We start from the raw sequence: 57671 nt of genomic DNA, 5'->3' as shown, positions 1-57671 counted from the left end.
TGACTTTAGTTTTATGGGGTTTAATGGGATTTTTTATTTTTTTTGGTTTAAAAAAGAAAAATCTAAAGATTCAAAGTTATTTATTTTTTGAAAAGATTAATATTTATAAAATACTATCTTTAATTGCTGGTTTTATTCCTTTTGCTCTTTTTTTAATGAATATAAATTTAATAAAGAATAATAAAAATCTTATTATATTTTGGTTACTATTTTCAATAATAAATCCGTTTTTTGAAGAATTCTATTTTAGAGGTGTTTTACTTATTTATACAGAAAATTGGAAAGCATTTTTAAGTGTTTTATATTCAACATTTTTATTTGCAGTAAATCATCCAATATCATGGGGGGTTAATTCTATAGCAAATAGACACCCTGTTACTTTTATAAGTACATTTATTATGGGTCTTGTTTGGGCTATAAATTTTAAAAAGTGTAAAGATTTATTATTTCCTATAATTGGTCATTTCCTTGTCGATCTTTTTAATCTTTCTGTTTTTATATTTCTAAATATTTATGTTCCTATGAAATAATTTCTTTTACATTAGTTTATTTAATATAAATTTATACAATTTTGTGTATTTAACTTTAAATAATAATATTTAACAATAATTAAATTGATAATAATTTAAAAAATTATTAAATTTAATTAAGGTTAAAATGTAAGTTTATTATAAAAATATCCTTAAAAGTTAAAGATTTAATAATTAGATAAACTTAATTATATTATTAAGCTAAATACGATTAATTTAATTAAATTGATAGAGTCATAATAATTAAAAGAATAATGATTAGAAATATAATAATTAAATTAGTTAATTAAATTGATAAATAATTTAGGAGAATAAAATGAGTTGTATAATACTTAAAAATGTAAAAAAAGTATATTTACTTGATAAGACTGAAGTTCATGCTTTAAGAGGGATAGATATGGAAATAGACCCAGGTGAGTTTGTATGCATTGCTGGACCTTCTGGTTCTGGTAAGACTACAATATTGAACCTAATAGGTTGCATAGATTCTCCTACGGAGGGAGAGGTTTTTATTGATGGGGAAATGGTTAATAATTTAAAAGATAGAGAGTTAACTAAAATTAGATTAAATAAAATAGGATTTATATTTCAATCTTTTAATTTAATTCCTGTATTAAATGTTTATGAAAACATAGAATTTCCATTATTATTAAAAGGTAAAATGAGTAAAGCCGAAAGAGAAAAAATAGTTATGAAATTCATAGAGGAAGTAGGATTAAAAGATAGAATAAAAAACAAACCTGCTGAGCTATCTGGTGGTCAAAGGCAGAGAGTTGCTATTGCAAGAGCCTTAGTAACAAATCCTAAGATTATACTTGCAGATGAGCCAACTGCTAATTTAGATTCAGAAACAGGGCAAAAAATAATTGATTTAATGAAAGAAATAAATAAAATTGAGGGAACAACTTTTGTTTTTTCAACACATGATCCAGATATTATGAGTCATGCAAATAGAATTATAAAAATCCACGATGGAAAGATTGTTAATAGTTAATAAATTTTAAAATTATAAATAATTAATAGTTTTACTAAGATAAATTATTTCATAGATAGGTTATTTCATAAAATATTTTTTTCATAAATTAGGAGAAAAGTATGTTAATTTTAAAAATTGCATTTAGATCAGTATTAAGATATAAAGGTAAACTTATAGCAATTGGAATATTAATTTTGTTTGGGGTTTTATTTTTGTTAATAGGTAATTCTTTTGTATATTCACTAAAAGAAGCAACTAAAAATTCAATAATAAACAATTATACAGGGCACATTGTAATTTATTCATCAAAGTCAAAAATTTTACCAAGTCCTTTTTCATTTAGTCAACCATTACCAACAATCGAAAATTTTGATCAGATTGTTAAGTTTTTAAAAGATCAAGATAAAATAAAAGCTTATGTTCCTATGGCTCAAAATTTTGCAATAGTTGATACAGATTCAGATATATCAGTTTCAATTGTTTTTAATGCAATAGATCCAAAAAAATATGAGGGTATATTTAAAAATATTGAAATAATAGAAGGAAGTTTTTTTAATGAGTCTGGAATAATTATTTCAACAAATACAAAGAAAAGTTTAAAAGAAAGAGGAATAGATGTTAAAATAGGAGATATTTTAACTTTAATTGGAACTTCAGGATCAAGCTCAATTAACTCTAAAAAGGTTAAAGTTGTTGGTATATTTAGAAATAAACTTTTTAATGATCAATTTAGAGGAATTGATTACATTGATATAGAAACTTATAAAGAATTATTTAATTTTCAGGGTTTACTAATTGAGTCTTTACCTAATAATTTACAGAAACTTCTTTCTACAGGTAGCGAGGAAGATATTTTTGCCGAGGATTCTGTATCTGAAGAAAAGAATAGAGAAACAATTGATTTTAGTAAACTGAGTTGGTCTAATAATAGTGGGGTAACAATGATAATGGTTTTACTAAAAAATGAGAAAGATATACCAGAAATAATTAGTAAAATAAATGAAAAAAAAGAGTTAGGAGTTAAAGTTGTTGATTGGAGAAAAGCTTCAGCTGGAATATATGAAATTGCAAATGCTATTCAAATATTTATAACAATTATTGCTTTTATTCTTTTTATAACAGTAGGTATTATTTTAATGAATACTTTTATAATAAATATATTTGAGAGAACTGCTGAAATAGGAACAATAAGAGCTATAGGTGGATCAAAGTCTTTCATAGCAAAGCAATATATATATGAGTCATTAATAGTTACAATATTTTTTACTATATTAGGTATAATTATTGGAGCAGTTGTTGTTTTTATTATTGGAAAGGTAGGAATTTCATTACCAAAAAACTTTGCTCAGATGATGTATGGAGGAGGAAAGTTATTTTTTAAATTAACAAGCTCATCTCTAATATCAATTTTTATTATACTTATTTTGGTAACAATACTTTCAACATTATATCCTTTGAAAGTTGCTACTAAAATAACTCCTCTTAAAGCTATGTTAGAAAGAGTTTAATTGATACAAAAAGTATTATATAGAAAAGTATTATATAGATATTTCAAATATAAGTAAAAATAAGGAAAACATTTATGATAAACTTAATAAAAATAGCATTTAGAAATATTTTTAGGGATAAAAAGAGATCAGTCTCACTGGGTGCAACTTTTTCAATAATCGGATTTATTTTAATTATTGTATTTTCTTTTACTAATGGAGTTAAAGTAAACTTCAAAGAGAATTTTACACAAGCATTTTTTGGAGACTTAACTATTTTTGGATTTGATAAAAATGGGCAAAGTTTTAAAAGAATAATAAATTACAACAAAGAAATAGAGAAAATAATTAAAGAAAAATTTAAAGATTCTGAGATTTTATTTAGAATTTCTTCTGGATTTAGAGTTTATAGTAAAGGTTTTTCAAAAATGATTGATATTACTGGAATAGACCCTGAAATTGATAAAAAAGGAATTAATAAGATTACCATATTAAAAGGCTCCTGGAAAGATTTTTTAGAAGATGAATCTTCAATAATAATTTCTGAAGAAGATGCAAATTATCTTGAAGTTGATATTGGGGACGAGATTCTTGGAGTAGTTAAAACATATACAGGGGCATATAATACTATATTTTTTGTAATAAAGGGGATTTATAAAAGCTCAAATCTTCTACTTTCAACTCAGAGTTTTGGACATCTTTCATATTTAAAAAAGGGACTTAATTTCCCTTTGGATTCATCTGAAGAAATTTTGATCTATTTTGATAAAAAAGAGAAAAGAAATACATTAAATTTAAAAAAAGAGGTAAATAATATTTTAGAAGAGAAAGGTTATAATGTAATTAAAGAATATCTTGATTTTAGCAAACAGGGAGGTAATGCTTTTTTAAAATTTATTAGAGACTTTATGCAAAGTAATAAAAATGGTACCTTTTTCTTTATTCTTGCAATAGATGAAATTATGAGTGCTGTTGAAAGATTTACTTCTGTTTTAAATGGTGTAGCACTTGTTATAGGTTTTGTACTTTTTCTTATAATAGGAGTTTCATTATTTATAAATATAAGAATGACTATAAATAATAGAATGGTTGAAATTGGAACTATAAGAACAATTGGAATGAAAAGAGAAGATATTGTTAAGTTGTTTATTTTAGAAAATGTAATCCTTGGCATTATTTTTACACTTATTGGATATATAGTTGGGGGGTTTTTAATTTTTATTTTTTCATATTTTATTGATCTTTCATCTATTAGAGATCTTCAATTATTTTTGAAAGGGGGACATTTATTTTTTCTAATAAATTTATTACAATTAATTTTTCTTCTTTTAGCTATTATTTTTTTAACTATTATTTTTGCGTATATACCTTCTAGATATGCAGGTAAAATAAAACCAGTTGAAGCATTGAGGAGAGAATTTTAAGAAGTCTATTAAATAATAATTAACAAGATAGCATTGCAATAATAAAATATTAAAATATAAAATAATAAATTAAATTGGAGAGGAAAATGAAAAAAGTATTTTTAACTACATTGTTAATAATAATTTTTATTTTTTTTACTGCCCAAACACAAAAGAAGATTGATCCTGTTAAAGTTATAAGAGATATTGAAAATAAATTGAACTATGATGAAGATATAACAACGACTTTAAATATAATACAGGTTGATCCAAATTCTTCAAATAAGGTTTATAAGTTAAGATGGTATAGAAGAGATAAGGAAGATAAATTTGTTCTTATTTTTATTGAACCAGACTCAGAGAAAGGAAAAGGTTATTTAAGAATAAAGGATGATTTTTATATGTATCTTCCTGCAACTAGAGAGTTTGTTTATAAGAATAGAAAAGAGAATGTTGGGGATACAAATGCTAAAGCTGAAAGTTTTGAAAAAATGAAAACAGAAGAACTTTATGATATTTCTTATTTAAAGGATGAAAAAGTAGCAAAATTTGACACTTATGTAATTTTGCTAAAAGCAAAAAAACTTGATGTTTCATATCCAATACAAAAAATCTATGTTGATAAAGAATCTATGCTTCCAGTAAAAAGAGAATATTTTTCCCAATCTGAAAAATTGATGCAAACTGATTACTATATAAAGTATGAGAAATTAAAAGGTGAAAAATATATTGCAACAAAAATATTGATTGTTGACAATATAGAAGAAGGCAAAAAAACTTCAATAATGATTGAAGATTTTTCTATTTCAAAAATACCTGATTATATTTTTACTAAAGCTTTTTTAGAAAATCAATCAAGATAATGATCTATAAAAAGTAAAAAATTGGAGTTTTTTATGAGATTAATTAATTTTTTTAAAAAATTTAATTATAATAAAATTTTTAAGTTTGATAATTTATTTATAAAAAATATGTTAAAAAAACTTAGTTATTCTATAATAATTTTAACTATTTTAACAGTTTATAGTTTTTTATTTAGTTATAAAGTGTTGTCTCAGGAAACTTCTTCTGAAGAAGATATTTATTCTGAAGAAAATTTTGATAAAGAGTTTGAAAAGCAAAAGGAAGAAGCAAAAAAAAATACTTTTTCCTTTCTATTTGGAGGTTTTATAAATTATTCAAATAACTATAATTTTTATAGTGATTATAATAATTATAATTCAAATGGTTTAATTTCAGGTAATTTTTTTGGTTCTATTTCATTTATGGAAATATTAAAATTTTATGTCAAGTATAATTATTCTTATTATATTTATTATTTTACAGACAATATAGATAAATTTAAAAATTCATATCAACTAAATAACTTAAATTTAAATCTTTCCGAGTTTTTCTTTGATTATAACATTTTACCATTTTTATTTATTAGGGTTGGTAAACAGTTGATTTCTTGGGGGCCATCTTTTATGTGGACTCCAGTTGATTTTATCAATCTTGAGAAATATAATTTTCTTTCCTCTCAGGATACAAGGGGTGGTAAACCAGGAGTTAGAATGCATATACCTTTAAATAAAATAAATTTGTTTTTTTTCTGGGATCTATATGGATTAGATAGCAGTTCTATAAATTATGATATTAAAAAAAGTGGTCTTGGTACAAGAATTGATTTTACATTTTCTGGATTTGAAATTGGTTTAACAGGTTACTTTAGAAAGAGTTATGAGCCAAAAATAGGTTTTGATTTTTCTGGGACTCTTTTTGGTGGAACCAATTTAAGTTTAGATATCTATTTTGAAATGTCATATTTTAATGGTTATTTTATCAAAGGAATAAAGAAAGCAGCATTTCCTTATTTAGTAGAAGAAATATTACCACCTTTACCATCATTGCAAATAGTTACAGGAATTTCTAAAAATTTTTTAGAAGATAAAAGTTTGAGTTTTTCTTTTACTTTTTTTTACAATTCTCAGGGATATAGAATTGAAAAGATAGATGAAGTAATACCTCTTATAATGGTCTTAGGTAAGAATTTATCTGATTATTTTATACCCTTTTATTATGGAAAATACTATTTCGCAAGTTCAATAGCAAAAAGTAAACTTTTTCAAAATCATTTGAATTTAAGTCTAAGTTTGTATGGAAATTTAACAGATAATACATTTATTTTGGTTTTTTCTACAAATATATATTTTGGTGATTATCCTCCAATAAATATAAGGTGTTCATATAATTTTGGTGAAGAAAAAGGAGAATTTACCTATCCTTATAATAAGATATTAACAATTAATCTTAATACATCGATAAATTTTTAACTTTTTATTTGCTTAATAATTTTATTATAAAAACATCAGATTCTCCAAAATTGAGTTGATTATTTAGAGGACCTGCAGCATTTCCTACCATAATAATGGCTCCGAAATTATCAATTAATATATCAACTCCTGTTTCATTTTGTTCTGTTCCTATAAATTTAGTCCAGATATGATTGCCATTAATATCATATTTTACTAATAATATATCTTCTCCGCCATTATTTATTTGACTATCGAAAGAAGAATTGGTATATCCAATGGCATATATAAAATATTCTTTAATAAAAATGCTAAAATAACCATCTTCTTGTAATGGACCACCTTTTAATTTTGTAAAAATTGTATTTCCATTAATATTGTTTAATTTAATAATAAATCCATCTCCTCCACCCATATTTAATTGAGAATCAATATTTCCAAATGTTGTTCCTACAATATAAATTTTATTATTACTATCTAAAAATATTTTAGTAACATAATCATCAATACTAGATCCCTTAAATATTGTCCATTCATGAATTGGAGATGAATTTATTGAGCTATATTTTATAACAAATATATCTTCTCCTCCATTATTAAGTTGGGAATCGAATGAACCATTTGTATTTCCACATAAATATATATTGTTATCATTGTCTGTTATAATATCCATACCATTTTCATAATTATTACTTCCTCTTAATACACCCCATAAAACATTTCCTCCTGGATCAAGTTTTAATATAAAAGTATCGTTTTGACCATTATTAGCACCATAAAAATTGCCCCATGATGAACCTGTAATATATATATAGCCAGATTTATCAATGCAGATTGCCCTTCCTTGATCATTAGAATTTGTTCCTATTAATCTTGTCCATATTGTATTACCATTTAAATCGTATTTAACAACAAAAATATCATCACTACCATTATTTGTCTGTCCGTCAAAACTTCCACTCGTATAACCGACAACATATAAAAAGCCATTTGGGTCATAAACTATATCATAAGCATAATCTATTTCCGAACCTCCTTTAAATCTTGTCCATATATGGTTTCCATTACTGTCATATTTAATTATAAAAAAGTCATAGGAACCATAATTTGTTTGTCCATCAAAAGAACTGTTAGAATTACCTAATATATAAATGTTGCCAATATTATCTTTACATGTTGATTGGCAGTTTTCTTCATAAATACTACCTCTTAACTTTGTCCAATGAAATTCTATATCTTCATTTTTATTATATAAAAATTTTGGATGACAAGAAATAATTAAAATAAAATTAATTAAAATTATAAAAATAGAAAATAAAACGGATAAAATTTTCTTTTTCATAAGCTATTTTTTTTATAAACAATTTTAATTATTAATATTGAAGGGTGTTCTATATTAAATTTTATTTTAAAATTATAAAATTTCAATTTATAAATATTTATCTTTAAAATATTTCTGATTTATCTAATAATTTAATTTAAAAATTGTATCATTATTTGTTTATAGATTTATTAATCATTAATAAGTCAAGAATAGCAATATAAGAAGCTGCTTCTATTATAGGGGGTAATCTTAAAATGTGACAAGAATCGTGACATCCATTAATAACTAATTTTTCAATTTTTTTTGTTTTTATATTTATTGTTTCTTGTTCTTTTTTTATGGAAGGTACAGGTCTAGCAACTATATTAAAAATTATATCATTTCCATTAGATATACCACCTGTAATACCACCATTATAATTAGTTCTTGTTTTACCATTTATATTTACAATTGGGTCATTTGCTTCACTTCCTTTCATTTTTGAAAAACTAAAACCAGCACCAAATTCTATACCTTTTATTGATGGAATAGAAAAAATTATTGAAGATATGGCTGATTCAAGAGAATAAAAAAATGGCTCACCAATGCCAGCAGGTAAACCTTTTATTCTGCATTGTAATATTCCTCCGATACTATCATTTTCATCTTTAATTTTTTTAATAATATCTAAAAATTTTTTTTTATCCGTTATTCCATATATTTCTATTGGTTCGCATTTTATTTTGATTGATTTATTGAAATTTTTTTTAATTTCAAAATCTTGATCATTTTTTATTCTTTTTTCGATATTGCTATTGATTTCAGTAAAATTATTATTTATTATTTTTCTTGCAACAACACCTGCTGCAACAATACAAACTGTAAGTCTTCCAGATAAATGTCCACCACCACTTATATCAAAAAATTTACCCCATTTTTTTATAGCAGCGAAATCAACATGTGATGGTCTTGGTATTGTAAGGAATTTTTCATAGTAATTAATATTTTTTTCTTTATCTTTATCAAAATTAAAATAAATATTTTTATATTTTTTATTTTCAAATAAAATAGTCAAAGGAAATCCATTTGTTAAATTATTTTTTATACCTGATATAATAATAGGTATATCTTCCTCTTTTCTATTGGTTGAACCATAGTAATTAGGAGATCTTCTTTTTAAGTCTCTTTTAAAGTCTAAAATATTTAGTTTTATTCCTGGAGGAACTCCATCAATTGTTATGCCAACATAAGGTCCGTGAGATTCTCCAAATATAGTAATTTTAAATAGTTTTCCAAAAGAGTTCATATCATTCTAATAAGTTTAATCTATTAAATTCTTAAGATTTAATTTTAAAATATTTAATTTTTATTATTATAACAATAAATTTTTTTAAGTAAATTAAAAAAGTTTGGAAATGTTTTTGAAATAGAACTTTTCCCTTTTATTTTAATTTTTAAACCAAAAATAGAACATAGAATTGAAAATAAAAACACAATCCTGTGATCATTGTAAGAATTAATTAAAACCTTTTTTTTAATAGTCTTTTGAAAATTAATAAGTTTTTCATAAGCTTCTTTTCCGTCAATGTATAAGTAATTCTCTTTTTTATTATAAAAAATGTTTATATTAAGTTTATGAAATTCGTTTTGGATACTAGTTATCCTATTAGATTCTTTATATATTAATCTTTCTATACCATAGAAAAATACTTTTTTCTTTTTAATTATAGTAAATAAAATTGATGGGAAAATAATATCTGGTGAATTTTCAAAGTTAAAATAAAAAGTATTTTTTTTACTTTTATTTAATATATCAAAAAATATAAAAAATAGAAAATCACCTTGATAGCAGAAATAATTAATTTTTTGAGGTTTTTTTAAAAACCTTTTTAATTTTTTATTAAAAAAAATTTTGAGAAAAAGATTATTGGGGTATAAATAAAATAGTATGTAAAAGAAAGAAAGAATTGATAGATCAAGTTCTTTAATATAATTTTCATTAAGTATGTTTTCTTCAAAGTTTTCTAAAATGTATTTAAAATCATTTTTTAATTTAATTAAATTATATTCTTTATAATTATTATCATAAATTTTTATTTTTTTAAAAATTAAATTTAAGTTAAAATTATCAAGTTTAGATGGTTTATCTTTTTTCTTATTTATTTCAAAATATTCTAAAATTAAACTTTTAAAAAGATTATTCAATATTTTATTTGTTAATTTTTTATATTTGTTTTTTTCTGATTCAATGTATATTATTATACCATTTTTTAATAAAATATATAAGGTCATAATTATAAATGAGAAGCTTTTTATATTAGTTATTATTAATTTTATAGAATTCAAACTCGATATTTTGCTATTAGTTTTACTATTATATATTAAAATTAATGGAATGATTATTAAAAGAGAACTTAAAGATTGAGATGTTTTAGAGATATTAAACTTGATAGTTAGACAATTTTTTATTTTATCAAAAATAAAATTATTTTCACACTTTTGAATTATAGACTGTTCTTTATTAAAATTTTCTTTATTTATAATATTATTTATTAAAGTAAATTGAACAGGCAGATAATCATTATTCTTTAAGTATCTAATTTCTATATCATAAAAAAAGTGACTTAAAAAAATTTCTATTTCTCTTTCAATTTGAAGCCTTCTATTTCTTAAAGTCTTTGATGGAAGGATTGATATTTTTTTTAACTTAAAGTTATTTAAATGTTTAAAATAAAATGGGACAAAAAGAATAGAAAATCTTGCAATAAATCCAGATTCTTTTATGTTAATTTTTATAGACTTTGATAAAAATAATCTAATATAAACAAAAAAATTATTTGTTAAACCTAATTTATAAAATAAATTCAAGATACTTTTTATATCATCTCCAAAACATTTTTTATTTTTGTATAAAAAAGAAAATTTATTGTTTGGATTTAATAATATAATTAAAATAATTTTTCTAATTAAAACACTTTTACTTAAAGGAATGTAAAAAAGATATTTTAAAATTTTTTTTATTTCTTTTTTCATTTGGTTTAAGTTTGTTTTTAACTAAATTAATAAAATATTATTTTTAATAAAAAACAAATAATTTTTCAAAATAATTACTATTTTTTTTTGATTTATAATAATAAATATTGGGTTTAAATATTTTTATCTAAAAAAATTAAAGGAATTTTTATGAAAAAGTTTATTTTTTTTAATTTTATTAATTTTTTTGTTTTCTTGTAAACAACCGTTAAATAATATTATTAATAATCAAAATCAAAACGAACAAAATCCAGTTAATAATATATTTAACACATATATTGAAAAACAATAGCAGGAGAAATTAATTCTTGTCAGTGGATGGGCTGTGATATGTCTTCTAATGGGGATAAGATTATTTCATTAGTTAATTGAGGATATATTTATCTTTCAACAATGGTGGTTCAAATTAGAATGAAATAAATTCTTTAGGAGTGAGGGGTTGGAGAGATGTACCTATTTCTGGAGACAGTAACAAAATTGCCATAACAAGAAAAAATGAATTTGAGTCCAAAGAATTGGAAAAAATGTGTATATCTTCTAATGGACAAAAAATAATAGCTTTTGTTGAAAATGGTGGTGTTTATTTATCAAATGATGGTGGCAATAATTGGGAAGAAAAAACTAATCTTGGAAATAATAATTGGGTTTCAGTTTCTATGAGTTCAGATGGTTCTATTATAGCTTTATTGGTTTACGGAGAAGGATTATATTATTCTAAAGATGGTGGAAATAGTTGGGTTATAAAAAATGATAATAGTTTTATAAGAATCTGGGATTTTATTTTTATTTCATCAAATGGTAGCTATTCTATCTTAACTGGGAAGATGAAAAATATAATAATAACTCCTTAAGAATCAATTATCTTTAATTAAAAATATACAATTTTATTAATATTATTAAAAAATTTCAGATACATATAAATATTTTAAAAATAAAAAATTTGAACTATTAATTTTTTGGAAAAATCTAAATCTAATTTTATATTTATTTTATTTAAATTTTCTAAAAATATAATTTATCTTTTTATTTTTATAGGTTTAATATTTAAGTAATTTAATGTTTATTTTTATCTATTAAAAATTTTTATTTTATTGACTAAATAAAAATATATGTTAAAAAGATTAAAACAAAATTTTTTGGAGAGTATATGAATTTGTTAAATATAATGTTAATGGCTGCTCCTACTGGTACACAAGGAACAAGTGGATCAGGAAATCTTTTAAGTTTATTTTTGCCTTTTATTGTTATTATGGTTTTATTTTATATTTTACTTGTAATTCCCCAGAAAAGACAGGAAAAAAAGCATCAGGAAATGGTTAATGCTCTTGAAAAAGGTGATAAAGTTATAACTTCTGGTGGTATACATGGTACTGTTGTTTCAACAAAAGAAAATACTGTAATTGTTAAAGTAGATGATTCTACTTCAATAGAGTTTTCTAAATCTGCAATTGTTTATGTTGAGAAAAAGCAAAATAATTAATAAAATTTATATTAGTTTAAAAAATTATTAATATATAATAATAAAAGATTTTTTTATGGAAAAATATAATATTTTCAAACTTATTAGGGACTTTATTTTAACCCCTAAACTTTCTTTATCTTATATTATTTACTTAATTTTAGTTATAATAGTTTTGATTTTAATCTATTTTATCAAAAGCAAAGATAAAAAAAATATATTTTAGAAAAAGATTTTTTGATAATTTAATTTATAATATTATTCAAATTTTTTTATATTTTCAGGAGGAAAAATGGGAAATAGGACAAGATTATTTATAACAATTTTTATGATAATTTTTTCTATTTATCTTCTTATTCCAACTTATAAATGGTACTTCTTAGTTTCTGAACAGGATAAATTATTATTGACTTTGAGTCCTCAAGATCTTGCAAATGCAGGACTTTCAGATAAAGATTTAAAAAGAATTGAAGACTTGCGAAAACTTTCAAAACAAATTATCAATTTGGGTCTTGATCTTAAAGGAGGAATATATATAGTATTAAAAGCTGATTTTACTAATTTTCAAGATTATACAGAGGCTGATAAAGAAGAAGCTATGCAAAGGGTGCTTCTTATCTTAAAAAACAGAATAGATCAATTTGGTGTTACTGAGCCTAAAATAAGTAGGATGGGGAAAAATTTAATATCCATAGAATTACCTGGAGCAAAAGATTTCAACAGAATTAAAAATATTATTGTTGGAGAAGGAAGGTTAACTTTTCAATTAGTGGATGTTGAAACTGTTAATCTTTTAAAGAATACTCCTGGAGCTATAGATGAAAAAGGGAATATTGTTAGGTTAGATTTAATTCCAGAAGATTCACAGGTTATGGGAATATATAAAAAAGATAAATATGGAAATTATGTTCAAGATGTAGCTACAGTAGTAAAGAAAAAAGTGGAACTTGATGGGACATATTTAAAAAAAGTTGATGTTATAAATGGGCAATGGGGCCCAGAAGTTGCATTTTCTCTTTCTGCTGAAGGAGCAGCAATCTTTTATGAGGTTACTAAAAATAATGTAAATAAACCACTTGCTATAATTCTAGATAATAAAGTTTTAAGTATGCCTATGATTACTGAACCTATAAATTCTCCAAATGCTACTATTCAAGGTAATTTTACACCAGAAGAAGCTTTTGATTTAGCTTTGATTCTTAAAGCAGGTTCTTTCCCTGTACCAATTGTTATAGCTGAACAAAATGAGGTTGGTCCTACTCTTGGTAAAGATTCTATTCAAAGAGGAATTAAAGCAGGATTAATTGGAGGTTTGCTAGTTTTGATTTTTGCTATTATTTATTATAAATTAATAGGTTTATTAACAGATATTCTTCTTATTTTTAATATTTTCTTTCTTGTTGCTTTTTTAGCTGCATTTTCATATACATTAACTTTACCTGGTATTGCAGGTATCATATTAAATATTGGTATGGGTATAGATGCTTTTGTAATTATTTATGAAAGAATAAAAGATGAGTTAAGAGGTGGTAAACCACCATATCTTGCAGTAAGTATAGGCTATGATAAGGCTTTTCTAACTATATTTGATTCAAACTTAACAACATTAATTGCTTCTATTGCATTAGCACAATTGGGTTCTGGGCCTATTAGAGGATTTGCTGTAACCCTTTCTATTGGTATAGTGATAAATATGATCGTGGTATTAATTACTTCTAGGTTAATTATGACTTCAATTTACAAAGATGAAAGAAAGAAAAACATATCAATATAAAAAAAGAAAAATTGATTTAAAAGGAGGATTCTTTAATTATGAAAAAAGAGATAAATTTTGTTAAATATAGATTTGTTGCAATAGGATTTTCTATTTTGTTTCTTTTAGTCGGTATTGCTTTTATATTTATTAATGGATTTAAATTTGGGATTGATTTTACAGGAGGTATTTCATTTATTGTTCAAATTGATAATAAAGAGGCTACACTTGCTAATGTTAGAGAAACAGTTGTAAAAGGTGGTTTTGGAAGCAATGTTGTACAAATTGGAAGTGAAGAATCAAAAACTTACAATATAAAAATTCCAGTTTCTAAAGAAGACAGTGAAAATCAAATGAAACAGGATAAATTAAAAAAATTGATTGAAGATAGATATGGACAAAGCAATGTTTATTGGTTATCTATCAATTTAATTGGTGCAACAATGTCGAAACAATTTTTAAGGGATTCTATTTGGTTAGTACTTGTAGTTTTTGTTTTGATATTATTTTATATTCTTATAAGATTTAAACATTTGAAGTTTTCTATAGGTGCAGTTGTTGCTTTAATTCACGATGTTTTATTAACATTATCTTTACTTATTATATTGAAAAGGGAATTTACATTGAATGTTCTTGCAGCAATTTTAACTCTTATAGGATATTCTTTAAATGATACAATAGTTGTTTATTCTAGAATAAGAGAAAATTATCAATTATATCCAAAAATGGATTTTTCTTTACTAATAAATAAATCTATAAATGAGACACTTTCTAGAACAATAATAACATCATTAACAACTTTTTTTGTTGTATTTATGATTTTTATTTTTGGTGGTGAAGTTTTGAGAGATTTCGGATTAGCTTTAAGTTTTGGAATTGTTGTTGGTACATATTCCTCTATTTTTATAGCTTCTCCAATACTTATTCAACAAAGTAAGAAACAGAAAACCTTTTAATAAAATTTTATTTTAATAATAATTATTGGAGAAATTTTTATGAAAAAAATTTCATTTGTTAAATATGAAAATGAATTTATACATGAATTTAATGATCTTATAAATAAAAGTGAAGATTTTAATGATGCTTCAAATGCTTTTTCTCATATAGCAAAGAAAATATTTACTAAAATTATTAATGAAGAATATAAGAATGATATTGATATTAAAGATGAAGATTTTGATGTTGATTTTAAAAATGAAAAATATAAAATTTCAAAAAAACTTTTTTCAAATGAGACAATAAAGAAAATGTATGAAGAGTCTGATATTGAGGCAATTCTTGAAAGGTTTTTAAAAAGTGTTTTAAATAGAGCAAAACATTTAAAAAATTTAGACAAAAAAAATAAAATCGATAGAAGATAAAAAGATAAATTTATTATAAAAATGATTGACAAAAATTTATAATTTGATAATTAAATTAATTGTAAATAATATTCCAGCTTAGCTCAGCCGGTAGAGCAACGGACTGTTAATCCGTGGGTCGCAGGTTCGATCCCTGCAGCTGGAGATAAAGAGCTGGCTTTACGCCAGCTTTTTTTATTTTATAGAATCCAATTTTTAAGAAATATTTAGTTTTACAAAAATGAATGGAATATATAAATATAAAAAGAATGAAAAATAAAATAAAATAAGAAAAAATTAAATTATTTAAATTTATTTTTATTAAATAATATTATATTATTATTTAAATTATATATTTTAATTTAGAAATTTTTTGTGTATATTTTATAAATTATTTTAAGAGGTTAAAATGGAAGTTTTAGTTTATTCAGCAGGTAGAATAAATATTATTGGGGAACATGTAGATTATGTTAATGGTCTTTCTATTCCTGCATCAATAAATCTAGGAAACTATATCAATATAAGTAAATATGAAAATATTCAAGTTAGAGGAATATTTATTTATTCAAAACTTTATAATAAAGAACTATTTATTTCATATGATGAAATATATGATTTTAATAAAGATGATTTGAAAAAAATATGGTATGGTTATATTATTGCACCTTTTTTACTTTTAAAGGATAAAGGTGTTATTATTAATGAACCAATCAAAATAATTATTGATACTACATTACCATTATCTGCTGGCCTTTCCTCCTCTGCTTCCATTTTATGTGGAATGATTTACAGTTTAACTAAGTATTTTAACTTGCCTTTTAACAGATTTGATGTAGCTTTATTAGCTAAAGAAACAGAAAATAAATATATAGGTGCTCCATGTGGATTTTTAGACCAACTTTCAATATGTTATGGTGAAAAAGATAAATTACTTTTTTTGGATTATGAAAAAATAAATAAAATTTTAAGTGATAAGAGAAAAACTAATTTTGTTTGTTATTTAAACCTAAAGGGTAACTATGAATTTTTTATTATAAATTCAAATGTAAAGCATTCTATTTCAGGTGAAGGTTATACTACTCGTATTAAAGAAAAAGATATTATTCAGGAAGCATTAAAAAAATATAATTTAAATGTAAGAAGTTTTGCAGAAATATATCTTAAATACTTTAATGGATTTGAAAAAATTAAAAAGATTAACGAGATTATATTATGTAATTTAGATAAATATTTTGCAAGCATTTATGATAATAAGGACAATAACAATATAAAATCAAAATATGAATTTATAAAAGAAAAATTTATAGATGATATAATAGAATATTTTTATAGTAATAAAGATTTAAATAAATCATTTTTTATTTTTAAATGGAATAAAATAGTACTTAATATTATTGATGAAATTAAAAATAATAAAAATTATGATTATAATATAATTTTAAAAAGGTTGTTTCACTTTGTAACTGAGATAGGAAGAACTAAATTATTTAAGTATTTTGTAAAAAGGAAAGAATATGAAGAAGCTTTTAAACTTCTTTGGGTTACTCATATTTCTTTAGCTCTATTTTATGAAGTATCAGTTGAAGAAATTGAATATATTATGATGGAACTTTATAAAAATAGATATTTTATTAAAGGTGCAAGATTGATGGGTGGTGGATTTGGAGGATCTATAATATTTGTTTGTGAAAAAGGAAATGAAAATTTGGTAGAAAATACAATATATAATAAAAATGAAAAATATAAAAGATTATTTAATAAAGAGATTAGTTTCAATAAGGTAATTATAAAGAAAGGTTTAGAATAATTTTATTTATATAATCTTTAATAGCTTTTTTTGTTTTTTCTTGTTCTTTTAAATTAAAAGATATTTTCTGGTTAGATTTTTTTTTGAGTTTAATAAAATAAAAGTAAGATAAAAGAGGAACTAAAATTGAGGATTTATTTTTAGAAATAAATAAACTACCATCTTCATAAATTTTATCACTTTTAATTAGATATTCTAATTCATTAGAAAATTCTTCTTTATAAATTAAAAATAGTTTTTTTTCATTTTTATAAACACATTTTTTAAAATTATTTTTAATTGTTGTGTCTTTATATGATTCATTAGTTCTATTATATTTTTGCCAGAAACACTCTTTTGAATAATATTTATATGAATTAAATGAGTAATCTATTCCATATATTTTTAGGGTAAAATTTAAACTATTATTTTCCCCCTTATTGTCTTTATTATTTTTCAAAAGCTCTTTTATGGTGTAGATAATTTTAAGAGATGCAGAGCCAACATTTGTGATGTTAAAATTAAGTATAGGTAGATTTTTTATAAAATTAATTGGATTATCTTTATTTTGAAATTTATTTATAAAAATTTTATTAAAACTATTAAAAGAAAAATTAAATATTTCATCTTCAAAATCTATTCCAGGATTAAATAAAAATACTTTTTTTAAATTTTTGTAAGTTTTAGGATTTAAAGTAGTAGGACATATTATTGATGGACTCTTTATAAATGGGATGTATTTTTTTAATATAAAAAGTTGTGTAAAAGTAGCTGGGTCAAAAGAAATTATAAAATCAGGACTAATATTGTTTCTTAAAAGAGTAAAGTAGGAGTTATCTATGCAAAAAGTAAAATACTTTTTTTTATTTTTATCAAAATAATTTATTTCTTCTTTAAGATTGGATATTTCTAAATCAAGATTTGGAGAGGAACCTATTAAAAAAATATTTATATTATTTTCATTATCATTATGCATATTTTCTTTATTGTTTTCTTTAGTTAGATAGTTTGGAATATTATTAAAATTTTCAATGTTATTAGGTAAATTATTTGTTAAAATATTTAAATTATTTTTGTATCCTTTTTTAATAAGGTTAATATTGTGATATAAAAATTTAAAAATATTTTTAAACCATTTATAAGACATTATTTGAGATGTTCTAAATTTTATAAGACTTTCTTCTATTATTTTGTCTATAGAATTTTTTATTATAATATTCTTTTCATTATTAAATGAAGGATCAAAAAATATGTTTTCAATGTTAATTGGAATTACTCTATTTGATAAAAAATCAATTATATCTTTATTTAAAGAAATAATATTATTATTAAAGTTTATTTTAATATAAGAAACCTCAAAATTATAAATATAATATGTTTTAATATCATTATTATCTATTTCTGTTTCATAATATGAAGGTTTATAAAAAATTAAAAAATACTGATTTTTAATTATATTTTCACTTAGTTTAGGAGTATTATTTTCAAAATTAATAAAGTTTTCTGCAAATTTTACAATTTTTTCATTAAAATAGTCTTTAATTTTTTCAAAATTTAAAATGTTATTGTCAATTAATAGAAAAAAGCAGTTTCTTTTCTTAAAATTTTCAATATTAAAATATTTTTCAAATAAATATTCGAATTTATCAAAGTTATTCATAAAAAATTGCTTATAAAATTAATACTAATCAGATTTTATATTAAAAAATATAAATTTAAATTAAAAATTTTTAAGGTATAATAAAAAAAATTAAAATTGAAAAAATAATAATTTATTTTAATATTAATTAAAAGGAAAAAAATATATATATTAAAATTTTAAATTTGTAAAATTTTTATATATAAATAGGAGTTTTTATGAAAAAAATAACTTTTAATTATTTAATTTTGTTAATATTGATTTTAATTATTGTATTCTCTTTTAATATTTATGCTTTTGAAACTGACTTTGATTTTGGTATTGGGATTTTTGGGCTTGATTTAAAACTTTTAATGATTTATAATTTTGGAAATATTAATTTATATGGAAATGTTGGATATTATGGGGATTACTTTTTTAATAACCTAACTAATAACTTTAGTGGTGTTTTTTCTGGGGATATAAAAAATGTTAAAGCTAATTACTTTACAGTTGGTGGTAAAGTTGAATTCAGTTTCATGCCAATTAATTTTTTAATTTTAAGTTTAGTCTTAAAAAATCAATCCTATGTTTATTTTTCACCTGGTTCTTTCTATACAAATGCTGGTTATTTAGAGAAACAATTTTATTATTTAAATAGAATTTCATTAAATTCTATTATTTCCATAATAAAAGTTCTTGATGGGGAATTTTTAAAAAATTGTTGGTTAATAGATTTAAGTTTAAATTATTACCCAAAAAGTGCCCAGAATCCTTTATTCAACAATAATTTAATTAAATATTCTTTAACATCATATATTAAATTTAATATTTTAAGAGTTACTAATATAGATATTTCTTATTATAACCTTTTTGTTTTTGATAAAATGTCAGATAAGAATAATACCCCATTTCTTATTAATGCTGTTGAATATGGATCTCTCATGAATAGGTTTTATAATTATGGTAAAGGAATAGGGACAGGAATAAGAGGAATTTCTTCTGATAAGTATGGTTATATTTTTGAAAGTGATGTGAAATCTTTTCTAAATAATGATATAAGATTTATATTTGGGGAAGGATTTATAAAATATGGTATAATTATTTACTATGATCTTTTTACTAATGTTGAAAATTATTCATCTTACTATAATTCAATAGGAGCTGGTATAGTTTTAGATTTAGCTGGATTTGCTTTTATTTTATATTATAACTATTTTTTAAATTATAAAGAAAGCTTCTTTTCTTTTTCAATGGGGTATAAGTTTTAATATTTTTTTATTTTAATTTTTTAATAGTGGTGTATTTTTTTTTATAGAAAAAAACTGTTTTAATAATAGATTTAGTTCTTGTAGATTAAAGTTTTTTATTAACTATTAAAACAAGATGTTTCATTCTTTATAAGATTAATTTAGAGAATAACAAAATAATTTTTAGAGGTTTTTGAATGAGTATATTAAGTGTTAGTAATCTTAAGAAAAGTTATGGAGATTTAAAAGCTTTAAAAGGTATTAGTTTTAATATTGAAAAAGGAGAAATATTTGCTTTAATTGGACCAAATGGAGCAGGTAAAACGACCACTTTAAGGATTATTGCAACAATATTAAAAAAAGATGAGGGAGAGATATATTTTGGTGATTTCGTTTATGGCAAAGATGATAATAAAATTAGAGAAAATATTTCCTATCTTCCTGAAGAAGCTGGGGTCTATAAAAATTTAACAGGACAAGAATATCTTGATTTTATGGCATCATTTTTTGCTAAAAATAGAGAAGATAAAAAGAAATTTATTGAGAAAGCTTCAGAGATATGTGGTCTTGGAGATAGATTAAAAAATAAAGTTACCACATATTCAAAAGGAATGACAAGAAAACTTTTACTTGCAAGATCAATTATGTTTAAACCTAAACTTGCAATTTTAGATGAACCAACAAGCGGACTTGATGTTCAAAATGCATTTGAAATAAGAAAAATAATTAAATCTTTTAAAGAAGAAGGGATGTCTGTTCTTTTATCTTCTCATAATATGCTAGAAATTGAATTTTTATCAGATAGAGTTGGATTCATATATAAAGGGAATATTCTTGAAATTGGAAAACCAGAAGAGTTAAAGAAAAAATTCAATAAATCAAATTTAGAAGAAGTTTTTATTGAACTTATAAGTCTAAATAAAAATGAGGATTAAAATGAAAAATATCGGTGAAAATAAGTTTTTTATTTTATTAAAAAAAGAGATTAAAGAACTTCTTACTATTAATATGATTCTTCCTTTAATTATTACTGTATTAATTTTTGTTCTAATTGGAAAAATAATGTCTTCTGAAACTAAGAAAGCCCAAAATAAGAAAATATCGACTTATATAATCTTTGAGAAAGATTCCCAGTCTTCTTCATATGAACCATTAAAAAAAGAGTTATTATCATTTTTAGAAAAAGCAAATGTTGTTTTTTTTGTAAAAGAAGCAGAAAATATTGATTTTCTTAAAGATTTTCAATATGCTAAAGAACATAAACTCGACACAATTTTATTTATTAAAAAGGGCTATTTCAATTTTATAATAAGCAAAAATATAGAAGATATACAGTTTGAAATTTATAATGTTTTAAAAAGTATTGGGGGTATAAGTTTTGGTAGATCATCAGGAGGTTCTTTAATTAATATTTTGAAAACTTTTAACAAAATGATATATACTAATTTGTTTCCAGATGAAAAGTATAAATTTTATGAAAATCCAGTCTCATACAACGAATTTGTTATTTTTAATGGAAAAGTTACCAAAGGAAATCTAGAAATGATAATTGGTTTCTTGTATTTACAAAATTTATTAGTTCCAATTATAGTATACATGTTAATAATAATGTCCTCTCAAATGGTTGCAGTTGCAATTGCATCTGAGAAAGAGAATAAAACACTTGAAACTTTACTTTCTATACCTATAAGAAGAAGTGATATAGCAACCTCTAAAATGATAGCTGGTGCTATTGTTTCACTATTTATGGCTCTAATTTATATTATAGGATTCAATTCATATATGAGAGGGGTAACTGGAATGAATACTTCCTCATTATCTGAAGCTTCAAAACAAATGTCTATTATTCTTAAAAATATAGATTTTAATTTGAAATTTATTGATTATTTATTAGTAGCACTTTCTATTTTTACTGCTATTTTAAATGTTCTTGCTATTTCATTAATTCTTGGTCTGTTTGCAGAAGATGTTAAGAAAGTTCAAACAGTTATAACTCCTATTATGTTTTTGTCTCTAATTCCTTATTTTTTAAGTATTTTTTTAAATATTAATGAATTACCTATAGTGGTTAAGTTAATAATTTATGCAATACCATTTGCGCATCCTTTCTTTGTAATAAACTCACTTTTGTTGAAAGATTATTTACTAGTTGGAGCTGGAATAATATATCAATTTATAGTCTTTATGATATTTATTTTTCTAACAAATAAAATTTTTCAATCTGATAAAATATTAACAATGAAAATAAAAATGGGGGAGAAGAAAAAAGTTTTTAATATTGACAACTAAGTAAAAATAAATAAATTATTAAATATACAGTGGAGAATTTTATGGGAATTGATAATATAAAACTAATTTATGAAAAAGAAAAAGAAATTAAAGAAAGGATTGAAAATTTAATTGAAAAAAAGAAAAAAGAATTTGAAAGTTTGAATGAATATAAAAATCATAAATATAATGAGGCAAAATTAGTAATAGAGAAAGAACTTAAAAAAATAAAAGAGATAAAAGAAAAAGAGATAAATAAATTAATAGAGGATACAAAATCTGAAACAGATAGTGAATTAGCTAAATTGGATAAAATTCCTCAAAATTTAATTAATGATGCTAAAAACTTTGTAGAAAGACACCTTTTTGATTAAGCATTTTAATTTTACCTTTAAATTTATAATAATTTTAAAGTATTTTTATTTCAGAATATTTATTTTTAAAAATTAATAATCTTGAGGTTAAAATGGGTGTACATAAAGTAAAAAAGGCAATTATAACATCACATATTTCGATATTAAATGAGGTGCTTGAATATTTACAAGAAATAGGATTGGTTCACATTGATGAAGAAACTGTAAATTTTCTTAAGGAAAACATTTTAAAGAATAAAGAGATTAATTTAATTGAGTTAAGGAATAGTATATCAAAAGAAAAAGAATCTATTAAAGAAATTGTTTTTGAACTTGATAAAATATTTCAGTTTATTGCTTCAAATATAAAAGAATTGAATTTTAATTCTGAAGAAAAACTTATAATTTCAAAAAAAGAATTTGAAGATTTAATTAAATATTTTGATGGGAAAAGTATTATAAAGAATATATCAGATAATATTGATAAAATATTAAAGAATAATGAAGAGATATCAAAATTAAATGGTAAGATTGAACATTTAAAGCCTTTTCACACTTTCCCTTATGATATATCTATTATAAAAGATACAAATGATTTTATTATAAGATTTGGTTTGATTAATAATCAAAAATATATAAATTTTCTTGATGAACTTAATAAATATTTTGATCTTAAAAAAAGTTCTGAAACTTTAAAAGATAATATTTATAATCCTTTTAATTTATGGAGTGTAGAAAAAATATCAAGCATTAATTCAGATATATACTTTGCTATAATTTCTGAAAAAGATATTTATAAAGATATATTTGGTATCCTTAGGAAACTTGGTGGAGAAGAAGTTAGTGTTGAAGAAGAAAAGGGAATTATAACAGAAATAATAAAAAATTATGAAAAAAAGATCCTTCTTCTAGAAGAAGAAAACAATAAATTAATAAGTGATATAGAGATAAAATTTAAGAGTTATAAAAATAATCTTCTTGCATATTATGATTATTATTATTCTTATTTATCAAAGATTCAAACACAGGAAAATTTTTTATCATCAGAGTCTTTTGTGGTTTTTCCTGCATGGATTTTAAAGAAGGATATTGATAGATTAAATAAGGTAAAAGAAAAATATAAAGAACTTGAAATAGAATATGTTGATCCTGAACCTGATGAAACAATTCCAATTGCATATAAAAATAAAAGCATAGTAAAGCCTTATGAATTAATTACAAATTTATACTCGCCTCCCAAAAATAATGAAATAGATCCTACACCTCTATTTACACCTTTTTTTGCATTATTCTTTGCAATTTGTACTGGTGATGCTGGATATGGTTTATTTCTTTCTATATTGTCATTTTTTTTAATGAAGAAATATCAAGGAGAAACAAAACAGTTATTTCAGGTGCTATTTCAAGTTGGAATACTTTCGATTATCGTTGGAGCTTTAATGGGAAGTTTTTTTGGATTTTCTCCCTCTTTTCTTAAGAAAATTACAATTATTGATTCTATGAATTCTCCTCTTAGTTTGTTTGGATTATCACTTCTCCTTGGAATTATACAATTATTTTGTTCCTATTTTATTGGCTTTGTTATATCTTTAACTCAAGGGAGTATAAAGAAAGCCTTTGGAGAGTATTTTTCTTATTTGCTACTAATAGTTTCAATTGTTTTTTTATTGTTACCACTCATTAATATACAAGTTAATCCAACTATTACTAATGTAATGAGTTATCTATTTATAATTGGTATTATATTAATTATTTTATTTATGGGTGCTGAGGATCCAAAGAGTGATAGATTTTTAAAGAAATTTTTTGGTGTTTATGGTTTGACTGGAATAATTGGGGATATTCTTTCATATTCAAGATTATTAGCTTTAAGTTTATCTTCTGGTGTAATTGCTATGGTTATAAATACACTTGCAAAAATGTTTATAGGGGAAGGTAAAAGTATCAGTGGGTTTATTTTTGGTCTTATTATTCTTTTAGTAGGACATACATTTAATATTCTCATTGGTTCATTAGGTGCTTTTGTTCATTCTATGAGATTACAATATGTTGAATTTTTTAAACAATTTTATGAAGGTGGGGGAAAGGAATTTACTCCATTTTCTAAAGTGTATAAATTTATTAAGTTAAAAGATTAATTTAGGAGGATAAAAATGGGAGTAGCTTTAGCTTTACTTGGTGTTGCATTTGCAGTTGCTTTATCAGGAATTGGTTCTGCACTTGGCATATCTTATGCAGCTAGAACAGCAGCTGGATCACTAGCAGAAGATCCTAAAAGATTTGGTAAATTTTTATTATTAATAGCTTTACCAGGTACTCAAGGTATTTATGGGTTTTTAATTGGATTTCTAATTTTATTAAGACTTAATATAATTGGAGCATCAACTCTTGATCAGATTTACGAAATAACCCTTGCACAGGGATTAATGTATACATTTGCAGGACTTCCAGTAGGTATTGCTGGTTTAGTTTCAGGGATTTTTCAAGGTAAAGTTTGTGCAAGTGGTATAGCTATGGTTTCTAAACAAGCTAAAGAAACAGGAAAAGCTATGACAATGGCAGTATTTGTAGAATTCTATGCAATATTAGGTTTACTTGCTTCTTTATTTTTAGTTTTAAAAAATGTTAAATAAGAGGCAAAAATAATGGGATTTACAGATATTATTAATAAAATTGAAAATGATGGGAAATTAAAACTTGAACAGATAGAAAAAGAGTGGGATCAAAAAATTAAACAACAAAAAGAAAAAATTGATAAAGAGATTGAGATTTATGTAAAAGAACAGATAGAGAGACTAGAAAAAGATATAGAAAATGATGAAAGAAAAAGATTTCTTGATTTTAAACTTGAATGCAGAAATAAAATATTAGAAAAAAAGAGGTCTTTAATAGATAAAGTTTTTAATGAAGTATTTAATAAGTATTTATCTTATGATAGAGATATTTATATTCAATTTTTAGAAAGCCTTGTTAAAAAAAGTGTTAAAGATAGAGGGTATCAAATTATTTTAAATAAAAGAGATCGGGACGAATTAGGTGACAAACTTATTAATAAACTTGGTGATGGATTTACACTTTCTTCTGATACTGTGAATATAAAAGCTGGATTAATATTAAAAAAAGGGAATATTGAGATAAATCTCTCTTTTGATCAAATATTTAAGTTAAAAAAAGAAAAACTAGAACAGGAAGTGGGGAAGATATTAAATGTTATATAACATTAATTTAAAAGAAGATGAAAATTATTTTTTTATATGTGGACTTATTCGTTCTTTTGAGAATAGATTATTAAAAGACTCTGATTTTCTCGATCTTATAGATTTACCTCTAAAAAATTTGTTTAATATTTTAATCGAAAAAGGTTATAGGCTTCATGGAGAATATGAAAAAATTACATATGATATGATTTTTGACTGGGAAATGTGGCATTTAAAAAAATTAATTTTGGAAAATTGCACTGAAGATGTTTATAAATTACTTTTTTTAAAATATGATTTGCCACATATAAAAAAATTTTTAAAAGCAAAATATATTCTAAAAAGTGAAAACTTCGATAATTTAACCAATGGTTTTTCTGGAGTTTATGATTTGAAATTTTTAATAGATACTTTGGCTCAAGGAAATTATGATTTATTAAATTTTACAGAACTATCAAGTTTTTTGAGAGATTTTAATAATTTATCTTTAGATTTATTATCAGGTGAATTTATTGACAGAAGTTTGGATATTTTTTATTTTAATTATGTAAGAAATATAGCGAAAAATCTTAAAAATAAAATTTTAGAAGATTTAATTGAAAATAAACTACTTTTTTTGAATTTAAAAAACCTTATTAGGTTAAAATTAGAAGGAAAAGATTCTTTTAGTTTTGAAGAATTCTATATTCCTCAGGAAAGTTATGATATTTCATTTTTTAAAGAATTGTTTGATCTTGATTTAAATAATATTTCAGTTAAATTTTCTTTTAATCCATTTTCTACAGAGATTGCAAATTGTTTAACTGAGCTACAAAAAACTAATGATCTTGGTTTAATTGAAAAGCTTTTTGATGATACTTATGTTGAATATTTAAGAGAAACCACCAAATATATAACTTCAGATTTATCATTAATTTATGCTTATTTTTATGCTAAAGAATTAGAATTGACTAATATTAAGATTATTTTTGTTTCTAAGATAAACAATATAATTCCTGATAAAGTAAAAAAGATTTTAAGGAAATCATATGTCTGATATTTTAGTTATTGGTGATAAAGATTCTACTATGGGATTTAAGTCGATAGGATTTGATACAATAATTGTTGATTTAAATAATAAAGAAGAACAAAAAAATCTTCTGAATTCTTCAATTAGAAAGAATTACAAAATAATTTTTTTGCTAGAATCAATTTATAAAGAAAATTTTGATACTATTGAAGAATTAACTTTAAATAAACTTTATCCAATAGTTATAGCAATACCATCTAGCAAAGAAAGGCTTAATTTTTCTGAAGAATTGGTTGAAAAACTTGTTATTAAAGCCTTAGGTGGGAGTTTTTTAAAGTAAAGTAAAATAGTATTAAATATATCAATATTATTTTTTGGAGGATTTATAATGCAGCAAAAAGGTCGAATAGTAAAAGTTGCTGGGCCACTTATTATAGCTGAAAATATGAATCATGCAAATATGTTTGATGTAGTTAAAGTCTCAGATTTAAACCTTGTTGGTGAAATAATTGAAATGAGAGGAGATAGAGCTTCTATTCAAGTTTATGAAGAAACTGGAGGAATTGGTGTTGGTGATCCAGTTTATACAACAGGTGAACCTTTATCTGTTGAACTAGGTCCTGGTCTAATTGAAAATATATATGATGGTATACAAAGACCACTTGATAAAATAAAGGAAAAAGCTGGAGATTTGTTAACTAGAGGTATTTCTGTTCCATCTCTTGATAGAGAAAAAATGTGGCATTTCCATCCAATTAAGAAAGTAGGGGATTATGTTGTAGGTGGAGATAAAATTGGGTATGTTGAAGAAACAATTCTTGTTAAGCATTATATAATGGTTCCTCCATATATTGAAGGAGAAATAGTTGATATTAATAAAGAGGGGGATTATAGGATAGAGGATACCATTTATAAAATAAAAACAAATGATGGACAAATAAAACAGTTTAATATGATACAGAGGTGGCCAGTAAGAAAACCAAGACCTATAAAAATGAAAATTAATCCTTATGAACCTTTACTTACAGGACAGAGAGTTATAGATACATTTTTCCCTGTAGCAAAAGGCGGAACCGCTTGTGTTCCTGGTCCATTTGGTTCAGGGAAAACCGTTGTGCAACATCAATTGGCAAAGTGGGCAGATGCTCAGATAATTATATATATTGGATGTGGAGAAAGAGGAAATGAGATGACAGATGTATTGCTGGAATTTCCTGAACTTAAAGATCCAAAAACAGGACATCCATTAATGAAAAGAACAGTTTTAATTGCAAATACATCTAACATGCCAGTAGCAGCAAGAGAAGCTTCAGTTTATACTGGTATAACAATAGGTGAATATTTTAGAGATATGGGATATTCAGTTGCAATAATGGCTGACTCAACTTCGAGATGGGCAGAAGCTATGAGAGAAATGTCTGGTAGACTTGAAGAGATGCCAGGTGAAGAAGGATATCCTGCATATCTTGGTACTAGAATAGCTGAATTTTATGAAAGAGCTGGTAAAGTTAAGTGTATTGGTAAAGAAGATATAGAAGGAGCTTTAACTGTAATAGGAGCAGTATCACCCCCAGGTGGTGATCTATCTGATCCAGTAGTTCAAGCTACATTAAGGGTTGTAAAAGTATTTTGGTCTTTATCTGATAAACTTGCATATAGAAGACATTTTCCTGCAATAGATTGGTTAGGTTCATATTCTTTATATGATAATAATATTAAAGATTGGCTTAAAAAGAATGTTGCTGATGATTGGGTTGATATGAAAGTTGAAGCTATGAGTATTTTACAAAGAGAAGCAGAACTTGAAGAAATTGTTAGACTTGTTGGTCTTGATGCTTTATCCCCAGAAAATAGATTATTAATGGATACTGCAAAATCAATAAGGGAGGATTATTTACATCAAAATGCTTTTCATGAGATAGATACATATACTTCATCAAGAAAGTCTTATGAAATGCTTAAAAATATATTATATTTCCATCATGAATCATTAAAGTATATTAAGAGTCATAATATTATAGTTAAAGATCTAATTTCATTGCCAGTTAAAGAAAAAATTGCAAGAATGAAATATGTTTCAGAAGATAATATAGATGAGATAAGAAAAATAAAAGATCAGATTGATTTAGAACTTAAAGATCTCGCTAAAAAATATGAATAAATATATTAAGCATTATTAAAAATATTTCTGAGTTTTGGAGGGAGATAATGATTAAGGAATATAGAACTATAGCAGAAGTTGTTGGACCTCTTATGCTTGTTAAAAATGTTGAAGGAATAAAATATGAGGAACTTGTTGAAATAGAACTTCAAAATGGTGAAATTAGAAATGGTAAAGTTCTTGAAGTGAATAGTGATATGGCTCTTGTCCAGTTATTTGAGGGAGCAAGAGGAATAAATCTTGAAAAATCAAAAGTTAGATTTTTAGGAAGAGGTGTTGAAATTGGTCTTTCAGAGGATATGCTTGGAAGAATATTTGATGGGCAAGGTAGACCTATAGATGGTAAAGCTCATATAATTGCTGAAGTAAAAAGAGATATAAATGGAGCTCCTATAAATCCTTATGCACGAGATTACCCAAATGAATTTATTCAAACTGGTATTTCTACAATAGATGGATTAAATACACTTGTAAGAGGACAAAAACTTCCAATTTTTTCAGGATCTGGTTTACCACATAATAGATTAGCAGCTCAAATAGCAAGACAAGCTAAAGTTCTTGAAAAAGAAGGCCAAAAGGGGCAAAGATTTGCTGTAGTATTTGCTGCTATGGGTATAACATTTGAAGAAGCTCAATTTTTTATTGAGGATTTTCAAAAGACTGGTGCTATAGAAAGATCTGTTCTCTTTGTTAACCTTGCTAATGACCCTGCTATTGAAAGAATAGCAACTCCAAGATTAGCTTTAACAACAGCAGAATATTTAGCTTTTGATAAAGGGATGCATGTTTTAGTTATTTTAACTGATATGACAAATTACTGTGAAGCTTTAAGAGAAGTATCTGCTGCAAGGCAAGAAGTTCCTGGTAGAAGAGGTTATCCAGGTTATCTTTATACAGATCTTTCTACTATTTACGAAAGAGCCGGCAGAATAAAAGGAAAGGAAGGCTCCATAACTCAGATTCCTATTTTAACAATGCCAGAAGATGATAAAACTCATCCAATTCCAGATTTAACTGGATATATTACTGAAGGTCAGATTGTTTTTTCTAGAGAATTATATAGAAAAGGAATTTATCCACCTGTTGATATATTACAATCACTTTCTAGATTAAAAGATAAAGGAATAGGTAAAGGGAAAACCAGAGAAGATCATTCAGATGTATTTAACCAGATATTTGCTGCATATGCCTCTGGTCTTGAAGCAAGAGAGTTGGAAGCTATACTTGGAGAGGCTGCACTTTCAGAAACAGATAAGATATTTTATCAATTTGCAAATGAATTTGAAAAAAGATATATTAGACAAGGAGAATATGAAAACAGGTCTATTTTTGAAACTCTTGATCTTTCTTGGGATTTATTGAAAATGATACCTATAAGAGAATTGAAAAGAATTAGAGATGAATATATAGAGAAATATCTTAAACCAAGGTTGAAAGAATAAAAATATAAGATTATTAGTTGTTTTTATTTTATGTTTTTTGGAAAATAAATTTTAAAAGTATTACATTTTTAATATAAAGTAATATAATTTTATTAGTAATATTTATAAGGGGCTTTAATGAGGATTAAGGTTTCTGCAAATAGAATGCAACTAATGAGACTAAAAAAGAGATTGAAACTTGCTACTAAGGGACATAAATTATTAAAAGATAAACAGGATCAATTAGTTAGAGAGTTTTTTTCTATTATTTATGAATATAGGAATTTAAGAAAAGAGGTTGAGAAAGAGCTAATGGAAGCTTATGCCTCCTTTATAAATGCAAGATCTTTGATGAATGATGATGATATTGAAAATGCTTTTTTAATACCTTTAAGGTCAATTGAACTAGAGGCAAAGTTTAAAAATGTAATGTCAGTCAAAGTCCCTCTTTTTAATATAAACATTAAAGAGCAAGAAAAAAAGACATTTTCAAAAGAAAATATTCCTGTTGTTCTTGATAATGCAATTAAAATATTTGAGGAGATAGCAAAAAAACTTTTAAATTTAGCGCAACTTGAGAAAGAAGTTAAAGATTTGGCAAGAGAAATAGAGTTGACTAGAAGAAGAGTAAATGCTTTAGAATATGTTTTAATTCCTGATTTACAAGAAGCTATTAAGTTTGTTAGTATGAAAATAAATGAAATGGAAAGGTCTAATCTTGTTAGAATAATGAAAATAAAAGAGATAGTAAGAAAAAAGCATTAGAGATATTTTATAAATTATTCATCTTTTAAATTTTCATAAATTTTTTTAATTTCATCTATTTTGTTATTAAATATTTCTATTAAAAAAGGATCAAATTTTTTACCAGATAGAGAGTTGATTATTTTTAGTGAATCTTCAAATGGTATAGCATCCTTATATGGTCTTTTTGTTGTTAAAGCATCGAAAACATCAGCAATACAAACTATTCTTGCTTCAATAGATATTTCTTCTCCCTTTTTTCTAAATGGATAACCTGATCCATCCCAATTTTCATGATGTTCTAAAATAATATTAAAAGCAGTATCAAGAAGTCTATAACCAATATCACCATAAATTTTTTCATTTGATGAGTCAATGATTTTTGCTCCAATAATCGGATGATTTTTAATTATTTCAAACTCATTATGATCAAGTTTTGAAGGTTTAAGTAAAATATGATCAGGAATTCCAATTTTACCTATATCATGTAATGGAGCAAAATCCCTAATTTCTCTAGCTTTTTGTGGAGTTATAATTTCTTTTTCACATAAATAATCAGCAATTAAATCACTATATAAAGAAACTCTTATTGTATGATTATATGTTTCTTCATCTTTAAATTCTACAATATTAACAATACTATCACCAATAGTTTTAATGTTATCCTGTATTGCATAAGAGTAAAAAAATCTAAATTTAACTATGTTTGAGAAAATTAAACCAAGTTTATAATTTGTTTTATTATAACTATACTTTTCTTTTGATGCAAAAAATAAAAATCCATATAATCTTTCGTTAATGATTACTGGAATTGTTAAATTGGATAAAATGCCCTCTTGCAACAATAATTTTGTACTCTCAGAATTAATTAATGATAAATCATCTATTATTCTATATTCCTTTTTTTCTTCAATTATTTTTTTTAGTGAAGTATCTGATAATTTTTGAGTAAAACCTGGTTTTAATTTAATATTAGCAATATCAGTTTTATATGCATGATATGCAACTAAATTATCCGTTTCCTTTTCATATATAGCAAGGGAAAATCTATTGCATGGAAAGATATTACTTAATTCTTTAGAGCAAATAATTTCTCCAAAACTATCTATAAATTGTTCTAGACTAAGAGTAGGGTTCATTGTTATAATCTTTTGAAGTACTTTCAATATAGTAGAGCTTTTATGGATTTGTTTTTCTAAATTATTAAATTCATCAGTAAGGGAAATTTTATTCTCTTCTATTTCAAAATTGAAATTAACAAAGACATTATCTAACTTATTTAGAAAAGAATGAAATTTAATTGAGAAATTTTTAATAAAAATAAAAGAGTTAATATTTGATATGATTATTAAAAATATAAAAAGAAGATTTACTAAAATAGTAAATTCAGCATGTAAAAAAATATGATTAAGATAAGATTCTCTTAAATTTTGTAAATATTTAACAATATTTCTTAGTTCCTCAGCTATTTTTTGGTTGTCTTTTAAAATGTAATAAAAGTATTTTAAATTATGAGTGTTGTAATATTTTTCAAGTAAAGGTAGTAATTTTTTATCTTCTAAAATTCCTTTTGAAAAAAAAGGGTTTATATAATTAAAAATTAGGGTTGAATCTTTAAAAAATTTCACATATTTATTTAAATCTATGATAAAATAGAGGGAATTAGAAACAATAAAGAGAATTATAATTAAATTTAATAATATTTTCTTCTTAAATAGTAAAAATATTGATTTATTTTTTGAGCTTTTACTGATATTTTTAATGTTATTATAGTTTGATTTCATACTATGAACCTTAAAATCAATTTAAAAGTTAAATTATTTTGCTTATAATGCAAAGTTAAATTTATTATAAAAATTTTAAAATTCAATAATTTAGTAGTAAATTTATTTTATTAAACTGCAAAAATATATTTTTAATATAGATTTAAATTTTTATTCTTGACTAATATAATTTTAAAGTTAAATTTTTTCTACAAATTCAATTTCTAATAAGATAAAAATCAGGAGGAAAAGAGCAAATGGTTAAAATTAGATTAAAAAGAACTGGAAAAAGGAACCAGCCATATTTTAGGATTGTTGTAACAGATGAAAGATTTCCAAGAGATGGAAGATTTATTGAAGAGCTTGGATATTATAATCCAAGAGAAGAAAGTTGGGAAAAAAAATTAACATTAAAAGGTGCAAATGATGAAATTGAAAAGAAAAAAACAATCGAGAGATTGATTTATTGGTATAAATTAGGAGCTGAACCAAGCCCTACAGTTTATCAGTTACTTGCCAAGAATGGAATATTATTGAAACCAGAATTAAGGAAAAAAAGTTAATAATAAAGTTTAATGTATAAAAAGATATAGATATTAAATTATTATAATAATTGCTCATATTAATAGATTTTATTAAGTGAGTTTTTGGTAAAACAAAAGAAAATGAGTGAAAGGAGATGAAATTATGAAAGAAAAGGAATTTCTTGAATTTATAGTAAAAAATCTAGTAGATCATAAAAATGATGTTATTATAAATGTAATTGAAGGAGAGAGACTTACCTTACTTGAACTTAAGGTTCATAAAGAAGATGTAGGTAAAGTTATTGGGAAATATGGAAATATTGCAAAAGCAATAAGAACTTTATTAAATGTAGCAGGTACAAAACAAGGTAAAAAGGTGGTGCTTGAAATCCTTGACTAATTTAATTTTGTGTGGTAAGATTATTTCAACTTTTGGGAAAGAAGGATATATAAAATTAAAAAAGTACAATTTTGAGGATGATTATTTTTTTAATATCGAAAGATTTTATTTAGATAAAGAAGGATTTTATTATTTAGAAAAGGAAAATATAAAAAAGATTAAAGATATATTTTTAGTAAAATTTAAGAATGTTGATAAAATTGAAATTGCTTATAAATTGTGTGGTTTTATTCTTTTTGGAAAACTAGATTTTAAGTATTTAAAAAAAGATGCAGTAATATATAAGTTAGAGCAATATAAAATTATTTTAAAAGATGATTTGTTTAAAACTTATGAAACTGATTTAAAAATAATTAATTTAGAGATAAGTAAAGAAAAAAGTTATTTTAATATTTTAGTGAACGGTATTGAATATCTCTTGCCGATTGAAGACTTTTTTGTTGAAATTGATAATAAAAATAAAATAGTAAAGTTAAAAAATTTAAATGAAGTGATAAACTTAAGGTGATTTTATTTAATATAATAACTTTATTCCCTGAAGTATTTGAAATTTATTTAAATATTTCTTTATTTAAAAAAGGTAAAAAAAAGGGTATTTTTAATTATAATATAATAAATTTAAGGGAATTTGGGATTGGAAAACATAGAAAAGTAGATGATTATCCCTATGGCGGGGGTAAAGGAATGATACTTAGACCAGAACCCCTTGCTAAAGCATTAAATAGTATAAGTGATAAGGGAATAATTATTTATTTTTCACCAAAAGGAAAACTTTTAAACAATGAATTAATAAAAAGTTTTTTCGAGTTTGAAATAAAAAAAGATGGCAATTTTAATAAAGAAGTATTAAAAAAAGAGAATAAAGCTTTTTCTTTAATTTGTGGAAGATATGAAGGTATTGATCAAAGGATTATTGATAATTATGTTGATTTGGAAATATCTATTGGTGATTTTGTATTAACAGGTGGTGAGTTGCCAGCTCTATGCTTTATTGATTGTGTTTTAAGACAATGTACTGGATTTCTTGATAAAAATGCTTTAAAAGAAGAAAGTTTTGAGGGTAATTTGCTTGAGTACCCTCATTATACACGGCCTGAAATATTTATGGGTTATAAGGTACCTGAAGTTTTATTATCTGGTAACCATAAAGAAATTGAAAACTGGAGATTTTTAGAAAGAGTTAAAATAACGAAGGAAAATAGAAAAGATTTATATTATAAATTTCTGGAGGAAAACTATGAATAAAATTGATGAATTAACAAAAGATTATACAGAAAAAGATTTAGGGGACTTTAGGGTTGGAGACACTGTAAAAGTTTATTATAAGATAAAAGAAGGAGATAAAACGAGAATACAACCTTATGAGGGTACAGTTATAGCTTTTAGAAATCATGGGGTTTCAAAAACTTTTACAGTAAGGAAAATTTCTTATGGTGTTGGGGTAGAGAGAATATTTCCTTATTATTCTCCAAATGTAGAAAAAGTTGAAGTATTAAAAAGAGGTAAAGTTAGAAGAGCAAAACTTTATTATCTTAGAAAATATGTTGGCAAAAAGGCAAAAGTAAAAGAAAAAAAGTAGTTTTGCTTTTAATGGGATAAAAGATATAAAAAATTTATCTAAAGAGTTGGTGCAGGATAACGAAGGTATATTAAAGCCAGGTTTAAGATACAGGGGTGTTATAAAATCAAAAGTTGATTCAAATAAATATCTAGTAGAAATAAAAGGAAATAACTATATTATAGATTTACCTTATAATAAGCTTCCAGGAAGTTCTGTATTGTTAAAATTAATTTCTCTTAATCCTAAACCAATTTTTGAATATAGTATTTTAGAAAATAAAATATTTAATGAATTAGTTACTTTTTCAAAATTTTTAAATGATAAAAAAATTGACTTTTATAATTTAATTGAAGATTTAAAATTTAATGATTTTATTTTCGAGTTAAATGAGGAATTAAATAAAATAAAAGAGAATGATAAATATAATAAATATCCAAGTGATAACTTATTGGAAGAAGGCAATATAGTTTTTTTAAATATTGATGAAAATTATATTATACCGATAAAAGATGAAAGTAGGAAAATTATTATATCAATAGAAAATAAGGATAAAAAGGGTTTTAGTATTTTATTTTTATTAAATGAGTTTTACTATTGTAAAATTATTCTTAGTAAGGACAAATCTGGCTTTTACAATATGAATGTAAAAAGTAATTTTAAAAAGTATCTTAAAGGTTTAAAAGAAAAATATGAAAATAATGAATTTATCACTTTGAGTTATAGAGATAAAATAAGAGTTATTTTTACTTATGAAGAAGAGAGCTTTAGTTATAAAATATAATAAAGAAGAGTTTGGTCCGAAAATATTAATAAAAGGTGAGGAACTTTTAGCAAAAAAAATCTTAGAAAAAGCTAAAGAATATGGCATTTTGATAGTTGAGGATAAAGAGAAGTTACAAATTTTGTGGAATGGAGTTGAAGAAGGGGAAATTATTCCTGAAGATTTATGGGAGATATTAGTTGATATTTATAGGTTTGTTATTAAATTCAATAGGAATTTTTTAAAAGAGGTTTTTTATGAGAGTAAAGGTAAAGGTGAGTGATCTTATAGTAGGAAAAGTATACCCATCAGCCTTATATACTGATGAAACAAATATTATTATTCCAGCCAATGTACCAGTAAAACAATCAGATATAGATAGAATGAAAAGGTGGAAAATAGAAGAAGTTGAGTATGAACTGCCTGATTCTTTAAATAATCAAAAAAGCAATGTAGATATTGATTCTTCTAATATTAAAAATATAAATAAACAAAATATTGATAATCAGAATGGAACTTCAAATATAGTTAATAAGGGTAGTAATATGGATAAAAAAGAAAATGAAAAATTATCTCCAGAAAAAAGAAAAGAACTTCTTGCTAAAGCTCTTAAATTGTATTCAAAAGATGTAAGTGAGATTGAGAAAAATGTAAAAGAAACAAAAAAAGGAACAGAAGATCTATCAGTTAAGATGATTAAAAATTATAATGATTTTACTAAAAGACTAAACGATCTATTTTTTGAAATTAAAAAAGGTAGCTTAATATCTCATAATGCTGTTGATCAACTTACACAAGATATAATTAATCTAGTTAAATCAAATAAATATGAGTTGCTAAGTTTTATTTATAATTATACAGATGAAAATGTTCCATATTTAGTTTTACACTCTATTAATGTAACAATTTATAGTATTGTGATAGGTATAGGACTTGAGTATCCTCAATTTAAAATTTCCCAACTTGTTAAAGGTGCTCTTTTTCATGATTGTGGAATGCTTAATATTAAACCGGAAATAATTCAAAAAGAAGGAAAACTAACAGATGAAGAATTTAAAATTGTAAAACAGCATCCTATTCTTGGTCAAAAACTTTTAAATCAGAAACTTGGCTTTTCTTCTGAAATTGCAAATGTTGCACTTGAACATCATGAAAGATATAATGGAAGTGGCTATCCATCTGGATTAAAAGGGGACGAGATATCGGCCTTTGGAAGGGTAGTTGCAATTGCAGATTCTTATGATGCTATGACTCAAAAAAGATCTTATAAAACAAAATACATGTCATCAATTGCTATTAAAAGTGTACTTTCAGCAGCTAAAAATCTTTATGATCCCAATATTTTGAGGACTTTTTTATCTATAATGAGCATATATCCTATCGGATCCCTTGTTCAATTGAACAATGGTATAATTGGTTTGATAATAAGATCAAACCCCAAATTACCACTAAGACCTGTTGTTAAAGTATTAATGGATGAATTTGGTGAAAAGGTTAATGAAAAATATGAAATAGATTTAGAAGAATCAAATTCTTTATATATTACACAATCTTTAGATCCAAAAGAGTTTAATTTAGATTTAAGTGATATACTTGATTAAATTTTTGTTATTAAATTTATGGTTTTTATTTACATTGTATTTTTATCAATTAAATTTCAATTTAATTTTTAGTTTAATTTCATTTTAAGATTTAAAGAGCTATAAAATTATATATAATATGGATAAATTTTCAATTAATAATAGTTTAATTAATTTATTTAAAGATTTTGATAATTTATTTCAAAAATTATCCTTTTTTGATAAGGAAATAAATATTAAAAACTTAACTTTCCATCTTCTACCTATTTTAATAAAAAATCTTATTAAATTTAACAAAAATGAAAAGATAATAATAGTTTATAATAAAAAGGAGGATTTTTATCAGTTATATAATTATTTTATAAATTTTTTTGACAAAGAATGTTTAGATATTTTTAGTTCAATTCCTTTATATCCTTATGAATTTAATAAATATGATAAGTTAATTACTTATAAAAGGATAAAAACTTTAAATAATTTAATTGAAGAAAAAATAAACATCGTTTTTACTGATATTTTAGGGTTCATATACCCAGTTATAAAAAAAGAAGTTTTAGTTGAAAAAAAGATTTATATAAGAAAAGGACAAAAAATTTCGCAGGAAAAATTTTTACAAAAATTGATATCTTGTGGATTTAATCTTGTTGAGGAACCTCAATATTATGGTGAATTTTCAAAGAAGGGAGAGATTTTTAATATTTTTTATTCTCCTCTTGAGAACCCTGTTAAAATAGATTTTTTTGATGATATATGTGAATTTATTAAGATATATGAAAAGGATTCAGGCAAAATAATTAAAGAGATTGATGAAATAAATATTTTACCTGTAAAAGAGTTTTTTATAAATAATAAAATAGATCTGCTTGAGGAGATAGGGAAGAATAATTTATATGATGAAAATTTGCACTTTATTATTGAAAGCATTTCATCAGGAGAGGATTTTGCTTCTATTTGGTTTACTTCAGATAATAATAGGAGTTTTTTAATTGATTATTTTGTTAATGATTTTAGGGTAATATTCTATAATTTTAATAAAATATACGATGAGTTTACAGCTATTTTTAATTTATTTGATTCTATTTATAATGGAGAAGGAATAAAAAGTTTAACAACCAAAGATAAATTAATATTAAAAATAAAAAAAAATTACTATAGTGATAGAGGAAGATACATAAAGATATATAATGAAATTGATGAAAATTACCAAACAATAAATATTAAAACTTTTATTGATTTAGAAACATATTTTGTTGAAAGCTATGAAAATAATTTTGAAAAATTTAATTTTGATAAAAGTATTTTATCTAAAAAAAATTATGAAATTTATATTTCAGGAAATGATGAACAGATAAAAAAATGTAAATTAATTTTCAAAGATGATTTTATAAATTATATAAAACTTGAAATAAAAAAAGGCTTTAAAAATGAAATAATAAAAAAAGTATTATTTTCATATGGAGATATTATACAAGAAAGATTTAAAATTAAAAGTGGTGAAAAAGCTGAAGTTAAACAAATAGAAGACTATCTAGATATAAAACCAGGGGATTATATTGTTCATATTAAGTATGGAATTGGTTTATATAAAGGGATAAAGTCTATTCTTATTGAGGATAATTATAAAGATTTTATAAGCATAGAATATAAAAATGGTGAGGAATTGAATGTACCAATAGATAAAATTGGCTTTTTACAAAAGTATATTGCATTTGGAGATTATAAACCTAAACTTGATTCTCTTTCGGGTAAGACATGGAAAAAAACAGTTGAAGAAACAAAAAAGAATATTTATGAATTTGCATTAAAGCTTTTTGATATTTATGAAAAAAGAAAAAAGGAAAAAGGCATATCATTTTTACCAGATAATGATGAAATGAAAAAATTTGAGGATGAGTTTGAGTTTGTTGAAACATATGACCAATTAAAAACGATCGATGAAGTAAAAAAGGATATGGAAGCAAGCTATCCTATGGATAGGCTTGTATGTGGGGATGTAGGATTTGGGAAAACTGAAATAGCAATGAGAGCTGCATTTAAGGCTGTATATTCGGGTTACCAAGTTTTATTTTTATGCCCTACAACAGTTTTAGCAAACCAGCATTTTGAGGTTTTTTCAAAAAGGTTCAGAAATTATCCAGTGAATATTGGCATAATATCTAGATTAGTATCTAAAGAAGAGCAAAATAAAATAATTAAAGATATTAGAAATGGAAATGTGGATATTTTAATTGGTACACATAGAGCACTTTCAAAAGATATACAATTTAAAAATTTAGGTTTACTTATTATTGATGAAGAGCAAAAATTTGGTGTAGAGCATAAAGAAAAAATAAAAATGATGAAATATAATATAGATGTTTTATCTTTAAGTGCCACCCCAATTCCAAGAACACTTTACCTTTCATTAATAAAATTGAGACCTGTTTCTGTAATAAATACTCCACCAGAAAATAGAAAACCAGTAAAAGTCTTTATTTCAAAATTTTCAGATGAAGTTATTAAAAATGCTATAAAAAATGAACTTGAAAGAGAAGGAAAGGTTTATATTATTCACAATAGAATTAGTACTATTGCAGTTTTTACTTCATATGTAAATTCTCTTTTTGACAATAAACTTTCAATTACTTATATTCATGCTAGAATGGAAAAATCAGAAATAAAAAATAAAATAAGAAATTTTATTAATGGACTTTATAGAGTTCTTGTTGCTACAACAATTATAGAGTCAGGAATAGATATTCCTGATGTTAACACAATTATAATTGACGAAGCAGAAAAATTTGGGTTATCTACACTTTATCAATTAAAAGGAAGAGTTGGTAGGAGAGAAAAAGAAGCTTTTGCTTATTTATTGTATAAAAATGATTTGGTTAATTCTATTGGGATTAAAAGACTTGAAATAATTGAGGAGTATGCAGAACTTGGAAGTGGATATAAAATTGCTATAAAAGATCTTGAACTAAGGGGATATGGTGATATTCTTGGTAAAGAGCAATCTGGATTTATATCAAGAGTTGGATTTCAAATGTATAAATTATTGTTAGAACAAGTAACAAATAGTATAGAAAATAAAGAAAAAAAAGATATCAAAAAATGTGAAGTTGAAATTGATACAGGAGGATATGTTCCAGAAAATTATATATGTGATAAAGAAAAAAGATTTGAAGTTTATCAGAGACTTTATTTTATAGATAAACAAGAGGATTTAATTGATTATATGCAAGAATTACAAAAAAATTATGGCCCAATACCAGATAATTTAGCAAATCTATTTTTATTAAATGAGATTAGGATATTAGGTCAAGATAAAAGAATTGATAAAATATGGGAGGATAAAGAAAATATTATATTTTTTATTAATGAGAGTTCAAAATTAAACCTTTCTTTGTTGGTAAAAAAGATTGAAAAGGGAGAAATAATTATAGATAAAAAAAACAAGAACATATTTAAAATTAAAAATATTTTTATTTCTTTTGAAGAAAAATGCAAATATTTAAAAGACTTAATTAATCAAATTTTTGAATTATAAATAATTCTTAAAGCTTGTAATTTTATAATTATAATATTGAGAATTTATTTTTATCAATAATTCCATTTGATAACTTGTTTATAAAATCTTTTAATTCAGATATTTTAAATGGCTTTTTTATGTACCCATTTGCTCCTAGTTCTTTTGTTTTTTCAATGTTTTCATTATCTGTTAATGCTGATATAACATAAACTGGAATATCTTTTGAAACATTATCTTTTCTGATCATTTTAAGGACATCAAAACCATTTAAACCTTTCATCATAATATCTAGGAATATGAGGTCTGGTTTTTCATGATAAATTAAAAAAAGCCCATCTTTCCCAGAGCTTGCAATATTAATTATATGATCAGAGGATAGAGCTTCTTTAAGGAGTTCAAGTAAATCCTTATTATCTTCAATAAAAAGAATTTTCATATATTATCCTCACTATACTAATTCTTAAATTATTTTATAATAAATTGTAAAAATTAATTTAAATTTAATTAAAAAAATTATTAAAAAAATTAAAAAAGTTTAATTTTAAAAGTTTTTACATTAAATTTTCAATAAGATTATAATCTAATAATTTTAAAATTCAATGATTAAAAAATATTAAATTTATATAAAAAAGTTGAATAATTAAAAATAATTGTTAAAATATTTATTGAATAATAAATTATTAGGAGGTTTTTTATGATTAAAAATTACAAGGTTTTATCTATACTTTTTTTCTTGATAATTTCATTTGTAATTTTTACATCTCAAACTACAGATGTTATAAAGCAGGCAGATGAATTTTATTTAAAAGATGATTTTCAGAGTGCTTATAATGTTCTTAAAAAGGCTTATGATGCTGGCAATAAAGATTATGAACTATTATGGAGATTAGCAAGAGCTACTAAGAATTTAGTAAATAAAGATTTAGAAAAAAATGATAAAAAGAAAGCTATATCTATTTATGAAGAGGCTCAAAAATATGCTGAAGAAGCGAACAAAGTAAAACCACAAAATGATATGGGGCACTATTGGCTTGGAGCTATCTACGGTTCTATTGGACTTCTTAAGGGAGTACTTAATGCAGTAGCATTAATGGATCCTATGGAAAGAGAAGGAAAAGCAGCTATTGAATATAATAAAAATTTTGGCGATGGTTATTTTTTAATTGCTAACTTATATTATAAAGGTAGAGCAGCTTTACCACTTGCAAATAAAGATAACGCTTATATGATTGCTTTTTCTTTTATGCTTAAAGCTATTGAACTTGCTGAAGCTAAAGCTTATGAAACAGATATTTTATCATTGATGTATAAAGATTTTATATTCTTTTTAACAAATAGAAAATATGATTTAAATAAATCTGTAAGCATTTGGGAAGAATGTAAAAAAAATTATGATAAAGCTAAAGATTGGTATGAAAAAGCTAAATTTTATTATGGCTTCTTACCAAAACCTGTTAAAGCTGATGTTGAGTTAGCAAAAGATTATCTACAAAAATTACTTGCTCTTCCATCAGTCCATAGGTGGGATAGAGAAGCTAAAGAGGAAGCTAAGGAGATGTTAAAGTAGTTTAAAAAAAGTTATAATGTTGAATAATAATTATTTAATTATTTGCAAAATAACCCATTTAGTAAATAAATTATAAAGATTAATTTTTATTTATTTAAATATATTATATAATATTAAAGTAAAATTAAAAAAAGGAGATGTTAGTGGGAGGAGTTAATTTAAAATTATATGATAATATAAATTATGGTATAAAATATTTTGATAATGGTGATTTTATTGTTAAAATTTTTAATAAAAATGAAAAATTAAATAAATTTACTCTTTTTAATTTGAATGATTTACTTGAATATTTTAAAATAGAATTTGAGAAAAAAGATGATTTATATTTTTTTTCAAATGGTTTTCAGTCTTGGTCAATTACAAAAGAATATAAATTAAATGAAAAATATGAAAAGTTAGCTTTGCTTAAGGTTTTTAATAAATTTGTTTTAAGAGATAGAACATTCATTAAGAATAGAAACAACCTTTTTTATTCAAACTATTTTACTTACTTTAGAATAAAAAATAAATATATAGCATTGTTATTTTTACCATTAAAAACTCCTCCTGCTATTTTCTATTTTAACAAAAGAACTTTTGAAATATCTGTGGATTTTTTATTTAATTATCTAGATGATTTAAATGAGGGATTTTTGGGGGATTTGTTAATCTTTTATGCAGAAGGTTTTTTTGAATTTAAAGAGAAACTTATTTTTTATAGGGATAAAATGGATATTATATGTAGATTTACGGAGATTCTTAAAAATAATAAAATAACTATAAATTATAAATATATTATAGGTTGGGAGTCTTGGTATAACCATTACTCACACATAAATAGAGAAATTATTTTAAATAATTTAGAAAATTTGTTAAAAACAGAGAATATATTTACAAAACTAATAAATAAAAATTTTATAAATAAAAATCAAATTATATTTCAAATAGATGATGGATGGGAAGTTACAGTGGGGGAATGGGAAGTAAGAAATGATAGGTTTCCTGAAGGAATGAAATATATTGCAGATAAAATTAAGGATTTAGGATTAATTCCTGGAATATGGATTGCCCCATTTGTTTTAACAAGGTTTTCTAAAATATATAAGGAAAAATTTGAATGGGTTCTAAAAGATGAGAATGGTATTCCAGTTGTTGCAGGTTTTATTCCAACCCCTGAATGGGGGAATCAATTTTATATACTTGATCTTTCTATTAAAGAAGTTCAAGATTATTTAAAAGAAGTTTTTAATAAGTTGATCATAGAATGGGGTTATAAATTTTTGAAACTAGATTTTTTATATGCAGGTCTTATCGAAGGAAACTTTAAAAATGGAAAAAGTGCTTATGTATGGTATGAAAATGCATTGAATTTGATAACTTCGTATGATGCTATTTTTCTTGGGTGTGGAGTTCCATTACAAACTTCTTCTAATTATTTCCATATAAATAGAATTGGAGCAGATGTAAAGGAAAAATGGGATGAAAACTTACCAAAATTAATAAGGCATCAGGGTAGACCTTCTGCTTATATATCTTTAATAAATGTTTTAAATAGATCAATATTTGATAAAGTATTTTATTTTAATGATCCAGATGTTTTTTTCACAAGAAACAATAATATTGAGCTTAGTTATAATGAAAAAGAATTAATAGCTTTAGCTAATTTCTTATTTGGAAGTCAACTAATGATTTCTGATGATCTATTTGATCAAAATAATATTGATCTTCTATTAATAGATAAAATAATTTATTATTTTGAAAAATTAAAGGATTTCAGTTTTGGAAATGTTAGAATTAATAAAGATATATATTTAATTTTTTCTAAAAATTTTGAGTATATAGGTTGTATAAATCTAAGAAATAGTGATTTTTATATAAAAATTGAAGATTTTTATTTATACTTTAAAGGTTTCTTTGGAGGTAAGTTTATTGAAAAGTTCGAAAAATTTGAAAAATTTAGAGAAAAAATAGAAAACCCCTTAATAAATAATTTTAAAATTAGTAATGATAAATTATTCTTTTCTAAACATTCGATTTCATTGTTTTAATTTGAAACTTTTTCTAGAATTGTTATTAATACAATAGTAATATTTTTAACTACTTTTATTTATTTCTTATTTCATTTAATAAAATATTACACAATTCTTCAATAGATGAATTATTTTTTTTTATTGATAAATTTTCTTTACTATTTTGTTGAGAGTTTTTGTAATAATTAGAAAAAAATATTGGATTTTTAAAGTATATATTGACAGATAATCTTTTTAAAAATGTTTTAGTACAATTAGCAGGCCATTCAATATGGACAGGAACTATAGGAATATTTTCTTGTAAAGCAATATAAATAGTTCCAGGTTTTATTTTAATTTTTGATAGATCTTTACCTTTTGTCCTAGTTCCCTCTGGAAACATTAAAAGTACCTTTTTTTCTTCTATTAGTTTTTTAACAAGTTTTAAACTTGATGTTTTAAAGTTTTTTCTATCTATTGGAAAAGAATATAATGATTTTAGTATGATATTTATAGGAAAATATTTAAAGAGCTCTTTTTTAGCCATAGTTATTGGAATAATTGGGTATAAAGCATAGTAAAGAATTGGGGGATCCCAATTTGAAAAGTGATTTGATGCTACTATGTAAGGTCCGTTATTTGGAATTTTTTCTTTACCATGAACCTTTATATTAAAAAGAAAATTTAATAACTTGGGCATAAATAATTTAGCAATTTTAAAAGTTAAAGTCATTTTATTTTTCTATAAATTTAATAAAAAATTATTTAAAATATTTTGAGAAATAGAATTTTTCATTAAAAGGGTATAGAACTAAATCATTAAAAACAAAGTTATCTATAACATCTATAACTTCATTTGTTATTCTTTCTTTTGCTTCAAATGTATAAGAACCAATATGAGGTGAAAAGATAGTATTATATTTAAATTTAAACAAATCTGAATAAAATACTGGTTCGCTATCAAAAACATCTGAAGCATAGCCTTTAAGTTTTTCTTCTGAAAGAAGGTTTATTAATGATGTTTCATCTATTATTTCTCCTCTTGATGTATTGATTATAAAAGAATCTTCTTTAATATTTTCAAGAAAATCGTAATTTAAAAATTTATATGTTTCATCTGTTAATGGGACATGTAAAGATATAATATCTATAGTATTTAATATATTTTTTAATTTTTCAAAATTATTTATAAATCCAATTTTAAATTCTGGTAAGAGGAGATTTGGATTTATTAAAAAAGAAGGATTTTTATTTTTAAAGTTACTAAATTTTTTTGAATAATTGTGTTTGAGTTTATATATAAGATTTGTATATTCAGAATATATATCTTTTTCTTTTTCATTCATATAAGGATCATACACATATATATTTGTACTATAACTTGAAAAAAGTTTGCATACTTCTTTACCAACCCATCCAAAACCAATAATTAAAACATTTTTTCCAGAAAGCTCAATGTTTAATGATGAATTACCTCTCCAATTACCACCTCTAATATGATCATCGAAAAATTTTATTTTTTTAATTAAAGATAAAGTTAATGATAAAGTATGCTCTGCTGCAGCAATATAGTTAGCTTTGGGAGTATTTTGTCCAATTATTTTTTTTGAATACAGATATTTAATATCTATATTGTCATAACCAGATCCAGCTCTGATAAATAATTTGGAGTTTTTGAATAAATCAATTATATTTTTATCTATTATAACATTTGTCCTAAAGATAACAATATCTATTGAGCTAAAAAAATTATTTCCAAAATCTAATAATATTTCATTTTTTATTGAATCAAAAATTTGATCTGGATTTTTTAAGAATTTATAATTATTTAAATTTTTATATTTTTTAAAATAGGAAGATAAGTTGTAAACATTATGTGAGTTGTCTCTTGCCCAATAATAAAACTCATCATTTAAATTTTCAATCAAAGCAATGTTTAATTTCACAAAATAAATATATAATAAAATATAATAATTTCAATCTGCTACTATTTTATTTTTAAAATTATTAGAGTATTCATATATAGGTTCTTTAGTTCCTTCTATAAACTCTTTAGTTATAATAATTTTTTTGATTGAATCATTCTCTGGAACATTAAACATAATATCCAATAATTTATTTTCAAGTATAGATCTTAAACCTCTCGCTCCTAATTTTCTTGTATATGATAGATGAGCCACTTCTTTTAATGCTTCTTCAGTAAAAATAAGTTCTTTGTTTTCAAGCTGAAAAAGTTTTTGATATTGTTTTATAATAGAATTTTTAGGTTCTATTAATACTCTTACAAGATCTTCCTCTTTTAACTCATCAAGAACAGCAATTACAGGCATTCTTCCAACAAGTTCAGGAATAATTCCATATTTTATAAGATCATCAGGCAAAATATTTTTTATAATATTTGCGTTGTCAGATTTTTCTGGAAAAATAGCTTCAAAACCGATTGAACTTTTTTTCAACCTTTTTTCTATTATCTTTTCAATTCCAACAAAAGCACCTCCAAGAATAAATAGAATATTAGTAGTATCAATCTGTAAAAATTCTTGATATGGATGTTTTCTTCCTCCTTGTGGAGGAACATTTGCAATAGTTCCTTCGACAATTTTTAGTAGAGCTTGTTGAACTCCTTCACCTGAGACATCTCTAGTGATAGAAGGACTTTCACTTTTTCTTGAGATTTTATCTATTTCATCAACATAAATAATTCCTCTTTGAGCTTCTTCTATATCTCCATTAGCATTTTGTATTAATCTTAATAGAATGTTTTCAACATCTTCTCCAACATATCCAGCTTCTGTTAATGTAGTTGCATCAGCAATTGCAAAAGGTACATTAAGTAGTTTGGCTAAAGTTTGTGCTAGAAGTGTTTTACCACTACCAGTTGGACCTAAAAGTAATATATTAGATTTTTGAATTTCAATGTTACTGCTATCTTTTATACTATTTTTATTTCTTAAATTGTGATATATTCTTTTATAATGATTATAAACTGCTACTGATAATATCTTTTTTGTTTCTTCTTGCCCAACTACATATTGGTCAAGATAATTTTTTATTTCTTTTGGATATGGTAATTTATAAGGCATTTTATTTTCATCTTCTATTTGATTATTAAAATTCTTTGAGTATTTATATAAAAAATCAATGCATTCGGAACAAATTGAACCTTCAAAACCTTTAAAAATTTCTTTTACTTCTTTCTCGCTTTTTCCACAAAAGGAGCATTTTGTAATTTCTTGATTATCTTTTCTATTCATTTTCTTACCTATAAATTATTTATTAAAATTATTTTATTAATCATTAAAAATATACATTTGATAAATATAGAAATTTATATAAATAAAAAATATATAATATGTAACATAAAAAGAATTTATCCTTATATTTTCTACCTTTTTTCTATAATTTTATCTATGATTCCATAATCTTTTGCTTCTTTAGAACTCATGAAATAATCTTTTTCAATATCTTTTTTTATTTTGTCTTTAGTTTTACCTGTATGTTTTGCTAATATTTCAATAATAACATTTTTTAAAATCATTATTTCTTTTGCTTGTTGTTCAATATCGGAAGCTTTCCCCTGGAAACCCCCCCAAGGTTGATGAATCATAATTCTTGAATTTGGTAATGCTATTCTTTTCCCTTCTTTCCCTGAAGCAAGAAGAATAGCAGCCATTGAAGCAGCCATTCCAATGCATATTGTAGCTACTGGAGGTTTAATATATTGAATTGTATCATAAATTGCAAGTCCAGCAGTAATCGAACCTCCAGGTGAATTTATATAAAGAAAAATGTCTTTTTCTTGATCTTCAGATTCTAAAAATAAAAGTTGAGCTATAGTAAGTTTTGCAGTAATATCATTAATTTCACCATCTAAAAAAACTATTCTATCCTTCAGTAGTCTCGAAAAAATATCATAAGCTCTTTCTCCACCTGGTACTTGTTCAATTACGTATGGAATGTAATAGGAATTTTTCAATAAATTTTCGGGATCTTTATTTCTGATTTCAAAATCTTTTTCTTTCATATTTTCCTCTTTGTTTAAATAATTAAGATTTTTTTATTAATTATTAATAGTTTTTAATTTAATTTTATACAATTTTTAATTTAATTATTTTTTTTTAATTTATTAATTTTTTATTTTATAGTTTATTTTATTAAAATTAATTTATTTTTAATTAATTTAATTTTTTAAGAAAATTATTATTGATCACTTTTTTTATTTTTGTTCATATTTTCCCATTCTTCATATGCTTTTTTCGTTTTTTCATCTTCTTCTTTATTTTTTTCTTCTATTATTTTATTTATATCTTTTATAAAATATTTTTTCCCTTCTTTTTTTGTTACATTATTTATAAAATAATCTTCAATTTTTCTTAGTTTGATAAAAAACTCAACGTTTTCCTTGTGTTTATTCACCTCTTTATATATTTCATCTTTACTTTTTTTCGTTCTTATTGTTTCTTCTTCAACAAATTTATCAATATCTTCTTTTGTAACTTGAGGATTTAGTTTTTTTAAATATTCTAATTGAATTAATTCTATTTGAATATCTTTTATTGTAGATGGCCTAAAAGAATATAAAAAGCCTTCCTTTTCTTTTCCACTTAAACCTATCAATTTTTCAAAAACTTCATCTGAAATATTAAATTGTTTCTTGTATGAATCGAAAGCTCTTTTTATTCCAAAATTAATGTATGTTTCTGGTATTAAAAATTCAGATTTTTTGATAATTTCATCATAAATTTTTCTAAGGTTATGACTTCTTTCAAAATTTTTTGCATATTCTGTTAATTGATTTTTTATTTCTTGCTTCCATTCTTCTATTGTGTTAAATGCTGAATAATCTTTGGCAAAATTATCATCAATTTCAGGATATTTTCTTTCTTTTACTTCATTTATAGAAATATTAATTTTAACTTTTTTATTTTTTACATCGTTTTCTATTATTTCATTTTCATTGATTTTTGTATAGTCTTTAATAATTTCTTTTTTATCTCCTTTTTTTAAACCTATTAATTCATCATCTATATTTAATTTTAAAAAATTATCTCCTATGATGATTGTTTGTTCTGTAAGCTCTTTAATTTTATTTCCTTCGGAATCAAAAATTTGTAAATTAATGTTTATGTAATCTCCTTTAGAGGATTGATTATCCTTTATTTCGAGAGTAGAATAGTTTTTTTGATATGCTTTAAGCTCATCCATTACATCTTCGTTGCTTACATTGAAGTTATCGTAATTTATTATAACTTCTGATAATTCACAAATTTTAGCTTCTGCGGGCAACTCAAAGTTATAAGTAATTTTAATATCTTTATTAAAATCTAATTCTTTATTATCAAAATCTATATATGGTTCATTAATTGGATTAATATTTTCTTTTTTTAATATCTCTTCATACTCTTTAGATACTATTTCTTTGAATGTCTCAAATTTAATAGATTCACCATATTTTGCTTCTATTAAGGATCTAGGAGCTTTTCCTGGTCTAAATCCTTTTATTTGAATTTTTGGAATATAATTTTGTAATGTTTTTTCATATTCGGTCTTTAAATATTCCTTTGTTATTGTTAAATTAATCTTGCCTTTTATTCCTTCTTTTTCAAATTTGTAATCTAAACTCATAATGACAATTCCTTAATTTTTTATTATTTTGTAAAAAAAAAATAACAAAAAATTAATAAATAATCAATTCTAAATTTTTATTTTTATAAAATTTTATTGATAAAACAAAAATATAATATAATTTAAAAACAATAATTAATTTTATAAATTTTTTTATATTCCAATATATTAAAATTTAAATTAAATATCAAATTTTTTTAAAATAGAAAAAAAAATTTAATTTTTAGAGGGATTTTATGGAAAAATTGAAAATTATTATATTTGGTGATCTTTTTGAAGATATCTGTTTAAAATTAGAAAAATATTATGATATTATGTTTGATAAGAAAAATAAAATTGATAATAAAAAAAATTTTATTGAAAAGATTAAAGATGCTGATGGTATAATTGTTTTATTGAATTTTAAGATTGATGAAGAAATAATTGATCAATCAAAAAAACTAAAAATTATAGGTAATTATGCAGTAGGTTACAATAATATAGATATAAAAAAAGCAACAGAAAAGAAAATAATTGTTTTAAATACACCTGATGTTTTGACTGAAGCTACTGCAGAAACAGCATTAACTTTAACTTTTATGGTTGCTAAAAGAGCAAAGGAAGCTTTAAAGGATATTGAAAATGATGCTGTAAAAAATTGGGGTCCAAAATATCTTTTAGGAAAAGATATTCATGGGAAAATAGTTGGTATAATTGGGGCTGGTAGAATAGGGGGAAGTTATGCAATGAAAATGAAAGCTCTAGGTTGTAAAGTTTTTTATTATAATAGACATACAAACCCGGAACTTGAATTTAATGGTATATACAAAAAAGATTTAAATGAATTATTAAAAATTTCTGATATAATTTCTATTCACACACCATTGACAGAAGAAACAATGAATATGATAAATGAAGAGAGAATAAATCTTATGAAAGATGATGCTATTTTGATTAATACCTCAAGAGGAGAAGTTATTGATGAAGAAGCTTTAATAAGAGCTCTTGAAAGAGGTAAATTTTTTGGAGTTGGGCTTGATGTTTTTCATAATGAACCTAAGCTTGATGATAGGCTAAAAAAATTCAATAATGTTGTAGTATTTCCCCATATTGGGTCTGCTACTATTGAGACAAGAAGAAGAATGAATGAGTTACTAGTAGAATCTTTTTTACTATTTTATGAAAGAAAATATGATCAAATAAAAAATATTGTTAATAAAAATGTTCTTGATTATCTATAAATTATAATAAAGATTAAATTTTATGATTTTTTATAATAATTGTAATTAATATAAAATAAACCTAAAATATGAAAAAAATATTTGTTTTAACAATAGGGAAAACACATTTTAATGAGATAGATAGTATTTGTAATATATTTAAAAAAAGAATTGAGAGTTTTTATAAAATAAATGAAATATATATTAAAGAGAGTAATGAGAAAAATTTAGAAAAAGATATTTTAGAAAAGCTAGAATCAATAAATAAGACTAAAATTAGAATAGGAGATTTTAATAAATTAGATAATTTACTTTGTTTTTCTGAAGAAGGGAATTCTCTTACTTCGCAAGAGTTTTCAAATTTAATAATTGATAATATGCTTTGTGACTTTGATCATATAATATTTATGATTGGAAATAGGGATGGAATTCCTTCAAATATTAAAAAAATTTCAAAATATATAATTTCATTTTCCAAATTAACATTTGGTCATCAAATATTTAAAATTATGGTCTATGAACAGATTTATAGAAGTATATGTTTAAAAAAAAATATAAAATATGCTTACTAAATAATACTAATTATAGTATTTATATTAATTATATTGTTATATAATATTAAATTGATAAATATGAATAAAAGATAGACCCTTAATTTAATTTATAAAAAATGAACAATACGCGAAATAAAAATAAAACAAAAAACTAGAATTTTGTAAAATATTTAAAAATATTTTATATTAAATATATAAAATCATTTATTAAATAATCTTTTTCTTCAAATATTTTTACTATTTTTATATGAAGAAAATTTTCTTCTTTAGAAACAATTTCTCCTATTAATTTAATAATTTCATTTTCAATTTTAAACTTTATATAAACTCTACTAATGCTTTCAAAAATCTCCACAATATTTTTTTCTTTTATTTCTATTTCTGCTCCATTTATAGATATATTTATTATTGTTCCATTAAATATTTTGTTTAAGATTATCTGCTTTGCTTTTTTTTCAATTAATTCTATTTTAATTGGTTGTAGTTCACATGGGATAGAGCAAGTTTTTCTAATAAATCTTCTTTTTTGATGTCTTCTTAAGTTATCTGAGTGTTCTACAATTAGGGCATTGATTTTTTTGGATTTAATATCTTTTATGATGGTTGTTTCGAAAGAATACCCAGCATCATCAGGTTCATAAAAATATATTGTTATTTTTAAATGCTCAAAATTTTCCAAAGATGAATCTTCAATTAAATTAACCCTTTCTATTATTAAGTAATCATTGTTGCATAAAATGACTTTTGAATCAAAGAATTTACTTTTAAATTGAATTTTTAATTTAGTTCCTTCTTTAAGTGAGTATGTATTAAAGATTTTTCTTTTTTTATAAATATTTGCAGAAGAATTCAATATTCTATAAAGCTTATTTTTTATAGCTATAATTTCATTTTTTTCCATTTTTTTTGAAGAATAATAGTAAATGTATTTAATTATTAAATCTTTTAGAAGTTCAAAGTTTTCAAGATAAGAATTATAATTTTCAATTTTCTCTTTTTTTAATATCTCTAAAAATAAGTTTGCTTCATCTAAAGTTAATCCTCTATTTAAACACCTCTCTTTAAGTAAAGCAATTTTTTCTTCTCCAATTGGATATATTAATTTTCTGATAAATCTTATTCCAATAAATAAAAATATAGGTATTGATATTAAAGATATTATAAAGAGTATAATTTCTAATTCATTTGCAGGTTTTAATGTAAAGAATTCAATCATATAATTTTAATTTTTTTGTTAAATTTCTTTATTTTATTTATTAATAATTATAGTTTAAGTTTTATTTAAATCAAATTACAATTTTTTGTATAAAATAAAATTTTTTATTTAATTTTATACATTTTATCTTATAATTTGATTGTCTAATTTTAATTTATATTAAAATTTGATTTTTAAATATAAAAGTTAAAATTAATTAATAGTTTATATATTTCAATATGATTTTAATAGAAAAAGATAAAATTAGCTTTTAATTATTAGATTACTTCTTTTTTAAGAAATGGAGGAGATATATATGGGTAAGATAAGATTAAATTTTTATGGTAAAGGGGAAAATCTTTTATGGATAAATTTAGTTAATTTTTTTCTTATTTTAATAACTCTTGGATTGAATATTCCATGGGCAATTTGTAGATATAATAGATGGTATTATAGAAACTTATCAATAAATGATAAAAGATTTAAGTTTGTAGGAAAAGGAAGTGAGTTATTCCCATTATATTTTGTTGTGTCCCTTCTTTCAATAATAACTTTAGGTATTTATATCCCATTTGGATATTGTAAAATAATGAAGTGGTTAGCATCAAAAGTCGAAATAATAGATTCAGATGAAGCTGAAAATTTTGATATTTAGAAAAATAGTTATTAATAAAATGATTAAAAAAAATGGTTTTTATTAATTATTATTTTATTATAAATAATTTTTTATTGTTTATAAATTATAACTTGTAGTGATAAATTTATCTGGTAATTTTAAAAAACTATTACATATTTCTTCTAAATATTTTTTATCAATACTATCAAATGCATCATAATTTTTCGAATCGATATCAAAAACACCGTATATATAATCATTACTATTATGCAAAGGTATAACTATTTCAGAATTGGATCTTGCATCACAAGCTATATGGTCTTCAAATTTATGTACATCTGGAACAATTATAGATTCATTGTTAATAACAGCCTTCCAGCAAACACCTTTTGGTTTTGGAAGAATTAAGCAAGCTAAGCTTCCCTGATAAGGTCCAACAATTAATTTATCGTTTTTTAAGAAATAAAATCCTGTCCAAAAATAATAAGGAATTTTGTTATGTAAAATGGATATTATGGTGCTCATTTTTGAGATAATATCTTCAGTTTTATATATATGTTCTGAAATTTGTTTAATAAGTCTTTGATACATCTTCTCTTTTCTTTCAATGTTTTTTTCCATAAAAAATCCTAAAAAATTTACTTTTAACTTTCTTTACAGAAAAACTTTAATTTATTAAAAATAAAAATTTTATTTATTAAATAAAAAAATATTGGGAATAAATAAGTAAATTTTTAAAAATAACTATAAGGTTTTTTAATTATATTAAATATTAAATATATATAATTTTGTTTTGTTATTAAGACAATTATTAAAATTAAAGAAAATTTAAAAAATAAAAAGCGCGAGATGGGAATCGAACCCACGTAATCAGCTTGGAAGGCTGATGTTCTACCATTGAACTACTCGCGCTCTACATATCAGTTTTTTATATTATTAAAAAAAAAAGTCAAGTAAAAAAATTTAAGCATTTGTTTTTAACATTTTTTAAATAATTTATATTACATTTTAAAGAAAAAGAGTAATATAAAATAATATTTTTATTGAAAAATTGTTAATAATTGCTATATATTATAAGGGAAATAAAATATAGTTTTTTTAGTTTTTATTTTTTTAGGAGGTTTTTTTAATGAATAATTTTATTGATAAAATTAAGGATTTAAATAATGAAGTGAAATTAATTTTATTTTTATTCATTGGTTCAATAATTTTATGGTTTTTTAATTTAATAACAGGAACATATTTTTCAAATTTATTATTTTCTTTATTATTTTTATTTATTCCCTTAATTTCTAAATATATTTATGAGATTTTAAAAACAAATTCTAAATTTCAAGAATTAAATATAGAAAGTTCTTCTATAAAAATATATTTAGTAAATTTGTTATTATCAGCTGTTTTAGCTTTTTTTGTTTTTGTAGTTTTTTCTAGAGTTGCATATGGTCCAGCTAATAGTTTTGGTAAAGCTATTGTTTTTGGTTTTTATGGTTTTTTATTAATTGCTTTATTAATGATATCTATAAACTTTATAGATAAATTTAATTTTTTAAAAGAACATAAATATTTAAATATTTCTATTAATGGTATTATTTTTTATTTTTTAATAACTTTAATATTAAAATTAATTTTTGACCCATCACTTTTACCTGGTAAAGGTTTTCAAAGGTTAATTTACCTTTTAATTGAGTCTATTGGTAGTGGATCTGTATATTCTCTTACATGGTACTTTTTAAATAATATGGAAACTATGGATGATTATTTAGAAAGGATTAAAAAGTATAAGATAAAAATAGAAAAAGTTGAAGATAATAATAAGAATTAAAATGTTATTTTTTTATTTTTATTAAATTATATATAAACAACTTACTAACTTAATTAAAAAATAATATCTTGTATAATTTATAAGTAATGTTAATTAAATTTATTTATTAATTAAAGTTTACAATTTTTTAGTTAATTAAATTATTGAATATCTAAGAAAATTTTTAATATTTAATATAGAGGGGAGATTTGTTAAATTGTTAATTACTATAGAAAAAGTGACATATAAAGGTTATGGATTTGGTCATACTGAGGAAGGGAAAATTATTTTTACCCCTTTTGTTTTACCTGGGGAAGAGGTAGAAATAAAAATAAAGGAAGATAAAAAAGATTATTTTATAGGTGAAGTAAAAGATATTGTTAAAAGTTCTCCATATAGAATTAAACCCATATGTGATATTTTTGGTTATTGCGGAGGATGCGATTTTTTAAATGTAGATTATGATTATGAAATAGTTCTAAAAATAGAAATTTTAAAAGAACTTTTTTTTAGAAATCATCTTGAATATGAATTTGAAAATGAAAAGAAATTTGAAATTATTAAATCCCCTTCAAGATTCTATTATAGAAATAATGCTCAATTGAAAGTTTCGGAAAAAGGAGAACTTGGCTTTTTTAAAGAAAAAACTTTGAGAGTTATTCCTTTCAGAAATGACATATGTTTTTTTCTTACTGAGAGAATTAGAGAATTTATAAAAAACTTAAGTGATGATATCCTTTTGTTTAATAAGGGTTTTAGGATTCGTGATGGAATAGATATTTTTTTGAAAGGTCTTAAAGGTTACAAAGAAGATGAAAAAGCTATTTATAAAGTTAAAGATTACTATTATGAACTTGATATAGATGGTTTTTTTCAAGTAAATAAATTTACAAATCCTCTCTTTATTGAGAAAGTTTTAGAAATTATTGGTGATGATAAAATAAATAATTTTGTTGAATTGTATTGCGGAGTTGGTTTTTTTTCAATTCCTATATTTATTAATAAAAAGATTTCTAACTATTATGCATATGAAATATCAAAAAAAGCTATAGATTATGCAAAAATTAACAACTTTAAAAATAATACTTTTATTAATTTTATCCAAATGGATGCTGAAATTGCAATAGACCATGTTGAAGATATTGATATTTTGTTGGTAGACCCACCAAGAAGTGGTTTAACAGAAAGGCTTATAAGTAGAATTATTGAAAAAAAAATTAAAAAATTAATTTATATTTCCTGTAATCCCTCTACTTTTGTAAGGGATTTTTCAAAGTTAAATAGAAATGGTTATAATATTGATAATTTGGTATTTCTTGATAATTTTGCAGGGACTTATCATTTTGAGTTGATATCGAAAATTATTTTAGGTTAATATTTTAAATAATAGAAAATTAGAAATAAAATAATTATAATAAATTAATTGAAATAAAAATTAAAAAATATAAATAAAGAAAGTATACAAATAAATTTTATAAATTTTAAATATTTTTAAAAAAAGAGATTTTAATATATAATATAATTAAAAGAAGGATATAAAAAATATAAATTAGTTAAATTAAATTGGGAAATATTTTAAATAATCAAAATAAGATTTTTCTTGTAACGATTTTTTGTAATACTCCTAATTTGAATACTTATAGAG

Annotated in this window: 53 protein-coding genes and 2 tRNA genes (1 of these 55 running past the window's edge); 41 read left to right on the top strand and 14 right to left on the bottom strand. The window is 22.9% G+C overall.

The genetic code is table 11. The features are described from left to right. The 6 genes from N3A58_02150 to N3A58_02125 all read left to right on the top strand — a co-directional run. Positions 1–530, top strand: the 3' portion of a protein-coding gene (locus N3A58_02150; GenBank protein MCX8058199.1) for a CPBP family intramembrane metalloprotease. It extends 136 nt beyond the left edge of the window; 530 of the gene's 666 nt are visible here — the last part of the coding sequence; its start codon lies beyond the left edge, outside the window; the stop codon is at positions 528–530. 316 nt (positions 531–846) lie between these two features. Next, positions 847–1524 carry an ABC transporter ATP-binding protein gene (locus N3A58_02145; GenBank protein ID MCX8058198.1) on the top strand — a complete coding sequence of 226 codons (678 nt, stop codon included), beginning with the start codon at positions 847–849 and terminating at the stop codon, positions 1522–1524. A 101-nt stretch (positions 1525–1625) separates the two neighbouring features. After that, positions 1626–3014 (top strand): FtsX-like permease family protein, encoded by a 1389-nt coding sequence (locus tag N3A58_02140; GenBank protein MCX8058197.1) that lies wholly within the window; start codon positions 1626–1628, stop codon positions 3012–3014. Positions 3015–3088: 74 nt separating this feature from the next. Continuing rightward, the gene (locus N3A58_02135) at positions 3089–4417 is read left to right on the top strand and encodes an FtsX-like permease family protein (GenBank protein ID MCX8058196.1); all 1329 of its coding nucleotides are present in this window, start codon (positions 3089–3091) and stop codon (positions 4415–4417) included. A gap of 86 nt (positions 4418–4503) precedes the next feature. Beyond that, entirely contained in the window at positions 4504–5259 is a 756-nt protein-coding gene (locus N3A58_02130) for an outer membrane lipoprotein-sorting protein (GenBank protein ID MCX8058195.1), read from the top strand. Between the two features lie 33 nt (positions 5260–5292). Continuing rightward, positions 5293–6708 carry a hypothetical protein gene (locus tag N3A58_02125; GenBank protein MCX8058194.1) on the top strand — a complete coding sequence of 472 codons (1416 nt, stop codon included), beginning with the start codon at positions 5293–5295 and terminating at the stop codon, positions 6706–6708. 4 nt (positions 6709–6712) lie between these two features. On the opposite strand, the gene N3A58_02120 is transcribed toward N3A58_02125, so the two are convergent. The 3 genes from N3A58_02120 to N3A58_02110 form a co-directional block, all read right to left on the bottom strand. After that, positions 6713–8029, bottom strand: coding sequence for an SBBP repeat-containing protein (locus tag N3A58_02120; GenBank protein ID MCX8058193.1), 1317 nt, complete (start codon positions 8027–8029; stop codon positions 6713–6715). 151 nt (positions 8030–8180) lie between these two features. Further along, the gene (aroC, locus tag N3A58_02115; protein MCX8058192.1) at positions 8181–9296 is read right to left on the bottom strand and encodes a chorismate synthase; all 1116 of its coding nucleotides are present in this window, start codon (positions 9294–9296) and stop codon (positions 8181–8183) included. A 53-nt stretch (positions 9297–9349) separates the two neighbouring features. Further along, positions 9350–11023, bottom strand: coding sequence for a hypothetical protein (locus N3A58_02110; GenBank protein MCX8058191.1), 1674 nt, complete (start codon positions 11021–11023; stop codon positions 9350–9352). 431 nt (positions 11024–11454) lie between these two features. Here N3A58_02110 and N3A58_02105 point away from each other — a divergent pair, with 431 nt between their 5' ends. From N3A58_02105 to N3A58_02075, 7 genes are all read left to right on the top strand, one after another. Then, positions 11455–11874, top strand: coding sequence for a hypothetical protein (locus N3A58_02105; GenBank protein MCX8058190.1), 420 nt, complete (start codon positions 11455–11457; stop codon positions 11872–11874). Between the two features lie 296 nt (positions 11875–12170). Then, on the top strand, positions 12171–12503 hold the full coding sequence (gene yajC, locus N3A58_02100) for a preprotein translocase subunit YajC (protein MCX8058189.1): 333 nt from the start codon (positions 12171–12173) through the stop codon (positions 12501–12503). A 271-nt stretch (positions 12504–12774) separates the two neighbouring features. Beyond that, the gene (gene secD / locus N3A58_02095; GenBank protein ID MCX8058188.1) at positions 12775–14256 is read left to right on the top strand and encodes a protein translocase subunit SecD; all 1482 of its coding nucleotides are present in this window, start codon (positions 12775–12777) and stop codon (positions 14254–14256) included. Positions 14257–14294: 38 nt separating this feature from the next. Then, complete coding sequence (secF, locus tag N3A58_02090; GenBank protein ID MCX8058187.1) at positions 14295–15191, top strand: protein translocase subunit SecF; 897 nt, start codon at positions 14295–14297, stop codon at positions 15189–15191. A 39-nt stretch (positions 15192–15230) separates the two neighbouring features. Further along, entirely contained in the window at positions 15231–15596 is a 366-nt protein-coding gene (locus tag N3A58_02085; protein ID MCX8058186.1) for a hypothetical protein, read from the top strand. A 72-nt stretch (positions 15597–15668) separates the two neighbouring features. Further along, positions 15669–15741, top strand: a tRNA-Asn gene (locus N3A58_02080). 243 nt (positions 15742–15984) lie between these two features. Further along, positions 15985–17382 carry a hypothetical protein gene (locus tag N3A58_02075; GenBank protein MCX8058185.1) on the top strand — a complete coding sequence of 466 codons (1398 nt, stop codon included), beginning with the start codon at positions 15985–15987 and terminating at the stop codon, positions 17380–17382. Here N3A58_02075 and N3A58_02070 read toward each other — a convergent pair. Continuing rightward, positions 17360–19021, bottom strand: a complete 1662-nt coding sequence (locus N3A58_02070; protein MCX8058184.1) for a DUF115 domain-containing protein — start codon at positions 19019–19021, stop codon at positions 17360–17362. The two genes, N3A58_02075 and N3A58_02070, sit on opposite strands and share 23 nt — an antisense overlap. A 197-nt stretch (positions 19022–19218) precedes the next feature. On the opposite strand from N3A58_02070, the gene N3A58_02065 reads away from it, so the two are divergent. From N3A58_02065 to N3A58_02010, 12 genes are all read left to right on the top strand, one after another. After that, positions 19219–20250, top strand: a complete 1032-nt coding sequence (locus tag N3A58_02065) for a hypothetical protein (protein MCX8058183.1) — start codon at positions 19219–19221, stop codon at positions 20248–20250. A 176-nt stretch (positions 20251–20426) separates the two neighbouring features. Further along, on the top strand, positions 20427–21164 hold the full coding sequence (locus tag N3A58_02060; protein MCX8058182.1) for an ABC transporter ATP-binding protein: 738 nt from the start codon (positions 20427–20429) through the stop codon (positions 21162–21164). A gap of 1 nt (position 21165) precedes the next feature. After that, positions 21166–22518: an ABC transporter permease gene (locus N3A58_02055; protein ID MCX8058181.1), complete on the top strand. Its 1353-nt coding sequence runs from the start codon at positions 21166–21168 to the stop codon at positions 22516–22518. Between the two features lie 41 nt (positions 22519–22559). Beyond that, a complete protein-coding gene (locus N3A58_02050; GenBank protein ID MCX8058180.1) occupies positions 22560–22871 on the top strand; it encodes a hypothetical protein in 312 nt (103 codons plus the stop codon). Between the two features lie 92 nt (positions 22872–22963). Continuing rightward, positions 22964–24988 carry a hypothetical protein gene (locus N3A58_02045; GenBank protein MCX8058179.1) on the top strand — a complete coding sequence of 675 codons (2025 nt, stop codon included), beginning with the start codon at positions 22964–22966 and terminating at the stop codon, positions 24986–24988. Positions 24989–25003: 15 nt separating this feature from the next. After that, positions 25004–25483: a V-type ATP synthase subunit K gene (locus N3A58_02040; GenBank protein ID MCX8058178.1), complete on the top strand. Its 480-nt coding sequence runs from the start codon at positions 25004–25006 to the stop codon at positions 25481–25483. A gap of 12 nt (positions 25484–25495) precedes the next feature. Further along, positions 25496–26068, top strand: coding sequence for a V-type ATP synthase subunit E (locus N3A58_02035; protein ID MCX8058177.1), 573 nt, complete (start codon positions 25496–25498; stop codon positions 26066–26068). Beyond that, positions 26058–27083, top strand: coding sequence for a V-type ATPase subunit (locus tag N3A58_02030; protein MCX8058176.1), 1026 nt, complete (start codon positions 26058–26060; stop codon positions 27081–27083). Before N3A58_02035 ends, N3A58_02030 begins: the two co-directional genes overlap by 11 nt. Next, complete coding sequence (locus N3A58_02025; GenBank protein ID MCX8058175.1) at positions 27076–27396, top strand: hypothetical protein; 321 nt, start codon at positions 27076–27078, stop codon at positions 27394–27396. Before N3A58_02030 ends, N3A58_02025 begins: the two co-directional genes overlap by 8 nt. Positions 27397–27441: 45 nt before the next feature. Then, positions 27442–29217, top strand: coding sequence for a V-type ATP synthase subunit A (locus tag N3A58_02020; protein MCX8058174.1), 1776 nt, complete (start codon positions 27442–27444; stop codon positions 29215–29217). 47 nt (positions 29218–29264) lie between these two features. Next, the gene (locus N3A58_02015) at positions 29265–30659 is read left to right on the top strand and encodes a V-type ATP synthase subunit B (protein MCX8058173.1); all 1395 of its coding nucleotides are present in this window, start codon (positions 29265–29267) and stop codon (positions 30657–30659) included. Positions 30660–30776: 117 nt separating this feature from the next. Beyond that, positions 30777–31403 carry a V-type ATP synthase subunit D gene (locus N3A58_02010; protein ID MCX8058172.1) on the top strand — a complete coding sequence of 209 codons (627 nt, stop codon included), beginning with the start codon at positions 30777–30779 and terminating at the stop codon, positions 31401–31403. 14 nt (positions 31404–31417) lie between these two features. On the opposite strand, the gene N3A58_02005 is transcribed toward N3A58_02010, so the two are convergent. Continuing rightward, complete coding sequence (locus N3A58_02005) at positions 31418–33166, bottom strand: HD domain-containing protein (protein MCX8058171.1); 1749 nt, start codon at positions 33164–33166, stop codon at positions 31418–31420. Positions 33167–33402: 236 nt separating this feature from the next. On the opposite strand from N3A58_02005, the gene rpsP reads away from it, so the two are divergent. The 9 genes from rpsP to mfd all read left to right on the top strand — a co-directional run bounded on the left by rpsP (position 33403) and on the right by mfd (position 41499). After that, positions 33403–33708: a 30S ribosomal protein S16 gene (gene rpsP, locus N3A58_02000; GenBank protein ID MCX8058170.1), complete on the top strand. Its 306-nt coding sequence runs from the start codon at positions 33403–33405 to the stop codon at positions 33706–33708. Positions 33709–33832: 124 nt separating this feature from the next. Then, on the top strand, positions 33833–34069 hold the full coding sequence (locus tag N3A58_01995; GenBank protein MCX8058169.1) for a KH domain-containing protein: 237 nt from the start codon (positions 33833–33835) through the stop codon (positions 34067–34069). Next, the gene (locus tag N3A58_01990; GenBank protein ID MCX8058168.1) at positions 34062–34577 is read left to right on the top strand and encodes a hypothetical protein; all 516 of its coding nucleotides are present in this window, start codon (positions 34062–34064) and stop codon (positions 34575–34577) included. The genes N3A58_01995 and N3A58_01990 overlap by 8 nt, the downstream gene beginning before the upstream one ends. Beyond that, a complete protein-coding gene (gene trmD / locus N3A58_01985; GenBank protein MCX8058167.1) occupies positions 34577–35314 on the top strand; it encodes a tRNA (guanosine(37)-N1)-methyltransferase TrmD in 738 nt (245 codons plus the stop codon). Before N3A58_01990 ends, trmD begins: the two co-directional genes overlap by 1 nt. After that, positions 35307–35648 (top strand): 50S ribosomal protein L19, encoded by a 342-nt coding sequence (gene rplS / locus N3A58_01980; GenBank protein MCX8058166.1) that lies wholly within the window; start codon positions 35307–35309, stop codon positions 35646–35648. The genes trmD and rplS overlap by 8 nt, the downstream gene beginning before the upstream one ends. Before the next feature lie 49 nt (positions 35649–35697). Beyond that, entirely contained in the window at positions 35698–36411 is a 714-nt protein-coding gene (locus N3A58_01975) for a hypothetical protein (protein MCX8058165.1), read from the top strand. Further along, positions 36380–36673, top strand: coding sequence for an EscU/YscU/HrcU family type III secretion system export apparatus switch protein (locus N3A58_01970; GenBank protein ID MCX8058164.1), 294 nt, complete (start codon positions 36380–36382; stop codon positions 36671–36673). Before N3A58_01975 ends, N3A58_01970 begins: the two co-directional genes overlap by 32 nt. Then, on the top strand, positions 36648–37991 hold the full coding sequence (locus N3A58_01965) for an HD-GYP domain-containing protein (protein MCX8058163.1): 1344 nt from the start codon (positions 36648–36650) through the stop codon (positions 37989–37991). The genes N3A58_01970 and N3A58_01965 overlap by 26 nt, the downstream gene beginning before the upstream one ends. Positions 37992–38109: 118 nt before the next feature. Beyond that, complete coding sequence (gene mfd, locus N3A58_01960) at positions 38110–41499, top strand: transcription-repair coupling factor (GenBank protein ID MCX8058162.1); 3390 nt, start codon at positions 38110–38112, stop codon at positions 41497–41499. Positions 41500–41527: 28 nt separating this feature from the next. Here mfd and N3A58_01955 read toward each other — a convergent pair whose 3' ends face one another. Further along, entirely contained in the window at positions 41528–41917 is a 390-nt protein-coding gene (locus N3A58_01955; protein ID MCX8058161.1) for a response regulator, read from the bottom strand. 258 nt (positions 41918–42175) lie between these two features. Here N3A58_01955 and N3A58_01950 point away from each other — a divergent pair, with 258 nt between their 5' ends. Together N3A58_01950 and N3A58_01945 are read left to right on the top strand one after the other, a co-directional pair. Further along, positions 42176–43048 (top strand): hypothetical protein, encoded by an 873-nt coding sequence (locus tag N3A58_01950; protein MCX8058160.1) that lies wholly within the window; start codon positions 42176–42178, stop codon positions 43046–43048. Between the two features lie 143 nt (positions 43049–43191). Beyond that, positions 43192–45075 carry an alpha-galactosidase gene (locus N3A58_01945; protein MCX8058159.1) on the top strand — a complete coding sequence of 628 codons (1884 nt, stop codon included), beginning with the start codon at positions 43192–43194 and terminating at the stop codon, positions 45073–45075. A 55-nt stretch (positions 45076–45130) separates the two neighbouring features. On the opposite strand, the gene N3A58_01940 is transcribed toward N3A58_01945, so the two are convergent. The 5 genes from N3A58_01940 to tig form a co-directional block, all read right to left on the bottom strand. After that, positions 45131–45736 (bottom strand): 1-acyl-sn-glycerol-3-phosphate acyltransferase, encoded by a 606-nt coding sequence (locus N3A58_01940; protein MCX8058158.1) that lies wholly within the window; start codon positions 45734–45736, stop codon positions 45131–45133. A gap of 61 nt (positions 45737–45797) precedes the next feature. Further along, positions 45798–46982, bottom strand: coding sequence for a hypothetical protein (locus tag N3A58_01935; protein ID MCX8058157.1), 1185 nt, complete (start codon positions 46980–46982; stop codon positions 45798–45800). 30 nt (positions 46983–47012) lie between these two features. Continuing rightward, on the bottom strand, positions 47013–48290 hold the full coding sequence (clpX, locus tag N3A58_01930; protein ID MCX8058156.1) for an ATP-dependent Clp protease ATP-binding subunit ClpX: 1278 nt from the start codon (positions 48288–48290) through the stop codon (positions 47013–47015). Positions 48291–48421: 131 nt separating this feature from the next. Next, positions 48422–49060 (bottom strand): ATP-dependent Clp endopeptidase proteolytic subunit ClpP, encoded by a 639-nt coding sequence (gene clpP / locus N3A58_01925; protein ID MCX8058155.1) that lies wholly within the window; start codon positions 49058–49060, stop codon positions 48422–48424. A gap of 176 nt (positions 49061–49236) precedes the next feature. Then, entirely contained in the window at positions 49237–50661 is a 1425-nt protein-coding gene (gene tig / locus N3A58_01920; GenBank protein ID MCX8058154.1) for a trigger factor, read from the bottom strand. A 236-nt stretch (positions 50662–50897) separates the two neighbouring features. Here tig and N3A58_01915 point away from each other — a divergent pair, with 236 nt between their 5' ends. Both N3A58_01915 and N3A58_01910 read left to right on the top strand, forming a co-directional pair. Next, complete coding sequence (locus N3A58_01915; protein MCX8058153.1) at positions 50898–51881, top strand: D-glycerate dehydrogenase; 984 nt, start codon at positions 50898–50900, stop codon at positions 51879–51881. A gap of 68 nt (positions 51882–51949) precedes the next feature. Continuing rightward, entirely contained in the window at positions 51950–52432 is a 483-nt protein-coding gene (locus tag N3A58_01910; protein ID MCX8058152.1) for a 23S rRNA (pseudouridine(1915)-N(3))-methyltransferase RlmH, read from the top strand. A 163-nt stretch (positions 52433–52595) separates the two neighbouring features. On the opposite strand, the gene N3A58_01905 is transcribed toward N3A58_01910, so the two are convergent. Continuing rightward, positions 52596–53630: a PilZ domain-containing protein gene (locus N3A58_01905; GenBank protein MCX8058151.1), complete on the bottom strand. Its 1035-nt coding sequence runs from the start codon at positions 53628–53630 to the stop codon at positions 52596–52598. Between the two features lie 295 nt (positions 53631–53925). Here N3A58_01905 and N3A58_01900 point away from each other — a divergent pair, with 295 nt between their 5' ends. Further along, entirely contained in the window at positions 53926–54264 is a 339-nt protein-coding gene (locus N3A58_01900) for a YjgN family protein (GenBank protein ID MCX8058150.1), read from the top strand. 78 nt (positions 54265–54342) lie between these two features. Here N3A58_01900 and N3A58_01895 read toward each other — a convergent pair whose 3' ends face one another. After that, a complete protein-coding gene (locus N3A58_01895; GenBank protein ID MCX8058149.1) occupies positions 54343–54846 on the bottom strand; it encodes a GAF domain-containing protein in 504 nt (167 codons plus the stop codon). A 220-nt stretch (positions 54847–55066) separates the two neighbouring features. After that, positions 55067–55137 (bottom strand) — tRNA-Gly (locus N3A58_01890). A 217-nt stretch (positions 55138–55354) separates the two neighbouring features. Between N3A58_01890 and N3A58_01885 the strand changes: the two genes are divergently transcribed. Together N3A58_01885 and N3A58_01880 are read left to right on the top strand one after the other, a co-directional pair. Next, positions 55355–56047 (top strand): hypothetical protein, encoded by a 693-nt coding sequence (locus N3A58_01885; protein ID MCX8058148.1) that lies wholly within the window; start codon positions 55355–55357, stop codon positions 56045–56047. 196 nt (positions 56048–56243) lie between these two features. Further along, a complete protein-coding gene (locus N3A58_01880; protein MCX8058147.1) occupies positions 56244–57401 on the top strand; it encodes a TRAM domain-containing protein in 1158 nt (385 codons plus the stop codon). Positions 57402–57671 lie beyond the last annotated feature (270 nt).

The organism is Spirochaetota bacterium (assembly GCA_026415295.1).
Lineage (GTDB): Bacteria > Spirochaetota > JAAYUW01 > JAAYUW01 > JAOAHJ01 > JAOAHJ01.
This window is presented reverse-complemented; position numbering and strand designations above follow the sequence as displayed.

Excerpts from the sequence above, each read along its gene's own strand:
- N3A58_02145 (MCX8058198.1), top strand. The coding sequence starts at position 847 with ATGAGTTGTATAATACTTAAAAATGTAAAAAAAGTATATTTACTTGAT.
- N3A58_02140 (MCX8058197.1), top strand. The coding sequence starts at position 1,626 with ATGTTAATTTTAAAAATTGCATTTAGATCAGTATTAAGATATAAAGGT.
- N3A58_02135 (MCX8058196.1), top strand. The coding sequence starts at position 3,089 with ATGATAAACTTAATAAAAATAGCATTTAGAAATATTTTTAGGGATAAA.
- N3A58_02130 (MCX8058195.1), top strand. The coding sequence starts at position 4,504 with ATGAAAAAAGTATTTTTAACTACATTGTTAATAATAATTTTTATTTTT.
- N3A58_02125 (MCX8058194.1), top strand. The coding sequence starts at position 5,293 with ATGAGATTAATTAATTTTTTTAAAAAATTTAATTATAATAAAATTTTT.
- N3A58_02120 (MCX8058193.1), bottom strand. The coding sequence starts at position 8,029 with ATGAAAAAGAAAATTTTATCCGTTTTATTTTCTATTTTTATAATTTTA.
- aroC (MCX8058192.1), bottom strand. The coding sequence starts at position 9,296 with ATGAACTCTTTTGGAAAACTATTTAAAATTACTATATTTGGAGAATCT.
- N3A58_02110 (MCX8058191.1), bottom strand. The coding sequence starts at position 11,023 with ATGAAAAAAGAAATAAAAAAAATTTTAAAATATCTTTTTTACATTCCT.
- yajC (MCX8058189.1), top strand. The coding sequence starts at position 12,171 with ATGAATTTGTTAAATATAATGTTAATGGCTGCTCCTACTGGTACACAA.
- secD (MCX8058188.1), top strand. The coding sequence starts at position 12,775 with ATGGGAAATAGGACAAGATTATTTATAACAATTTTTATGATAATTTTT.
- secF (MCX8058187.1), top strand. The coding sequence starts at position 14,295 with ATGAAAAAAGAGATAAATTTTGTTAAATATAGATTTGTTGCAATAGGA.
- N3A58_02085 (MCX8058186.1), top strand. The coding sequence starts at position 15,231 with ATGAAAAAAATTTCATTTGTTAAATATGAAAATGAATTTATACATGAA.
- N3A58_02075 (MCX8058185.1), top strand. The coding sequence starts at position 15,985 with ATGGAAGTTTTAGTTTATTCAGCAGGTAGAATAAATATTATTGGGGAA.
- N3A58_02070 (MCX8058184.1), bottom strand. The coding sequence starts at position 19,021 with ATGAATAACTTTGATAAATTCGAATATTTATTTGAAAAATATTTTAAT.
- N3A58_02065 (MCX8058183.1), top strand. The coding sequence starts at position 19,219 with ATGAAAAAAATAACTTTTAATTATTTAATTTTGTTAATATTGATTTTA.
- N3A58_02060 (MCX8058182.1), top strand. The coding sequence starts at position 20,427 with ATGAGTATATTAAGTGTTAGTAATCTTAAGAAAAGTTATGGAGATTTA.
- N3A58_02055 (MCX8058181.1), top strand. The coding sequence starts at position 21,166 with ATGAAAAATATCGGTGAAAATAAGTTTTTTATTTTATTAAAAAAAGAG.
- N3A58_02050 (MCX8058180.1), top strand. The coding sequence starts at position 22,560 with ATGGGAATTGATAATATAAAACTAATTTATGAAAAAGAAAAAGAAATT.
- N3A58_02045 (MCX8058179.1), top strand. The coding sequence starts at position 22,964 with ATGGGTGTACATAAAGTAAAAAAGGCAATTATAACATCACATATTTCG.
- N3A58_02040 (MCX8058178.1), top strand. The coding sequence starts at position 25,004 with ATGGGAGTAGCTTTAGCTTTACTTGGTGTTGCATTTGCAGTTGCTTTA.
- N3A58_02035 (MCX8058177.1), top strand. The coding sequence starts at position 25,496 with ATGGGATTTACAGATATTATTAATAAAATTGAAAATGATGGGAAATTA.
- N3A58_02030 (MCX8058176.1), top strand. The coding sequence starts at position 26,058 with ATGTTATATAACATTAATTTAAAAGAAGATGAAAATTATTTTTTTATA.
- N3A58_02025 (MCX8058175.1), top strand. The coding sequence starts at position 27,076 with ATGTCTGATATTTTAGTTATTGGTGATAAAGATTCTACTATGGGATTT.
- N3A58_02015 (MCX8058173.1), top strand. The coding sequence starts at position 29,265 with ATGATTAAGGAATATAGAACTATAGCAGAAGTTGTTGGACCTCTTATG.
- N3A58_02010 (MCX8058172.1), top strand. The coding sequence starts at position 30,777 with ATGAGGATTAAGGTTTCTGCAAATAGAATGCAACTAATGAGACTAAAA.
- N3A58_02005 (MCX8058171.1), bottom strand. The coding sequence starts at position 33,166 with ATGAAATCAAACTATAATAACATTAAAAATATCAGTAAAAGCTCAAAA.
- rpsP (MCX8058170.1), top strand. The coding sequence starts at position 33,403 with ATGGTTAAAATTAGATTAAAAAGAACTGGAAAAAGGAACCAGCCATAT.
- N3A58_01995 (MCX8058169.1), top strand. The coding sequence starts at position 33,833 with ATGAAAGAAAAGGAATTTCTTGAATTTATAGTAAAAAATCTAGTAGAT.
- rplS (MCX8058166.1), top strand. The coding sequence starts at position 35,307 with ATGAATAAAATTGATGAATTAACAAAAGATTATACAGAAAAAGATTTA.
- N3A58_01970 (MCX8058164.1), top strand. The coding sequence starts at position 36,380 with ATGAAGAAGAGAGCTTTAGTTATAAAATATAATAAAGAAGAGTTTGGT.
- N3A58_01965 (MCX8058163.1), top strand. The coding sequence starts at position 36,648 with ATGAGAGTAAAGGTAAAGGTGAGTGATCTTATAGTAGGAAAAGTATAC.
- mfd (MCX8058162.1), top strand. The coding sequence starts at position 38,110 with ATGGATAAATTTTCAATTAATAATAGTTTAATTAATTTATTTAAAGAT.
- N3A58_01955 (MCX8058161.1), bottom strand. The coding sequence starts at position 41,917 with ATGAAAATTCTTTTTATTGAAGATAATAAGGATTTACTTGAACTCCTT.
- N3A58_01950 (MCX8058160.1), top strand. The coding sequence starts at position 42,176 with ATGATTAAAAATTACAAGGTTTTATCTATACTTTTTTTCTTGATAATT.
- N3A58_01940 (MCX8058158.1), bottom strand. The coding sequence starts at position 45,736 with ATGCCCAAGTTATTAAATTTTCTTTTTAATATAAAGGTTCATGGTAAA.
- clpX (MCX8058156.1), bottom strand. The coding sequence starts at position 48,290 with ATGAATAGAAAAGATAATCAAGAAATTACAAAATGCTCCTTTTGTGGA.
- clpP (MCX8058155.1), bottom strand. The coding sequence starts at position 49,060 with ATGAAAGAAAAAGATTTTGAAATCAGAAATAAAGATCCCGAAAATTTA.
- tig (MCX8058154.1), bottom strand. The coding sequence starts at position 50,661 with ATGAGTTTAGATTACAAATTTGAAAAAGAAGGAATAAAAGGCAAGATT.
- N3A58_01915 (MCX8058153.1), top strand. The coding sequence starts at position 50,898 with ATGGAAAAATTGAAAATTATTATATTTGGTGATCTTTTTGAAGATATC.
- N3A58_01910 (MCX8058152.1), top strand. The coding sequence starts at position 51,950 with ATGAAAAAAATATTTGTTTTAACAATAGGGAAAACACATTTTAATGAG.
- N3A58_01905 (MCX8058151.1), bottom strand. The coding sequence starts at position 53,630 with ATGATTGAATTCTTTACATTAAAACCTGCAAATGAATTAGAAATTATA.
- N3A58_01900 (MCX8058150.1), top strand. The coding sequence starts at position 53,926 with ATGGGTAAGATAAGATTAAATTTTTATGGTAAAGGGGAAAATCTTTTA.
- N3A58_01895 (MCX8058149.1), bottom strand. The coding sequence starts at position 54,846 with ATGGAAAAAAACATTGAAAGAAAAGAGAAGATGTATCAAAGACTTATT.
- N3A58_01885 (MCX8058148.1), top strand. The coding sequence starts at position 55,355 with ATGAATAATTTTATTGATAAAATTAAGGATTTAAATAATGAAGTGAAA.